43 protein-coding genes and 1 pseudogene (1 of these 44 running past the window's edge) are annotated in these 57,671 nt (G+C 70.3%); 31 read left to right on the top strand and 13 right to left on the bottom strand.

The genetic code is table 11. From position 1 onward, the window contains the following. The 10 genes and pseudogenes from ABZT02_RS42005 to ABZT02_RS42050 all read left to right on the top strand — a co-directional run. Window positions 1–94, top strand: a pseudogene (locus ABZT02_RS42005) (DedA family protein); the annotation flags it as partial. Window positions 95–225: 131 nt separating this feature from the next. Beyond that, the gene (locus ABZT02_RS42010) at window positions 226–582 is read left to right on the top strand and encodes a DUF3817 domain-containing protein (RefSeq protein WP_356027819.1); all 357 of its coding nucleotides are present in this window, start codon (window positions 226–228) and stop codon (window positions 580–582) included. Then, complete coding sequence (locus ABZT02_RS42015; RefSeq protein WP_053847384.1) at window positions 579–872, top strand: MTH1187 family thiamine-binding protein; 294 nt, start codon at window positions 579–581, stop codon at window positions 870–872. Before ABZT02_RS42010 ends, ABZT02_RS42015 begins: the two co-directional genes overlap by 4 nt. Window positions 873–1,020: 148 nt before the next feature. Beyond that, window positions 1,021–1,773 (top strand): hypothetical protein, encoded by a 753-nt coding sequence (locus tag ABZT02_RS42020; protein ID WP_356027822.1) that lies wholly within the window; start codon window positions 1,021–1,023, stop codon window positions 1,771–1,773. Then, a complete protein-coding gene (locus ABZT02_RS42025) occupies window positions 1,770–2,465 on the top strand; it encodes a DUF4166 domain-containing protein (RefSeq protein ID WP_356027824.1) in 696 nt (231 codons plus the stop codon). The genes ABZT02_RS42020 and ABZT02_RS42025 overlap by 4 nt, the downstream gene beginning before the upstream one ends. Next, a complete protein-coding gene (locus ABZT02_RS42030; RefSeq protein WP_356027826.1) occupies window positions 2,462–3,112 on the top strand; it encodes a TetR/AcrR family transcriptional regulator in 651 nt (216 codons plus the stop codon). The genes ABZT02_RS42025 and ABZT02_RS42030 overlap by 4 nt, the downstream gene beginning before the upstream one ends. Window positions 3,113–3,144: 32 nt before the next feature. Continuing rightward, complete coding sequence (locus ABZT02_RS42035; RefSeq protein ID WP_356027828.1) at window positions 3,145–4,053, top strand: SMP-30/gluconolactonase/LRE family protein; 909 nt, start codon at window positions 3,145–3,147, stop codon at window positions 4,051–4,053. A gap of 302 nt (window positions 4,054–4,355) precedes the next feature. After that, window positions 4,356–4,865, top strand: a complete 510-nt coding sequence (locus ABZT02_RS42040; RefSeq protein WP_007384766.1) for a MarR family transcriptional regulator — start codon at window positions 4,356–4,358, stop codon at window positions 4,863–4,865. Window positions 4,866–4,908: 43 nt separating this feature from the next. Continuing rightward, on the top strand, window positions 4,909–5,247 hold the full coding sequence (locus tag ABZT02_RS42045) for a DUF3817 domain-containing protein (protein ID WP_123991700.1): 339 nt from the start codon (window positions 4,909–4,911) through the stop codon (window positions 5,245–5,247). Window positions 5,248–5,328: 81 nt separating this feature from the next. Continuing rightward, window positions 5,329–7,029: a methylmalonyl-CoA mutase family protein gene (locus ABZT02_RS42050; protein ID WP_356027831.1), complete on the top strand. Its 1,701-nt coding sequence runs from the start codon at window positions 5,329–5,331 to the stop codon at window positions 7,027–7,029. A gap of 21 nt (window positions 7,030–7,050) precedes the next feature. Here ABZT02_RS42050 and ABZT02_RS42055 read toward each other — a convergent pair whose 3' ends face one another. Continuing rightward, the gene (locus tag ABZT02_RS42055; protein ID WP_356027833.1) at window positions 7,051–7,677 is read right to left on the bottom strand and encodes a TetR/AcrR family transcriptional regulator; all 627 of its coding nucleotides are present in this window, start codon (window positions 7,675–7,677) and stop codon (window positions 7,051–7,053) included. 232 nt (window positions 7,678–7,909) lie between these two features. Between ABZT02_RS42055 and ABZT02_RS42060 the strand changes: the two genes are divergently transcribed. From ABZT02_RS42060 to ABZT02_RS42090, 7 genes are all read left to right on the top strand, one after another. Then, entirely contained in the window at window positions 7,910–8,887 is a 978-nt protein-coding gene (locus ABZT02_RS42060) for a tetratricopeptide repeat protein (RefSeq protein WP_356027835.1), read from the top strand. A 628-nt stretch (window positions 8,888–9,515) separates the two neighbouring features. Next, window positions 9,516–10,169 (top strand): DUF6230 family protein, encoded by a 654-nt coding sequence (locus tag ABZT02_RS42065; protein WP_355751386.1) that lies wholly within the window; start codon window positions 9,516–9,518, stop codon window positions 10,167–10,169. Window positions 10,170–10,303: 134 nt separating this feature from the next. Beyond that, on the top strand, window positions 10,304–10,867 hold the full coding sequence (locus tag ABZT02_RS42070; protein ID WP_356027837.1) for a DUF6114 domain-containing protein: 564 nt from the start codon (window positions 10,304–10,306) through the stop codon (window positions 10,865–10,867). After that, complete coding sequence (locus ABZT02_RS42075) at window positions 10,857–12,191, top strand: hypothetical protein (RefSeq protein ID WP_356027839.1); 1,335 nt, start codon at window positions 10,857–10,859, stop codon at window positions 12,189–12,191. The genes ABZT02_RS42070 and ABZT02_RS42075 overlap by 11 nt, the downstream gene beginning before the upstream one ends. Before the next feature lie 278 nt (window positions 12,192–12,469). Beyond that, on the top strand, window positions 12,470–13,393 hold the full coding sequence (locus tag ABZT02_RS42080; protein WP_356027841.1) for a VCBS repeat-containing protein: 924 nt from the start codon (window positions 12,470–12,472) through the stop codon (window positions 13,391–13,393). Between the two features lie 35 nt (window positions 13,394–13,428). Further along, window positions 13,429–17,823 (top strand): polymorphic toxin-type HINT domain-containing protein, encoded by a 4,395-nt coding sequence (locus ABZT02_RS42085; protein WP_356027843.1) that lies wholly within the window; start codon window positions 13,429–13,431, stop codon window positions 17,821–17,823. Then, window positions 17,820–18,377 carry a hypothetical protein gene (locus ABZT02_RS42090; RefSeq protein ID WP_356027845.1) on the top strand — a complete coding sequence of 186 codons (558 nt, stop codon included), beginning with the start codon at window positions 17,820–17,822 and terminating at the stop codon, window positions 18,375–18,377. The genes ABZT02_RS42085 and ABZT02_RS42090 overlap by 4 nt, the downstream gene beginning before the upstream one ends. Window positions 18,378–18,432: 55 nt before the next feature. Here ABZT02_RS42090 and pyk read toward each other — a convergent pair whose 3' ends face one another. From pyk to pta, 3 genes are all read right to left on the bottom strand, one after another. Continuing rightward, complete coding sequence (pyk, locus tag ABZT02_RS42095) at window positions 18,433–19,860, bottom strand: pyruvate kinase (protein WP_356027847.1); 1,428 nt, start codon at window positions 19,858–19,860, stop codon at window positions 18,433–18,435. Between the two features lie 90 nt (window positions 19,861–19,950). Continuing rightward, entirely contained in the window at window positions 19,951–21,210 is a 1,260-nt protein-coding gene (locus ABZT02_RS42100) for an acetate kinase (RefSeq protein WP_356027849.1), read from the bottom strand. Continuing rightward, on the bottom strand, window positions 21,207–23,300 hold the full coding sequence (pta, locus tag ABZT02_RS42105) for a phosphate acetyltransferase (RefSeq protein WP_356027851.1): 2,094 nt from the start codon (window positions 23,298–23,300) through the stop codon (window positions 21,207–21,209). The genes ABZT02_RS42100 and pta overlap by 4 nt, the downstream gene beginning before the upstream one ends. 213 nt (window positions 23,301–23,513) lie before the next feature. Here pta and ABZT02_RS42110 point away from each other — a divergent pair, with 213 nt between their 5' ends. Next, entirely contained in the window at window positions 23,514–24,539 is a 1,026-nt protein-coding gene (locus tag ABZT02_RS42110; protein ID WP_007384781.1) for an ATP-dependent 6-phosphofructokinase, read from the top strand. Between the two features lie 27 nt (window positions 24,540–24,566). On the opposite strand, the gene ABZT02_RS42115 is transcribed toward ABZT02_RS42110, so the two are convergent. Next, entirely contained in the window at window positions 24,567–25,271 is a 705-nt protein-coding gene (locus ABZT02_RS42115; protein ID WP_356027854.1) for a helix-turn-helix transcriptional regulator, read from the bottom strand. A 178-nt stretch (window positions 25,272–25,449) separates the two neighbouring features. Between ABZT02_RS42115 and ABZT02_RS42120 the strand changes: the two genes are divergently transcribed. Continuing rightward, a complete protein-coding gene (locus ABZT02_RS42120) occupies window positions 25,450–25,905 on the top strand; it encodes a PPOX class F420-dependent oxidoreductase (protein WP_356027892.1) in 456 nt (151 codons plus the stop codon). Between the two features lie 62 nt (window positions 25,906–25,967). Here the strand turns inward: ABZT02_RS42120 and ABZT02_RS42125 are convergent, their stop codons facing one another. Both ABZT02_RS42125 and ABZT02_RS42130 read right to left on the bottom strand, forming a co-directional pair. Further along, a complete protein-coding gene (locus ABZT02_RS42125; protein ID WP_356027856.1) occupies window positions 25,968–26,657 on the bottom strand; it encodes a response regulator in 690 nt (229 codons plus the stop codon). Beyond that, a complete protein-coding gene (locus ABZT02_RS42130; protein ID WP_356027858.1) occupies window positions 26,654–28,369 on the bottom strand; it encodes a sensor histidine kinase in 1,716 nt (571 codons plus the stop codon). The genes ABZT02_RS42125 and ABZT02_RS42130 overlap by 4 nt, the downstream gene beginning before the upstream one ends. A 151-nt stretch (window positions 28,370–28,520) precedes the next feature. Between ABZT02_RS42130 and ABZT02_RS42135 the strand changes: the two genes are divergently transcribed. Further along, window positions 28,521–29,894 carry a cation:dicarboxylase symporter family transporter gene (locus tag ABZT02_RS42135; protein ID WP_356027860.1) on the top strand — a complete coding sequence of 458 codons (1,374 nt, stop codon included), beginning with the start codon at window positions 28,521–28,523 and terminating at the stop codon, window positions 29,892–29,894. 133 nt (window positions 29,895–30,027) lie between these two features. On the opposite strand, the gene ABZT02_RS42140 is transcribed toward ABZT02_RS42135, so the two are convergent. Further along, window positions 30,028–30,636, bottom strand: a complete 609-nt coding sequence (locus tag ABZT02_RS42140; protein ID WP_356027862.1) for a TetR/AcrR family transcriptional regulator — start codon at window positions 30,634–30,636, stop codon at window positions 30,028–30,030. 119 nt (window positions 30,637–30,755) lie between these two features. Here ABZT02_RS42140 and ABZT02_RS42145 point away from each other — a divergent pair, with 119 nt between their 5' ends. Both ABZT02_RS42145 and ABZT02_RS42150 read left to right on the top strand, forming a co-directional pair. Next, window positions 30,756–32,426 (top strand): MFS transporter, encoded by a 1,671-nt coding sequence (locus ABZT02_RS42145; protein ID WP_356027864.1) that lies wholly within the window; start codon window positions 30,756–30,758, stop codon window positions 32,424–32,426. Window positions 32,427–32,502: 76 nt separating this feature from the next. After that, the gene (locus tag ABZT02_RS42150; protein WP_356027866.1) at window positions 32,503–33,300 is read left to right on the top strand and encodes a DUF2127 domain-containing protein; all 798 of its coding nucleotides are present in this window, start codon (window positions 32,503–32,505) and stop codon (window positions 33,298–33,300) included. A 26-nt stretch (window positions 33,301–33,326) separates the two neighbouring features. Here ABZT02_RS42150 and ABZT02_RS42155 read toward each other — a convergent pair whose 3' ends face one another. Beyond that, entirely contained in the window at window positions 33,327–33,767 is a 441-nt protein-coding gene (locus tag ABZT02_RS42155; RefSeq protein ID WP_356027868.1) for a MarR family transcriptional regulator, read from the bottom strand. A 94-nt stretch (window positions 33,768–33,861) separates the two neighbouring features. Between ABZT02_RS42155 and ABZT02_RS42160 the strand changes: the two genes are divergently transcribed. Next, window positions 33,862–34,518 carry a maleylpyruvate isomerase family mycothiol-dependent enzyme gene (locus tag ABZT02_RS42160; protein ID WP_356027870.1) on the top strand — a complete coding sequence of 219 codons (657 nt, stop codon included), beginning with the start codon at window positions 33,862–33,864 and terminating at the stop codon, window positions 34,516–34,518. A 233-nt stretch (window positions 34,519–34,751) separates the two neighbouring features. Here the strand turns inward: ABZT02_RS42160 and ABZT02_RS42165 are convergent, their stop codons facing one another. Both ABZT02_RS42165 and ABZT02_RS42170 read right to left on the bottom strand, forming a co-directional pair. Beyond that, entirely contained in the window at window positions 34,752–35,636 is an 885-nt protein-coding gene (locus ABZT02_RS42165; protein WP_356027872.1) for an aldo/keto reductase, read from the bottom strand. Window position 35,637: 1 nt separating this feature from the next. Further along, a complete protein-coding gene (locus ABZT02_RS42170) occupies window positions 35,638–36,549 on the bottom strand; it encodes an NAD-dependent epimerase/dehydratase family protein (RefSeq protein WP_356027874.1) in 912 nt (303 codons plus the stop codon). Window positions 36,550–36,660: 111 nt separating this feature from the next. Between ABZT02_RS42170 and ABZT02_RS42175 the strand changes: the two genes are divergently transcribed. The 8 genes from ABZT02_RS42175 (at window position 36,661) to ABZT02_RS42210 (ending at window position 53,859) form a co-directional block, all read left to right on the top strand. Beyond that, window positions 36,661–37,104, top strand: coding sequence for an Lrp/AsnC family transcriptional regulator (locus ABZT02_RS42175; protein ID WP_356027894.1), 444 nt, complete (start codon window positions 36,661–36,663; stop codon window positions 37,102–37,104). Window positions 37,105–37,133: 29 nt separating this feature from the next. After that, complete coding sequence (locus ABZT02_RS42180; protein ID WP_037721569.1) at window positions 37,134–37,562, top strand: MerR family transcriptional regulator; 429 nt, start codon at window positions 37,134–37,136, stop codon at window positions 37,560–37,562. Then, window positions 37,559–37,891 (top strand): thioredoxin domain-containing protein, encoded by a 333-nt coding sequence (locus ABZT02_RS42185; protein WP_356027876.1) that lies wholly within the window; start codon window positions 37,559–37,561, stop codon window positions 37,889–37,891. Before ABZT02_RS42180 ends, ABZT02_RS42185 begins: the two co-directional genes overlap by 4 nt. A gap of 167 nt (window positions 37,892–38,058) precedes the next feature. Next, window positions 38,059–40,299: a UvrD-helicase domain-containing protein gene (locus ABZT02_RS42190; protein WP_356027897.1), complete on the top strand. Its 2,241-nt coding sequence runs from the start codon at window positions 38,059–38,061 to the stop codon at window positions 40,297–40,299. Between the two features lie 55 nt (window positions 40,300–40,354). Continuing rightward, window positions 40,355–41,770, top strand: a complete 1,416-nt coding sequence (locus ABZT02_RS42195; RefSeq protein ID WP_356027878.1) for a cytochrome — start codon at window positions 40,355–40,357, stop codon at window positions 41,768–41,770. 318 nt (window positions 41,771–42,088) lie between these two features. After that, window positions 42,089–46,501 (top strand): LamG-like jellyroll fold domain-containing protein, encoded by a 4,413-nt coding sequence (locus ABZT02_RS42200; RefSeq protein WP_356027880.1) that lies wholly within the window; start codon window positions 42,089–42,091, stop codon window positions 46,499–46,501. Window positions 46,502–46,565: 64 nt separating this feature from the next. Then, window positions 46,566–53,435, top strand: a complete 6,870-nt coding sequence (locus ABZT02_RS42205) for a polymorphic toxin-type HINT domain-containing protein (protein ID WP_356027882.1) — start codon at window positions 46,566–46,568, stop codon at window positions 53,433–53,435. Between the two features lie 70 nt (window positions 53,436–53,505). After that, window positions 53,506–53,859, top strand: coding sequence for a hypothetical protein (locus ABZT02_RS42210; RefSeq protein WP_356027884.1), 354 nt, complete (start codon window positions 53,506–53,508; stop codon window positions 53,857–53,859). Window positions 53,860–53,898: 39 nt separating this feature from the next. On the opposite strand, the gene glgB is transcribed toward ABZT02_RS42210, so the two are convergent. Beyond that, entirely contained in the window at window positions 53,899–56,601 is a 2,703-nt protein-coding gene (glgB, locus tag ABZT02_RS42215) for a 1,4-alpha-glucan branching enzyme (protein WP_356027886.1), read from the bottom strand. A 34-nt stretch (window positions 56,602–56,635) separates the two neighbouring features. Next, a protein-coding gene (locus tag ABZT02_RS42220; RefSeq protein WP_356027888.1) for a maltokinase crosses the window boundary here: on the bottom strand, window positions 56,636–57,671 show its 3' portion. 353 nt of this gene lie beyond the right edge of the window; the window shows 1,036 of its 1,389 coding nt (coding positions 354–1,389); its start codon lies off the right edge, out of view; its stop codon occupies window positions 56,636–56,638.

Genomic DNA, 57,671 nt, shown 5'->3' on the forward strand with positions numbered 1-57,671 from the left:
CGCCACCACGGGGGCGACACCCGGTGCCGCCGGGCAGGCGATCGGGTATCCGACGCTGTTCCTGCTGGTGTTCCTGGGGGCGTTGGTGCCCGTGACCCCACCGGCCCGCAGTTCCCCCCGACCCCTCGGCGCGAGGCTCCCGAACCGTTTGTCACAATGGACGCACGCTTGTGCGTTCGTTCACAAACCGCCGACCGACGCCGTACCTCCCACCGAAGGTGACCCGTGGACCTCAAGACAGCCTCCGCCATCCGACGCCTCCGCCTGGTCTCCGTGCCGGAGGGGATCTCCTGGATCATCCTGCTGACCTGCACCATCATCAAGTACACGGTCGCCTCCGGCTTCGACGTCGCCCCCGTCCTCGGCCCGATCCACGGTGTGCTGTTCATCTTCTACGTGATCTTCTGGGCGGACGCGTGGAATCGCACCAAGTGGGCCAAGGGCAAGGCGGCCCTGTACTTCGCGTACTCGGTCATCCCGGGCGGCGCCTTCATCGTCGAGCGTGCCTTGCGTCGCGAGGCCGAGGACGCCGTTATCGCCTCCCGTGCCCGCAAGGCGCAGGAAGGGATCGTGAACGCATGATCGTCGCCTTCTCCGTGACCCCGCTCGGGGTCGGCGAGGACGTGGGGGAGTACGTCGCCGACGCGGTGCGGATCGTCCGTGAGTCGGGGCTGCCCAACCGCACCGACGCCATGTTCACCTCGATCGAGGGCGAGTGGGACGAGGTGATGGACGTCGTCAAGCGCGCCGTGGCCGCCGTGGAGGCGCGGGCGCCGCGAGTGTCGCTGGTGCTCAAGGCGGACATCCGGCCCGGAGTGACGGATGGTCTGACCTCCAAGGTGGAGACGGTGGAGCGGCACCTCGCCGGCTGATCGACCCTCGCCGCTACTGACGAACCCCGGCCCGCGCGGGCCGGGGTTTCCTCGTGCCTCCTGATTGAGCGATCGCTCAAAATCCTGTATCTTCCTGCTCAGATGGTTTGAGCAGTCGCTCAAACAGTGGGCTCACCTGGGGGAATCAATGGGGCTCTACATAGAGGCACGCATCCGTGCCGATCTCGACGATCTCTGGGCCCGGACACAGGAACCGTCCCAGCATCAGCGCTGGGACCTCCGCTTCACCCGGATCACCTACCTCCCGCGCGCGGAGGGCGAGCCGCAGCGCTTCCGCTACGCCACGCGCGTGCTGCCCGGTCTCACCGTCGCCGGCACCGGCGTCTCCGCGGGAGAGCGGGAACGCCCCGACGGCACCCGCACCTCCGCCCTGCGCTTCTCCTCCCCGCACCCGCTCTCGCTCCTGGCGGAGGGCAGCGGCTACTGGCGCTACCTCCCCGACGGCGACGGCGTCATCTTCCTCACCGGCTACGACTACCGCCCTCGCTGGGGCCGCGTCGGCGCCCTGGCCGACCGCCTGCTCTTCCGCCCCCTGATCGGCTGGGCGACGGCCTGGTCCTTCGACCGGCTGCGGCTGTGGCTGGAGCGGGGGATCACCCCGGAGCGGGCCCGGTGGAACTGGCTCGCCGAGATCCTCGTCCGCGCCCTCGTGGTGCTCGTCGCCGTCACCGGCCTCGGTCTGGAGCGCTTCCTGCATCTCTTCGGCCCGCTGGCCGCGTCGATGGCCTACGTCTCGCCGCTCCTCCTGGCCCTCGCCATCTCCCTGGCCCTGTTCAAGTCGCCCCTGCCCGGTACCCCGGCCGCCCGCCGCTGTCTGCGCCGGCCGCCCATGCGCGTGCGTGCCCCGCGCGTCCTTCACACCCTGGAGACCCCGCGATGACCTCGATGTTCCGCACCTCGATGTTCCGCACGGTGATGGGCGCCGACTTCGACCGTCTGCACCCGCAGCTCCAGCGCCGCTTCTCGGTAGGCCTGACGACCGGCGAGGCCTGCACCGGCCGGGGTGTGATGGACCGCATCTGGCACGGCGGGGCCTTCGTGAAGCCCTTCCTGGCCCTCGGTACGACCCGCAACATCCTGGTGCCGAGACCGGGGCGGAACGTGCCGTTCGTGATCGAGAACGTGCCCTACGTGGACACCCACGGCCGTGAGACGGTGACTTTCGTGCGCACCTTCCACCTGCCCGGCCGCCCCCGCCGCTTCGACGCCCAGATGGTGCTCAGCCCCAAGGGCGACCGCATCCTCGACTACCTCGGCACCCACCAGCACCTGGCCAGCGAGCTCCACTTCCGCGCCGAGTCCGACGGCTCGCTGCTGATCCGCTCCGGGGAGCACCGGTTCCGGGAGGGCGTGGTGGACGTCCGGGTGCCCGAGCTGATCGGCGCGACGGCGGAGGTGCGGGAGTCGTACGACGACAGAGCCGGCCGTTTCCGGGTCAGGGTCCGGGTCGTCAACCGGTACTTCGGCCCGCTCTTCGGCTACGAGGGTTCCTTCGAGGCGACGTACAGCGACATCACGGCCTGCGGAGTGCGCCCCGGTCTGCGCCCGGTGCGCGAGGAGGCGCGCGCGTGAGCCCGGAGTCCGCCAAGTCCCTGGAGACGAAGGCCAAACTCTTGGAGGGCGCCCTGCGCACCCTCACCGAACAGGGCATCGCCAAGACCTCCGCCCGTACGGTCGCGGCGGCCGCCGGGGTCAACCAGGCCCTGGTCTTCTACCACTTCGGCACGGTCGACGAACTCCTCGCCGCGGCCTGCCGCTACGGGGCGGAGCGCGCGGTGGCCCGCTACCGGGAGCGGCTGGCCGCCGTGACCTCGCTGTCCGAACTCCTCGCGGTGGGACGGAAGGTCCACGAGGAGGAGCGGGCCGGCGGACATGTGGCCCTCCTCGGCCAGCTGCTGGCCGGCGCCCAGACCCACGCCACCCTCGGCCCGGCCACCGCGGCGGGCCTGGAGCTGTGGATCGCCGAGATCGAGAAGGTCCTCACCAGAGTGCTCGCGGCCACGCCCTTCGGCGAGTTCGCCGACCCCGCGGGCCTGGCCCGGGCGGTCGCCGCCTCCTTCGTGGGCATCGAGCTGTACGAAGGGGTCGACGCGGCCGGCGCCGGCTCGGCCCTGGACGCCCTGGAGCAGCTCGGCGTGCTCGTCGCCGCGCTGGAGGACCTGGGCCCGGTCGCCCAGCGCGCGGTGCGCCACCATCTGAAGAAGACCGGCCGTCGCTGACCCCGCCCGGCCCCTCGACCTGAGAGGATCCCATGTCCGACAGCCTCTACGAGATCCTGGACGACCGTTTCCGGCCCTGCACCAACGGCGACAGCAGGCTGGAGACCCTCTACGACGGCTGCCGCTGGGCCGAGGGACCTCTGTACCTGCCCGCCTGGCGCCAGCTGATCTGGAGCGACATCCCGAACGACCGCATCCTGCGCTGGGACGAGGCCACCGGCACGGTCGGTGTCTTCCGCACCCCGGCCGGCAACAGCAACGGCAACACCGTCGACCCCCGGGGCCGCCTCGTCAGCTGCGAACAGGGCAACCGCCGCGTCACCCGCACCGAGCCCGACGGCACGGTGACCGTGCTGGCCGAGCGCTACCAGGGCAAACGCCTGAACAGCCCGAACGACTCCGTCGTACGCTCCGACGGCACGATCTGGTTCTCCGACCCCGACTTCGGCATCCTCAGCGACTACGAGGGGCACCGGGCCGAGTCGGAGATCGGGGCGTGCCATGTGTACCGGATCGATCCGGCCACGGGCGAGGTGTCGCTCGCCGCGGAGGGGCTGGACGGGCCAAACGGGGTCATCCTGTCCCCCGACGAGCAGCGGCTGTACGTCTCCGACTCGCGGGCGGCCCGGATCCACCGGTACGACGTCCACGCCGACGGCACGCTCTCGGGCGGCACGGTCTTCGCCGAGGCCCGCGAGGGCGTCCACTTCGACAACATCCGCTTCGACGACGAGGGCCGACTGTGGGCTGCCGCCCTGGCCGACGGCATCCACTGCTACGACCCCGACGGCACGCTGAGCGGCCGCATCCGGGTTCCCGAACCGGTGGCGAACGTGACCTTCGGCGGGCCGAAGGGGAACCGGCTGTTCATCGCGGCCACGAGTTCTCTGTATTCGCTGGTGATGTCGGTGACGGGGGCGGGCCGCGTGCGCGGGGCTTGAGCGGGGCGCCTACGGGGGTGCCGGGTCAGGTTGCGAGGCGGGCGCGGGTTCGGTGGGGGCTGGTCGCGCAGTTCCCCGCGCCCCTGGGGGGTCGCAGCCACCGTGCGCCAGGACGGGCCGCAAGACGCGTACGGCGGGAAGGGGCCCCGGGCCCGCCGCAGGCATCCAGGGGCGCGGGGAACTGCGCAAAAAACGCCCGCCCCCACCGAACCCGCACAGACAACCGCTCAACCGCCGGAGGCCCCCGTCTGAAGGGCGAGACAGTGCTGACCACGATGTGACCGGCCGGTAAGGTCGGTGCCGTGCCGAAGCCGCTCAGTCTTCCCTTCGACCCCATCGCCCGCGCCGACGAACTCTGGAAGCAGCGCTGGGGAAACGTGCCGTCCATGGCCGCGATCACCTCGATCATGCGTGCGCACCAGATCCTGCTCGGTGAGGTCGACGCGGTGGTCAAGCCGTACGGGCTGACGTTCGCGCGGTACGAGGCGCTGGTGCTGCTGAACTTCTCCAAGGCCGGCGAGCTGACGATGTCGAAGATCGGCGAGCGGCTCATGGTGCATCCGACGTCCGTCACCAACACCGTGGACCGCCTGGTCAGGTCCGGTCTGGTCGACAAACGTCCCAACCCCAACGACGGCCGCGGCACCCTCGCCTCCATCACCGACAAGGGCCGCGAGGTCGTCGAGGCGGCCACCCGGGACCTCATGGCGATGGACTTCGGGCTCGGTGTGTACGACGCCGAGGAGTGCGCGGAGATCTTCGCGATGCTGCGGCCGCTGAGGATCGCCGCGCGGGACTTCGACGAGGACTGACCCGGGGCAAGATCTCCCGGAACGCGTGGTTACGCTCGTAGGCATGAAAAAGAGCGTGCTGACCCGCTACCGCGTCCTGGCCTACGTCACCGGTGTGCTGCTGGTCCTGCTGTGCCTGAGCATGATCGCCAAGTACGGCCTCGACATCGACGGTGCCGCGGACTTCACCCGCGTCGTCGCCATCGCGCACGGCTGGCTGTACGTCGTCTACCTCGTCTTCGCCTTCGACCTGGGCTCCAAGGCGAAGTGGCCGGTCGCCAAGCAGCTGTGGGTCCTGCTCGCCGGGACGATCCCCACGGCGGCCTTCTTCGTCGAGCGGAAGATCAGCCACGAGCTGGAGGGCAAGCTCACTGACGGGACTCCGGCGCCCGTCAAGGCGTAACGCGTAACCCCCACCGCCGTACGGCACGCGTACGGCGGTCGTCCTTCGCGTTTACTTGGACGTCCCAGTAACTTCGATGGTATGGACGCTGACGCCATCGAAGAGGGCCGCCGACGCTGGCAGGCCCGGTACGACGCCTCGCGCAGGCGTGAGGCCGACTTCACCACGCTCTCGGGTGATCCCGTGGAGCCGGTGTACGGGCCGCGGCCGGGGGACACGTACGAGGGCTTCGAGCGGATCGGGTGGCCGGGGGAGTACCCCTTCACGCGCGGGCTGTATCCGACCGGCTACCGGGGGCGGACCTGGACCATCCGGCAGTTCGCCGGGTTCGGGAACGCCGAGCAGACCAACGAGCGGTACAAGAAGATCCTCGCCAACGGGGGCGGCGGCCTGTCGGTCGCCTTCGACATGCCGACTCTGATGGGGCGGGACTCCGACGATCCCCGTTCGCTCGGCGAGGTAGGGCACTGCGGGGTCGCCATCGACTCGGCGGCCGACATGGAGGTCCTGTTCCGGGACATTCCGCTGGGTGACGTCACCACGTCGATGACGATCAGCGGTCCGGCCGTCCCCGTCTTCTGCATGTACCTGGTCGCGGCCGAGCGGCAGGGCGTGGCCCCCTCCGTCCTCAACGGCACGCTCCAGACGGACATCTTCAAGGAGTACATCGCCCAGAAGGAGTGGCTCTTCCAGCCCGAGCCGCACCTGCGCCTCATCGGCGACCTGATGGAGTACTGCGCGGCCGGCGTCCCCGCCTACAAGCCGCTGTCCGTCTCCGGGTACCACATCCGTGAGGCCGGCTCGACGGCCGCGCAGGAGCTGGCGTACACCCTCGCGGACGGGTTCGGGTACGTGGAGCTGGGGTTGTCGCGCGGTCTTGACGTCGACGTGTTCGCGCCCGGACTCTCCTTCTTCTTCGACGCGCACCTCGACTTCTTCGAGGAGATCGCCAAGTTCCGCGCGGCGCGCAGGATCTGGGCGCGGTGGATGCGGGACGTGTACGGGGCGCGGTCCGAGAGGGCGCAGTGGCTGCGGTTCCACACCCAGACCGCCGGGGTCTCGCTGACCGCGCAGCAGCCGTACAACAACGTCGTCCGGACGGCCGTCGAGGCGCTCGCGGCGGTGCTGGGCGGCACCAACTCGCTGCACACCAACGCCCTGGACGAGACCCTCGCGCTGCCGAGCGAGCAGGCCGCGGAGATCGCGCTCAGGACTCAGCAGGTGCTCATGGAGGAGACCGGGGTCGCCAACGTGGCCGATCCGCTGGGGGGTTCGTGGTTCGTGGAGCAACTCACGGACCGGATCGAGGCGGACGCGGAGAAGATCTTCGAGGAGATCAGGGAGCGGGGGCTCCGGGCGCATCCGGACGGGCAGCACCCGATCGGCCCGATCACGTCCGGGATCCTGCGCGGGATCGAGGACGGCTGGTTCACGGGTGAGATCGCGGAGGCGGCCTTCCGGTACCAACAGGCTCTGGAGAAGGGCGAGAAGAGGGTCGTGGGGGTGAACGTCCACCACGGGTCGGTCACCGGCGACCTGGAGATCCTGCGGGTGAGCCATGAGGTGGAGCGGGAGCAGGTGCGGGTGTTGGGGGGCCGTAAGGCGGCCCGGGACGAGATCACCGTGCGAACTGCCCTGCAGAGCATGCTTGTTGCCGCGCGGGACGGGTCCAACATGATCGGGCCGATGCTGGAGGCGGTGCGGGCGGAGGCGACGCTCGGGGAGATCTGCGGGGTGCTGCGGGAGGAGTGGGGGGTGTATACGGAGCCGGCGGGGTTCTGAGGCGACGCATCGGCCGCGGCCCTACTCCGCGGCCGTCCCCGTCAAGCCCGTCAACAGCACCTGGGTGAAGCCGTGGACCCAGGCCTCGTCGGCCGGTTCGGCGCTGACCAGCGTGCGGTGGACCACCGCTCCCGCCACCATGTCGAAGATCAGGTCGACCGTGCGGGCCGCCTCGACGGGGTCCGCCTCCGGCGGGAGTTCGCCGCGGGCCTGCGCGCGTTCCCGGCCCTCCAGGACCAGCCGTTTCTGGCGGTCGACGATCGAGGACCGGATGCGCTCGCGCAGCGCGTCGTCGCGGCACGACTCCGCCACCACCGCCATCAGCCCGTTCTGGGCCTCCGGACGCGCCAGGATCGCCGCGAACTGGAGGACCACGCCCTCGATGTCCGCGGCGAGGGTTCCGCAGTCGGGGAGTTCCAGTTCGTCGAAGAGTTCGGCCACCGCGTCGACGACGAGTTCGTTCTTGCCGGCCCAGCGACGGTAGAGGGTGGTTTTCGCGACCCCCGCACGGGTAGCCACATCTCCCAGCGTGAGCTTCGACCAGCCCAGTTCCACCAGCGCCGCCCTCGTCGCCGCGAGGATCGCGGTGTCCGCGGTGGCGCTGCGCGGGCGTCCGGTGGCGCGGGGAGTGGGGCTGCGGCTCTGCATCCTCCGACCATAACCGGCCGTTCTTGTGTGGCAGTGAGGGAGATCACCGGGGTGGGGTACCGAGTGGGCACTCAGTGCCATTACGCTACGACTCGTAGCGAAAGCTCGCGGTGGACGTACGCGGGTGACGGCACGCACGGCGTGGGGTGGGGACCCGGCGCCAGGACCGCGCTGCACGACCGGCTTTCACATCGCTTTTCACACACGCGCGTGTACGGGGGAGGATAGGCGCATGCAGCCACGGAACATGTCCATGAGCGGTGTCGTCGACCTCGCCGCGGTGAAGGCGGCCCAGGAGGCCAAGGCGAAGGCGGAGCAGGCGCGCGCCGAAGCCGCCCGGCAGGGCGGCGGCCCGGGTGCCGTCTCCCCGGCCGATCTCGTCATCGACGTAGACGAGGCGGGTTTTGAGCGCGATGTCCTGCAGCGGTCCACCGAGGTCCCGGTCGTCATCGACTTCTGGGCCGAGTGGTGCGAGCCCTGCAAGCAGCTGAGCCCGGTGCTGGAGCAGCTCGTCGTCGAGTACAACGGACGCCTGCTCCTCGCCAAGATCGACGTCGACGCCAACCAGATGCTGATGCAGCAGTTCGGCATCCAGGGGATCCCCGCCGTCTTCGCGGTGGTGGCGGGCCAGGCCCTGCCGCTGTTCCAGGGCGCGGCGGGCAAGGAGCAGATCCAGGAGACCCTGGACCAGCTGGTGCAGGTGGCCGAGCAGCGCTTCGGGCTCACCGGCCTCACGGTCGACCCGGACGCCCGGCCCGGCGCCGCCCCGGAGCCCGCGGCCGTGCCGGCGGGACCGTACGACGCACTCCTCGAAGCCGCCGTACGCGCCCTGGACGCCGGGGACTTCGGCGGTGCCGTCCAGGCGTACAAGAACGTACTGAGTGACGACCCCGGCAACAGCGAGGCCAAACTGGGGCTCGCCCAGGCCGAGTTGCTCCAGCGGGTGCAGAGCCTCGACCCGCAGCAGGCGCGCAAGGACGCGGCTGAGAAGCCGGGTGACGCGCAGGCACAGATCGCCGCCGCCGACCTGGATCTGGTCGGCGGTCATGTCGAGGACGCGTTCGGGCGGCTCATCGACACCGTGCGGCGCACGGCGGGTGAGGAGCGGGACGCCGTACGGCTGCGGCTCCTTGAGCTCTTCGAGGTCGTCGGTGCCGACGACCCGCGGGTGGCGGCGGCGCGCAGGGCCCTGTCCCGCGCCCTGTTCTGACCAGTTGCTAAACACTCCGCCATGTGATGCCGGAGTGAAAAATTGGCCACCAGGGGGTCACTGCGGCCGCACTTTGCCAAAACTTGGCAATTGCGGCCGCTGTTACTTCCAGTAAGTCAGCGGCGTTGATCTGTCGGATTCTGTCCATCCATCAACTGCTTTGTCCTCCCCCTGTTTGCCACCCAGCGTCGCCGACCGAGACCAGCGGGTCGTTGTTCGGTTATCCGGCCGTTACTACCGAGTAACGAAGCCCCTTGTGCGGGCGGCGAGAATGCACCACGATCGGCGACGCTCGGTCCTTTCCCGTACCCCGACAGCCGGTCGGGCCGCGGGATTCCGTGGGTCCCCACCGAGCAGAGCCGGCGGCAGGTGCGCCGGCTCTTGGACAGGGGGGTCTTCGCTCATCCGGCGAAGCCTGTCCAGCAAGGTTGTGCGTGATGCGTGTCAGGCGCGACCAGTGGTTGTGTCGCTCGGGGGTGATCGCCGGTGATCGGTGCGCGGTTCGCGCCTCCGAAGGCAGGCGCTCTCCTTCCCGAGGACGTAGCACTTCTCCCATCCCTGCCCGGCTGAGCCGTCCTTTCGAGAGGGCAGTCAGGGCCAGGAGATGTACGTCCGAGAAGGAGGAAATATGGAGTCCCAGGTGCGTGGCGGGACAAGATGGAAGCGGTTCGCTGTGGTCATGGTGCCCAGCGTTGCCGCCACGGCAGTGATAGGTGTCGCCCTCGCGCAGGGCGCGCTTGCCGCGTCGTTCAGTGTGTCGGGGCAGGAGTTCAAGGTCCGGGCCGGCCAGCTCGTCGGCTACGACATGAACCAGTACGGCGCCATAGACTCGGGCAAGGGTCTTGACGGCAAGGACCAGGCGCACCCGGTGTCGGTGTCGGCGTTCGACCGCGCCACGATCACCAACATGTGTCAGTCCGTGGTCACCCCGATTCCGTTCCTGAACAAGTCGGTCACCCTGAAGCTGACCGCGGGTGACAAGGGCACGGCGGTCGAGGCCGACAAGATCTACATCGACGTCGCCAACCTCGACGCGAAAGATGCCGTGTTCTCGGGCATCAACATCGGTGTCCCCGCCGGGACCACCAAGGGGAACACCCCGAAGCCCAAGACCGCGGACGGGGAGCAGTCCAACCCGTTCGGGTTCGCCCAGCAGGCCGACAAGGCCGTGCTGACCGATGTGAAGCAGACGGCGTGGGCCACCACGGCCGGCACCTTCAAGCTCTCCGACCTCCACATGGGTCTGAGCTGGGGCAGCGGCGACGGGATCGAGTGCTACTAGGCGCTCAGTGACGGGCGGGGGAGCCGTTACGGTCCCCCGCCTGCCATCTCCCGCCCGTCGCCTTCACATCCCCCACTTTCATCATCGCGATACACCCTCATCAAGAGCAACGCCGCACCAGGGAGCTGTTTTCCATGAGCGCCGAGAGTCCTGCCGCGCCCGGCCAGTTCGACCGCCGGAGGCAGCAGTTCCGCGCCTGGCGGGGCACCCGCCCGTTCTGGGCGGGACTGTTCGTCATGATCAGCGGACTTCCGATCATGTACTTCCCGTATGCGCACCTCAAGCTCGGTGGCCTGACCATCGCCATGGCCACCACGGCGGGCGCGGGATCCCTGATCATCGGCGTACTGCTCGTCGTCCTGGGCATCACCCTCTGGTTCCAGAAGCACGTGCGCACCTTCGCGGGTGTCGCGGCGATCCTGCTCGGGCTGGTGTCCCTCCCCGTCTCCAACTTCGGCGGCTTCATCGTCGGCTTCCTCTTCGCGTTGTTCGGCGGGGCGATGGCCGTGGCGTGGGCACCGGGCGTACCGCCCGCGGAGCAGCCGGCCACGCAGGACACGACCGGTGAGGGCGGCGCGCCCGAGGCCACGGACTACGACACCACGCTTTTGCGGCCGGTGAACCCGGTGGGCGAGCCGAACGATCTGTCAGGAACGAGCCCGGTCAACGGGGCGAACGGGAGGCACAGTGCCGGCTGACGAGGTGACCCACGGGGCTGACGTGGACGCGTCCCGTGCGAGATCCGGACCCCGCCACGCGGCACCCAGGAAGCCACTGTTCACCAGGTTCCACGTGCCCGCGGGCAAGGCGATAGCCCTGGCGGCGATGCCGACGGCGGTTCTCATGGGGATGGGCTTCACGCCCACGCTCGCGCAGGCCGATGACGCGCCGACCACGAAGAGCCTGACGGCGGACGAGTACAAGGACTGCGTCGCGGCACTGGACGGCAGCGCTTCCCCGTCCGCCTCGGCGAGTTCGTCACCCTCCACCGACGACACCACGGCGACACCGTCCCCTTCGGCCTCCGCCGGCTCGGGGTCGGACTCCGGTTCAGGGTCGGGCTCGGGCGGTTCCTCTTCATCGGATTCGGGTTCCGACGACAAGGCCACACCGACGCCGTCCCCCTCCGCCTCCGCGAGCAAGCAGGAGAGCAGCTCCTCCTCCGACTCCGCCGGTTCCGACGCCGCCACGCCGTCCCCGTCCGCCTCCGCGAGCGACGACGGCAACCTCCTGACGGACATCGGCGACGCCATCACCGGGATCTTCACGGGCGGCTCCAGCTCCGGCGGTTCGTCCAGTGCCTCCCCGACGCCGACCCCCTCGGCCTCGGCGTCCAAGAGCGCGGACGACAGTGCCGGCGACACGGTCAAGGAGACGACCGACAAGGTCACCGACACGGTCAAGGACACCGTGAAGGACACGACCGGCACGGCGGCCAAGGCGGCCGAGGACACCACCAAGGCCGTGCAGGACGCCACCAAGGCGGCCGAGGAGGCGGCGGCGGACGCCACGGCCTCCCCGAGCCCCTCGGCGAGCTCCAGCACGGACCCGGAGGACTGCCCGGCCGCCACCGACGAGGTGGGCGACACCGAGCCCGGTATCACGGTGGCGGACAACGCCTGGACCCTGAAGGCCAGTGCGCTGCTGCTCAAGGACGCCGACTACCAGGGGGTCGTCAAGGTCAGGACCGCCGGCGGCAAGACCAAGAAGGTGCTGAAGTACGTCGTCTCCGGCGGCACCGATATCGATGACCTCCACCAGACCGTCACCGAGCAGGGCACGACGTACCACGTGCAGGCGGGCAAGGGCACGAAGTCCACGATCACCGGTGGCAAGACGATCATGTACACCGAGAGCATCTCCGGCAACCTGCTGGGGCTGATCCCGATCACGTTCAGCCCGGACAACCCGCCGCCGCTGAACATCCCGATCATCTACTTCACCAATGTGACGGTCCAGCAGGCCGCCCAGTACGGCGGGACGTTGACCGTGCCCGGGATGCGCCAGTACAGCGACGGCTGAGCGTCGCCCCCCATGAACCCTTCCGGGAGCCGCAAGAAGACTGTGCCCCGCCGGGCCCGATCCGGCGGGGCACAGTCGCGGGAAGCCGGAGCCGCGGGAGCGGGCCCCTCTGGAAAATCCCTTCACACAATCCACATAGTTCCCATAGGGTTGCTCTTGCCGTGGACATGACCAGACGCGGCGCGGGGGCGGCACCGGGGAACACCTGACCTGTGTTCACGGCGTCTTGGTGTGCGCGTGCGGGTCCCCGCCGACCCCACCGACGGGAACCTCTCGCCTTGATACGCATCTTCCTCAGCCGTCCGCTGCGCCGGGCGGCCGCTCTCGCTCTCGCGGGCGCCGTGACCACCGTGGTCGCGCTCACGACAGCGCACCACGAGCCACCCGATCAGCGTCCCGGGGAGGCGGCCGCCACCGACGGCGCCCCTCTCCTCCAGCAGGCCGCAGCCGACGGCACCGGCCTCCTCCCGCTCCTCGCCCGCGGCAAGGACGGCCGCCTCTGGGACTACGAGGCCAAGGGCACCGGCGGCTGGAAGGCCCGCGCGGACCTCGGCACCGGCTACTCCGTGGCCACGGCGCTCGCGCAGGCGAACATCTCCGACAGCGGCCGCGGCAACGACCTGTACTTCCGGATCGGCGGCACCCTCTACTACACCGCCGAACGCGGCAACGACACCAAGGTGCTGGGCACCGGCTGGGACCAGTACAACCTCCTCGTCTCCGTCGGGAACATGGGCGGCAGCGCCCAGCCCGACCTGGTCGCCCGGGGCACAGACGGCCAGCTGTGGCTCTACCAGGGCAAGGCCGACGGCACCCTCGCCGCCCGGGTCCGGATGAAGGACTCCACCGGCTGGAACGCCATGAGCGTCATCGCCGGGCGCGGTGACTACACCGGTGACGGCATCGCCGACCTCATCACCCGCAACAGCGCCGGCAGCCTGCTGATCTACCCCGGCACCGGAAAGACCACCGCCGACGCGGTCCTCGGCACCACCGTCACCGCGGCCACGACCGGCTGGAAGGACTACACCGCGGTCGTGTCGACCGGCGACAACACCGGCGACGGCAAGGCGGACCTGATGGCCGTCGACGCGGCGGGCGCCCTGTGGCTCTACAAGGGCACCGGCACCGCGAGCGCCCCCTTCAGCGCCCGCACGCAGATCGGCACCAGCGGCTGGACGCAGTACAACCTGCTGTTCTGAGCCCCCGTCCCGCCGTACTCACAGACAGGTTTCCCATGCGTACGAACGCACGCAGACGGGGGCTCTTCCCGAGATCCCGTTTCCTGCCCCTGACCGCGATGGCCGTCGCCGGCGCGATCGCGGTGACGGGCGGTCAACTCCCCGACCCCGGCGGGCAGTCCGAGCGGACCGCGAGCACCGCCGACCCCGTCCCCACCGCCTTCGACGCGAAGGCCGCCGAGCGCGTCCGCCAGGAGCAGTGCCTCCTCAGCGGGGTCCTGCGCAAGGGCGGTCCCGCGATGAAGGAGACCGCGCGGGCCGGCCTCATCGGCACCGAGGACCAACTGCACACGGCCGCCGACCCGTCGTACTGGAAGGACACCGCGCTCCACACGGCGTACGACAAGGACAAGGACGCCGCCGACGCCAAGATGGACGAGCTGGCCGCCCGCCCCAGCGTGTGGCAGGCGTCCCTCGCCGTCCAGACCCCGCCCCCGTCCTACACCTACACCGGGTTCACGTGGGTGGAGGACAAGGACGACCCGTTCGACAAGATCGGTCTCGGCGGCTGGGTCGCCGCCCAGTTCTGGAAGGTCGAGGACGACTTCTACGCCGACCCGCACCCCGTGGCGAACAAGGCGTCCGTCGACGCCGCCACCGCGGTCTACAAGGCCCGCTACTCCCCGGACGCCTACGAGGACTACAAGGACCGGCAGGCGTGGGAGTCGCTGCAGTTCATGCACGACATGTACGCCGACGACGCCCGGCTCTTCCTCCAGTACGGCGGTTTCCCGACCACCGCGCCCGACCCGGACTCGATGGAGTTCCGGATCGACGTGGAGAACCTCAAGGCCCGCTTCGCGTCCTGCGCGTACACCGACCCCCAGGACCCGCACCAGGTGCTCGACGCCGAGATCGCCACGGCCCACACCGAGTGGCAGGCGGAGATCGACGGGCAGAAGACCCAGCGGGACGCCATCATCCGGGCCGAGAAGCAGGCCAACGCCGACCTGTCGACGGCCTCGCAGGCACTCGGTGAGGCGCTCGGGCAGTCGCTGATCGCGAACCGGCTCACCGACTGGCAGGCCTACTGGACGGGCCAGAAGGCCGCCGACCACCCGAACGACTACCCGACCACGGCCGAGTTCACCAAGGTCAAGAAGTGGATCACGGACGCACAGGGCCGGGCCGGCGGACGCCTCTACGTCGCCTCCCGCGCCGCCCTGTCCGCGAAGACCCAGGCCGACGCGGTCACCCAGGCGCAGACGCAGGCATACGGCATCGCCGACGCGGCCGGTCTGCCGCGCGGCCGGGGTCTGCTGCACGGTCAGCAGGCCGCGCAGGTGACCAAGGCGTCCGCGGCGGCGGCCCAGGCCGCGGCGAAGGCCGTGGAGACCGCGTTCAACGCGACCCGCGCCTCCGCCGCCGACAGCAAGACGCTCGACTCGCTCGCCAACACCCAGGCGCACGCCGCGAAGGCGGAGTTCCGGCGCATCGCGGCGCAGGAGGCCGAGGCACAGGCCAGGGCCGCCGCCGAGGGCGCCGCCGCGCAGGCCGAGGAGGCGGCCAAGCACGCCTCCGAGGCCAAGGCCGCCGAGAACAAGGCGAAGGCGGCCGAGCAGACCGCGAAGAACGCGGCGGCCGACGCCCGGGCCAAGCGGCAGAAGGCCGAGTCCGAGCGGGACTACGCCAAGTCGCAGGCGGACCTCGCCGCCGCCGAGCGGCAGAAGGCGCACGACGCCGAGGGCCGCGCCCAGTCCCAGCGTCAGATCGCCGCCGACAAGCTGTCCGACGCGCAGGCCGCGGGCGGTACGGCCGCCGACAAGAAGGACGCGGCCCTCGCCGCCGAGAACCGGGCGAAGTACGCCCGCAACGGCGCCCTGGCCGCCGAGGACCGCCGCGACGCCCTGGTCGCCAAGGCCGAGGCCGCGGAGGCGCTGCTGGCCGCCGTGGACGGCACCGCCGACGCCATCGAGGCGCGGCAGGCCGCCACCAAGGCCCGCGCGGCCGCCGACGACGCCACCGCCGCGGCCACCCAGGCCCGCCAGGCGGCGAACGAGGCCACCGCTGCGGCCACCAACGCCCGTGAGGCGGCCACCAGGGCCCAGGGGGCGGCCAAGCGCGCCCAGGCCGCCGCGGACGGCGCCCAGCGCGATGTCGCCATCACCGGGGCCGCGGTGACCAAGGCCCACGCGGCAGCCGCCGACGCGATCGCCGCGTCCCGGGCCGCCAAGTGGAACGCGATCGCCGCCAAGGCCGAGGCCGAGACCGCGCAGAAGGCCGCCGCCAAGGCGCGCGGCGACGCGTTGGTCGCCCGCTCCGAAGCCGGCCTCGCGGGCGCCGACGCGATCCGCACCGCCGGACACGCCTACTCCACGGCCCAGGCCGCCGCGGCTGCCCGGGATTCGGCCGCGCAGGTCGTCAAACCCGCCAACGACGCCATCGAGTTGGGCTCCCCGTACGCGGAGACCGACTCCTCGGCAGGTCTCGCGGTGCTGACCGGGCAGGCCGCGAAGACCGCCGCCCAGCAGCAGGTCGCCGTCGCCAACGCCAAGGCGGCGCAGGCCAAGAAGGCGGCCGCCGCGGCCAAGGCGCTCGCGGCCCAGGCGAACGCCGACGCGAAGGCCGCGGCCGAGGCGGCGGCGAACGCGGCCGAGTGGGCCGCTCAGGCCAGCACGTCGGCCGCGGCGGCACAGGCGTCGTCGGACGCGGCGGCAGCCTCGGCGAAGGCGGCTCAGCGGTCCGAGGCCAACACCGTCGAGTACGACAAACAGGCCGTCGCCGACGCCGCCGCCGCGCAGACCGCGGCCACCGCGGCCGACGGCTACGCCACCGACGCGGACGCCTCCGCCGACGACGCCGAGCGGGACGCGGCGAGCGCCCGCAGCGCGGCCGACGCGGCCGAGGCCGACGCCTCCACCGCGCGGTCCGTCGCGGACAAGGCGGAGCAGGACGCGACCGTCGCCGAAGCGGCTGCGGCCAACGCCCGCAACCTCGCCGTGGAGGCCGCCGAGGCCGCCATCCGCACCCAGCAGGTCGACTTCGAGGACCGCAAGGAACAGGAGCGCACCGCCGACGGTGGCGGCACCGGCGTCGAGGGCGTCGTGATGAAGCCCAGCGGCGACTCCAAGGTCGACATCAACCCGCTGAGCGACTGCGTGGGCAGCCACTCCGGTGGCGATATCGGCTGCGAGATCGACCTGGAATTCCACATCTACGGCGAGATGGACTTCTACATCGAGTCCTGCCCGCTGCCCGGTGTGGACCGCGCCCACTGCGGTTCGTCGATCCAGCGCGACTACCTCACGAGCTCTCCCCTGGACGTCAAGTTCAAGGAGGAGGACGTCCACGTCGACGGGCTCAAGCTCACCGAGTCCGTCCTCAAGGCGATCGCCACCGGCGCCGTCGCCGACATCGTCGGCTGCGCCAAGGGGAGGATCAGCAGCTGCGCGTGGCTGGTCGGCAGCATCGTCATCCCCGGCCTGCTGGTGAAGGCGGCGGAGGCGGCGTTCGCGGTCCGCACGGCCATGCGGGGCGGGGCCGGTCTCGGCCGTGCCATCTGGGGTCTGCGCGGCTCGGGAATGTCCGCGTCCGCCGCGGCCCGGCTGGAGAATCTCGGCCGGCAGGCCCTGAACTCCATGTGCTTCCCGGCCGGCACCAGGGTAGCCACCGAACACGGCACCCGGCCGATCGAGGAGATCCGGGCCGGCGACCGGGTCTGGGCCGAGGACCCGCAGACGGGTGAGCGCCGGTTGCGCACGGTCGCCGGGGTCATGCAGCGCACCGCCGACGCCCTGGTCTCCGTCGACATCGGTACGGAGACCCTGCGGGCCACCACCGAGCACCCCTTCTGGGTGTCGGGCAAGGGCTGGACGGGCGCCGAGGCGCTGCGTCCCGGTGACCGCCTGCGCACCCTGGACGGCAAGGACGCCCGGGTCGAGTCGGTGCACGAGGACCGCGGTCCGGCCCAGGTGTTCAACTTCGAGGTCGAGGGCGACCACACCTACTTCGTCGGCGCGTCGAAGGTGCTGGTGCACAATTCCTGTCGGATCTGGCCCAACAACATGGCGGCCACCCTCGAACGGGAGCTCGCCCTCGCCGAACGCATGGGGATCCGCCCGGCCAAGCCGGGTTCGGCGAACTGGGACAAGTACATCGACATGGATGGCGAGGTGATCAAGTGGGCCGTACTGGAGGACGGACAGCTGGTGATCATGCCGAAGATGGTGCAGGGGCAGGAGCTGTCCCACCCGGTGCTGAGCGGCGGTGGCGCCGTGCGGGCCGCAGGTGAGGCCCAGGTCGCGGGCGGCGGAGGCCAGTACTTCGGACTGGAGATCAATGCCCACAGCGGTCACTTCTTCAGGTCCGGAGACCCGTTCTGGGCCGCGGGCGGTGGAGCGGAACAGCTCGGCAAGGAGATGTTCGAGGCGGCGGGGGTGATGTTCGGGTGACCGGGGCCTTCGAGGGGCTCGACCGGCTCGACCTCGACGGGCACGTGCGCCGCTGGTCGGAACCGGGCGCGGTACCGGCCGACGGGGCGGTGAGCGAGTGGATGGCCGCGGCCCAGCAGTTCGCCGCCCGGCTCCAGGACGATCCGGCCGGACCGGCCGGACTGACCGACGAGCACTGGCGCGCGGTGGGCCAGTCCTGGGCCGCGCTGCTGGCGGGTGCCGAGCGGGCGACCGGACCCCAACGGGGCGAGTGGCTGCTGCGGGATCTGCACCTGAGGTCCTGGCTGCTCCTGCATGTCGGGCCGCGTGAGCAGGTCGCCCTGCTTGACCCGGCGGCCGTCCTGGAGCGCGCGTTGACCGCCATGCCCATGTCTGTGAGGGAAGCCGCCCGTTCCGCACCGCGCTGGCGCGAGCTGGACCGGGAACAGGTCATGGCGCTCCGGATGATCCGGCGCTTGCTGGCTCCGGTACGGCCCCTGACCGCGCTCCTCACCGACCACCCCCGGTGGGACGAAGCCCGGGAGTGGGAGCGCGTGGCCCGCGAACTGCCGTGACACGCACCGAGGGCGCCCCCTGCCACAGGGGGCGCCCTCGGTGTCGTACAGCGAACTACTGCGCGGCGCCGCCGATGTGGTGCACGCGGAGCATGTTGGTGGTGCCGGCCACGCCGGGGGGCGAGCCGGCGGTGATGATGACGATCTCGCCCGGGTTGAAGCGGTTGATCTTGGCGATCTCCTGGTCGACCATGTCGACCATCTCGTCCGTGGTGTTGACGAACGGCACCACGTGCGACTCCACGCCCCAGCTGAGGGTGAGCTGGTTGCGGGTGTTCTCGTCGGTGGTGAAGGCGATGATCGGCTGCTGCGCGCGGTAGCGCGACAGGCGGCGCGCGGTGTCGCCGGACTGGGTGAAGGCCACCAGGCCGCGGCCGCCGAGGAAGTCGGCGATCTCGCAGGCCGCGCGGGCGACCGAACCACCCTGGGTGCGGGGCTTCTTGCCGGGGACCAGCGGCTGCAGGCCCTTCGACATCAGCTCCTGCTCGGCCGCGACGACGATCTTCGACATCGTCTTCACGGTCTCGATCGGGTACGCGCCCACGCTCGACTCCGCCGACAGCATGACCGCGTCCGCGCCGTCCAGGATCGCGTTGGCCACGTCGGAGGCCTCGGCGCGGGTGGGGCGGGAGTTGGTGATCATCGACTCCATCATCTGGGTCGCCACGATCACCGGCTTGGCGTTGCGGCGGCACAGCTCGATGAGGCGCTTCTGCACCATCGGGACCTTCTCGAGCGGGTACTCGACGGCCAGGTCACCGCGGGCCACCATGACGGCGTCGAACGCCATCACGACGCCCTCCATGTTGTCCACCGCCTGCGGCTTCTCCACCTTGGCGATGACGGGGACCCGGCGGCCCTCCTCGTCCATCACCTTGTGGACGTCGTCGACGTCCTTGGCGTCCCGCACGAAGGACAGCGCGACCATGTCGCAGCCCATGCGCAGCGCGAAGCGGAGGTCCTCGACGTCCTTCTCGGACAGCGCCGGGACGTTCACCGCCGCGCCGGGCAGGTTGATGCCCTTGTGGTCGGAGACGACACCGCCCTCGATGACGATCGTCCTGACCCGCGGGCCCTCGACGTCCAGGACCTTCAGCTCGACGTTGCCGTCGTTGATGAGGATCTGGTCGCCGCGGGAGACGTCACCGGGCAGGCCCTTGTAGGTCGTTCCGCAGATGGTCTTGTCACCCGGGACGTCCTCGGCGGTGATGACGAACTCGTCACCGCGCTCCAGCTCGACCGGACCCTCGGCGAAGGTCTCGAGGCGGATCTTGGGGCCCTGGAGGTCGGCGAGGACACCGATGGGTCGGCCGGTCTCCTTGGCGGCGGCACGGACGCGGTCGTACCGCCCCTGGTGCTCGGCGTGCGAGCCGTGGCTGAAGTTGAAACGGGCCACGTTCATGCCGGCTTCGATCAGGGAGACCAGCTGCTCGTGGGAGTCGACCGCGGGGCCGAGAGTACAAACGATTTTCGAACGGCGCATGGGGCGATCCTATCGGTTTGTTTCGCAACGGAATATTCCGTCTGGTGGAAGATACAAATGGGCGCGGCCGCGCTCAGTTGCGGTTACTGCTCAGTTGCTTTCTTCGCCGACCAGTGCGTAGGTCTGTGTCGCGATTTCCAATTCCTCGTCCGTCGGCACCACGGCCACCGCCACCCGGGCGTCCGCCGGCGAGATCAGTCGCGGCTCGTCGCTCCGTACGGCGTTCAGCGCGTCGTCCACCGCCAGGCCCAGGGGCTCCAGGCCCGCCACGGCGGCCTCGCGCACAGCTGCCGCGTTCTCCCCGACGCCGGCCGTGAACGCGATCGCGTCCACGCGGCCCAGCACCGCGTAATAGGCGCCGATGTACTTCTTCAACCGGTGAATGTAGATGTCGAATGCGAGCTTCGCCTGTTCGTCACCCTCGTCGACCCGGCGGCGGATCTCCCGCATGTCGTTGTCCCCGCACAACCCGATCAACCCGCTCTTCTTGTTGAGAAGAGTGTCGATCTCGTCCATGGACATTCCGCCAACGCGCATCAAATGGAAGATGACGGCAGGGTCCATGTCTCCCGAGCGCGTACCCATCACGAGACCCTCCAAAGGCGTCAGCCCCATGGAGGTGTCCACGCACCGGCCCGCCCGGACCGCGGAGGCGCTCGCGCCGTTGCCCAGGTGCAGCACGATGACGTTGACGTCCTCCGGCGCCCTGCCCAGCAGCTTCGCGGTCGCCCGGGAGACGTACGCGTGTGAGGTGCCGTGGAAGCCGTAGCGCCGGACGCGGTGCGCGTCGGCGGTCTCCACGTCGATCGCGTAGCGTGCGGCCGACTCCGGCATCGTGGTGTGGAAGGCGGTGTCGAAGACGGCGACCTGGGGCAGGTCCGGGCGCAGCGCCCGCGCGGTGCGGATGCCGGTGAGGTTGGCGGGGTTGTGCAGCGGGGCGACCGGGATCAGCCGCTCGATCTCGGCGAGCACGGCCTCGTCGATCACCGTCGGCTCGGTGAAGGTCTTGCCGCCGTGCACCACGCGGTGGCCGATCGCGGCCAGCTCGGGGGAGTCCAGGCCGAGCCCGTCCTTCGCCAGTTCTTCGGCCACGGCCTTCAGCGCGGCGTCGTGGTCGGCGATCGGGCCGGTCCACTCACGGGACGCGCCCCCCTCGGGGGTGTGCCTGAGCCGCGAGGACTGTTCCCCGATGCGTTCGACGAGCCCCATGGCCGGCCTGCTGCTGTCCCGCATGTCGAGCAACTGGTACTTCACCGACGAGGAGCCGGAGTTGAGGACGAGGACGCGAGAAGCGGGGGCCGAGCGCAGCTCGTCAGGTAGGGCGGTGGTGGGCGACGGGTGGGAACTCACTGGGCGGACGCCTTCTGATCGGTCGGGTTCTGGGCCTGGATCGCCGTGATGGCGACGGTGTTGACGATGTCCGAGACCAGTGCGCCCCGGGACAGGTCGTTGACGGGCTTGCGCAGCCCCTGGAGCACCGGCCCGACGGCGATCGCGCCGGCCGAACGCTGCACGGCCTTGTAGGTGTTGTTGCCCGTGTTGAGGTCGGGGAAGATCAACACGCTGGCCTGGCCCGCGACTTCGGACCCCGGCAGCTTGGTCTCGGCGACGGTCGGCTCGACGGCCGCGTCGTACTGGATCGGCCCCTCGATCTTGAGGTCGGGCCGCCGCTGCCGTACCAGCTCGGTGGCCTCGCGCACCTTGTCGACGTCGGCGCCCGAGCCCGACGTACCGGTGGAGTACGACAGCATCGCGATCCGCGGCTCCACGCCGAACTGCTCGGCGGTCGCGGCCGACTGGATGGCGATGTCGGCCAGCTGCACGGCGTCGGGGTCGGGGTTCACGGCACAGTCGCCGTACACCAGCACCTTGTCGGCGAGGCACATGAAGAAGACCGACGAGACGATGTCGGCGTCCGGCTTGGTCTTGATGATCTCGAAGGCCGGGCGGATCGTCGCCGCCGTGGAGTGCACCGAGCCGGACACCATGCCGTCGGCGAGACCCTCCTGGACCATCAGGGTGCCGAAGTAGTTCACGTCGGAGACGACGTCGTGGGCCAGCTCGACCGTGACGCCCCGGTGGGCCCGCAGGGCCGCGTACTTCTCGGCGAAGGCGTCCCGCAGTTCGGAGGTCGCGGGGTCGATCAGCAGGCAGTCGCCGAGGTCGATGCCGAGGTCGGCGGCCTTCTTGCGGATCTGGTCGACCGGGCCGAGCAGCGTGAGGTCGCAGACGCCCCGGCGCAGCAGGACCTCGGCCGCGTGCAGCACGCGCGGCTCGGTGCCCTCGGGCAGCACGACCCTGCGCTTGTCGGAGCGGGCCGTTTCCAGGAGCTGGTGCTCGAACATCATCGGCGTGAGGCGGTCGCTGCTCGGCGCGGAGACCCGGCGGGCGAGCTCGGCGGTGTCGGCGTACCGCTCGAACAGGCCGAGCGCGGTCTCCGCCTTGCGCGGCGTGGCCGCGTTCAACTTGCCTTCCAGGGCGAAGAGTTCGGCGGCGGTGGGGAAGCTGGTGCCCGCCACCGAGAGCACCGGGGTGCCGGGGGCCAGGCGGGCGGCGAGGGTGAGGACGTCGTCGCTCGGCACCTCGTCCAGGGTGAGCAGCACACCGGCTATCGGCGGGGTTCCGGCACTGTGCGCGGCGAGCGAGCCGACGACCAGGTCCGCGCGGTCGCCCGGGGTGACCACCAGGCAGCCCGGGGTCAGGGCGCTCAGGAAGTTCGGCAGCATCGCGCCGCCGAAGACGAAGTCCAGCGCGTCCCGGGCGAGCCCGGAGTCGTCGCCGAGGATCACCCGGGCACCGAGGGCCTGCCCGATCTGGGCGACGGTGGGCGCGGCGAGGGCGGGCTCGTCCGGCACGACGTAACAGGGCACCGGCATCCGGCCCCGGAGCCGCTCGGCGATCTCGTCCCGGTCCTCCCGCGCCACCCGGTTGGTGACCATGGCGAGGACGTCGCAGCCCAGGCTGTCGTAGGCCCGGTAGGCGTTGCGGGTCTCCGCGAGCACCGACTCGCCGGGCTGCTTGCGGCCGCCCACGACCGGGATCACGGAGGCGCCGAACTCGTTGGCGAGCCGGGCGTTGAGCGCGAGCTCGTCGGGGAGCTGGGTGTCGGCGAAGTCGGTGCCGAGGACCAGGACGACGTCGAAGTCACGGGCCACCAGGTGGAAGCGGTCGACGAGGGTGGAGACCAGCTCGTCCGTGCCGCGCTCGGCCTGCAGCGCGGAGGCCTCGTGATAGTCGAGGCCGTACACGGTGGCCGGGTCCTGGGAGAGCCGGTAGCGAGCGCGCAGCAGCTCGAAGAGCCGGTCGGGACTGTGGTGCACCAGCGGCCGGAACACCCCCACCCGGTCGACCTGGCGGGTCAGCAGCTCCATGACCCCCAGTTCGACGACCTGGCGGCCGTCGCCGCGGTCGATCCCGGTCACGTACACGCTGCGGGTCACGCGTGATCTCCGTTCCATCGCCTACGAAGTTCCATCGCCTACGAGAAATCGCCGTCATGAAAATCGCCCACCGAGGTGAGCGGAAACCCTCTTGACAGTACCCCGGTCGATGGATAAGGCGCCCGTCAGCACCGGATGCGACGGGGCTCTGCGGGACGTGAAAGAATCGGGACAGGCTCACCGGTATCAACAGCGAGCAGGAGACACAGCACGATGCGCATCGGAGTTCTCACCGCCGGCGGCGACTGCCCGGGTCTGAACGCAGTGATCCGGTCGGTCGTGCACCGAGCGGTCGACAATTACGGCGACGAGGTCATCGGCTTCGAGGACGGCTACTCCGGCCTTCTCGACGGCCGCTACCGCGCCCTCGACCTGGACAGCGTCAGCGGCATCCTGGCCCGCGGCGGCACCATCCTCGGCTCCTCCCGCCTGGAGCGCGACCGGCTGCGCGAGGCGTGCGAGAGCGCCTCCGACATGATCCACGAGTTCGGCATCGACGCGCTGATCCCGATCGGCGGCGAGGGCACCCTCACGGCCGCCCGCATGCTGTTCGACGCCGGTCTCCCGGTCGTCGGCGTCCCCAAGACGATCGACAACGACATCTCCTCGACCGACCGCACCTTCGGCTTCGACACCGCGGTCGGCGTCGCCACCGAGGCCATGGACCGCCTCAAGACCACCGCCGAGTCCCACCAGCGCGTGATGGTCGTCGAGGTCATGGGCCGGCACGCGGGCTGGATCGCCCTGGAGTCCGGCATGGCCGCCGGCGCCCACGGCATCTGCCTGCCCGAGCGCCCCTTCGACCCGGCCGACCTGGTCAAGATGGTCGAGGAGCGCTTCGCCCGCGGCAAGAAGTTCGCCGTGGTCTGCGTCGCCGAGGGCGCCCACCCCGCCGAGGGCAGCATGGACTACGGCACGGGCGAGATCGACAAGTTCGGCCACGAGCGCTTCCAGGGCATCGGCACGGCCCTGGCGTACGAGCTGGAGCGCCGGCTCGGCAAGGAGGCCAAGCCGGTCATCCTCGGCCACGTCCAGCGCGGCGGCGTCCCCACCGCGTACGACCGGGTCCTCGCCACCCGCTTCGGCTGGCACGCGGTGGAGGCCGCGCACCGGGGCGAGTTCGGCAGGATGACCGCGCTCAAGGGCACCGAGATCGTCATGGTGCCGCTCGCGGAGGCGGTCACCGAGCTGAAGACGGTCCCCAAGGACCGGATGGACGAGGCGGAGTCGGTCTTCTAGATCTTCCCGTGGATCTTCCGGGCGTTTCTACGGCCGTCTCTCGACCGCCTCCCAGAAGCGCTCCACGATCTCGTCCAGGAACTCCCGGCCGGCCTCGCCGGAGCGTTCGCCGCCCCCGCCCCAGCTCAGCGTGGACACCATCTGCCCCTGGTACTGCCGGTGCAGATCCATCAGGGTCTCCTCCACCACGCGCCGCTCCAGGGGCACGATCCTGGCGACCTGACGCACATAGGCCTGCCAGCGGGTGCGGACCGCGCCGAGCAGGCATTCGGTGAGCCGCTTCTCGCGTCCCGTGACGGCGACGAAGTCCGGCAGGCTCAGCTCCAGCAGGTCGGCGAGGGCGGCGGACTGGCGGTCGGTGCCGCGCCACTCGTCGTGCTCCTCCATGCCGAGGTAGGCGAGCAGTTCGAGTCCCACGGCACGGGCCACGTCCTCGGCGGCGATCCCGCGCGAGACGCGGTGCTCGCGCAGGGTGCGGGGGCGGCCGATGAGCTCACCGGGGGAGCACCACAACACGCCCGCGAGAGCGGTGAGTTCAGGACTGGTCGGGCAGACGGTCCCGCGCTCCCAGGCGGCGACGAGATCCGGCGTGACGTACGGGAGCCCGTACGAGACCCGCAGCCCGTAGGCCACGTGTTCGGGCCCCATGCCGAGAGCGGCACGGAGTCTGCGGGCGGTGAGGTTGTCGAAGGGCGGTCCGGGCTGGTTCGGCAGGGCGGGGGGTCGGCGCACGGCCCACAAGCTAGGGGCGCCGGTGTGCGGTGACTACGGTCTGTTCGGCCAGGATCACGGATTGTACGAACCTACGGTTTCGACCGCGTATTCGGGCTGGCCGAAGATCCTCTGTCGGCGGCGCGGGCACGGTGGCGAGGATGGCGCCGGGTGCCCGGACGGGTGGCCGGAAAGAGGTGTGATCTTCGTGTACGAAGTGAATGGCAAGGTAGAGGGGCATATTCGCGAGCGGCTGCTGGCGCCGAACTTCTGGCATCTCGCGACGGTCGGCCCGGACGGGGCACCGCAGGTCTCGCCCATGTGGGCGGACATCGAAGGTGAGTACGTCATGGTCAACACGGCGATCGGCCGGGTGAAGGAGGAAAACCTGCGGCGCAATCCGAACGTTTCCCTCTCCCACCACGACCCCGACAACCCCTACGACCGCGTCGAGATCCGGGGCCGGGTGGTGCGGTTCGTGGAGGGCGAGGAAGCGGAGCGCTCCATGGACCGGCTCACCCGCAAGTACATCGGAGAGGAGCGCTATCCCTGGCTCCTCGCCGGGGAGCGACGGGTGATGCTGCTGATCGAGCCGGTGCGGGTGCGCAGGGTGGTGGGGGTCGAGCCGTTCCGTCCCGGGGTCCTCCCCTCCTGAGCGGACTCACCCTTGACCGCCCGGCCCGGACACCTCCCGTCGAGGACCGCACCAGCTCGGACTCACTGCTGGCCCTTGACCCACCGGTACTGCAGCTCCGGCCGCCCCACCGTCCCGTACTGCGGACTGCGTGCCGCCCGGCCCGCGTCGACCAGATGCTCCAGGTAACGGCGGGCCGTGATCCGGGAGATGCCGACGACCTCGGCGAGACCGGTCGCCGTGAGCCCCTCGGCGCAGTCCCGCAGGGCCACCGTCACCCGCTCCAGGGTCGGCGCGCTGAGCCCTTTGGGCAGGGCGGCCGGACCCGGTGCGCGGAGCGTGGCCAGCGCGCGGTCCACCTCGTCCTGGCCGCTCGCCTCACCGGCCGCCGCGTGGAACTCCGCGTACCGGATCAGCCGGTCCCGCAGGGTGGCGAAGGTGAACGGCTTCAGCACGTACTGCACGACCCCCAGCGAGACCCCCTCGCGGACGACCGTCAGATCCCGGGCCGACGTCACCGCTATCACGTCCGCCTGATGCCCCGCCGCGCGCAGCGAACGGGCCAGCTGGAGGCCGTGCCCGTCCGGCAGATGCAGGTCGAGCAGGAGCAGGTCGACCGGCGTACGGTCCAGCAGACGCCGGGCCTCGGTGGCGGTGTGGGCCTTGCCCACGGCCGTGAAACCGGGCACCCGGTTGACGTACATGACATGCGCGTCGGCGGCGACCGGGTCGTCCTCGACGACCAGGACCCGGATGGGCTGCGGCGTGGTCATACGTCCCCTCCGGGAACCGTGGCACCTTCGGGGACGGTGGCGTCCTCGGAAGCGGTGGCGACGGCAGCGCCGGGATCGGCGGGGCCACCGGGGGCCCGGGGTTCGCTCCCCAGGGGCAGCCGTACCTCGAACTCCGCGCCGCCGCCCTCGGCCTGGGCCACGGCCAGCGTGCCCTTGCAGCGGTTGACCGTCTGCCGTACGAGGGCGAGGCCCAGGCCCCGCCCGCCCGGACCGGCCGGCTTCGTCGAGAAGCCGCGCTGGAAGACCGCCTCGGCGTGGGCCGGGTCGACGCCCGCGCCGGTGTCGGAGACGCGCAGGACCAGCCCGGGCCCCCGCGAGTCCTCCGCGTACGCCGTCACCGTCACCCGCGCCCGCACGCTGCCCTGTGCCGCGTCCACCGCGTTGTCGATGAGGTTGCCGAGGATGGTGACCAGGTCCCGGGCGGGCAGGGTCTGAGGCAGCAGCCCGTCGTCCAGTCGGCTGTCCTCCGACACGACCAGCTCCACGCCCCGCTCGTTCGCCTGCGCGGTCTTGCCCAGCAGGAGGGCGGCCAGGACGGGCTCGCCGACCGCCGCCACGACCTGGTCGGTCAGCGTCTGCGCCAGCTCAAGCTCGGCGGTCGCGAACTCCACCGCCTGTTCCGCGCGGCCCAGTTCGATCAGGGAGACGACCGTGTGCAGCCGGTTGGCCGCCTCGTGGGCCTGGGAGCGCAACGCCTGGGTGAAGCCGCGCTCGGAGTCCAACTCGCCCATCAGGGACTGTAGTTCGGTCACATCGCGCAGGGTGACCACAGTGCCGCGCTGCTCTCCGCCGGAGACCGGGGAGGTGTTGACGACCAGCACCCGCGTGGACGTCAGATGGACCTCGTCGACCCGTGGCTCCGAGGACAGCAGCGCACCCGTCAGCGGCGCCGGCAGCCCGAGGTCCGCCACCGACCGCCCGATCACCCCGTCCTGCGAGGACACCCCCAGCAACTCCCGTCCGCCGTCGTTGATCAGCGCGACACGGTACTGCCCGTCCAGCATCAGCAGCCCCTCACGTACCGCGTGCAGGGCGGCCTGGTGGTAGTCGTGCATGCGGCTGAGCTCGGCCGCGTTCATGCCGTGGGTGTGGCGGCGCAGGCGGGCGTTGACGACGTACGTCCCGATGGCGCCGAGCGCGAGGGCGCTGCCCGCGACGGCGAGCAGGGCGGTGAGCTGGTCCTGTACCCGCTCGCTGATCTTCTCGACCTGGATGCCGGCGCTGACGAGGCCGATGACGTGCCCCTTGTCGTCCTTGACCGGGGTGACCGCGCGGACGGAGTAGCCGAGGGTGCCCTTGTAGGTCTCCGTGAAGGTGTCGCCCTTGAGCGCCCGCTCGGTGTTGCCGAGGAAGTGCTTGCCGATCTGGTCCTTGTCGGGGTGGGTCCAGCGAATGCCCTGCGGACTCATGATCGTGACGAAGTCGACCTCCGTGTCGGCCATCACCCTGAGCGCGTACGGCTGGAGCCGGGCCGTCGGTTTCGACGTGCCTATCGCCTCCCGCACGGACGGCGAGTCCGCGACCGCCCGTGCCACCGCCCTGGCCTGACTGCGCGCGGCGTCCTCGGCCTGGCCCCGGTCACTGACGTAGGTGAACAGCGCGTACCCCGCCACGACCACGGCGATCAGCACGGCCTGCATGGCGAAGAGCTGCGCCGCGAGGCTGCGGGGTCTGGGTACGGGGATGCGCATGTCGTCAGTGTGCCTCCATGGCTGATTGTGAACTAAATGAACGGAAGGGTGACCGCCCTCACAGGGCGGGAGATAGTCACGGCATTCCTTCAAAAGCCCGGACGTGAGCCGCACGCCGGTCATGCCGACGAAGACGTCAAGGAGGGCAGCCGTGGCCGCCAGCACCCCCGATACGGCACCGCAGGTCAAAAAGGACCGCACCCACTATCTCTACATCGCGGTGATCATCGCGGTCGCCCTCGGTATCACGGTCGGCCTGGTCGCGCCGGACTTCGCCGTCGAGCTCAAGCCCATCGGTACCGGGTTCGTGAACCTGATCAAGATGATGATCTCGCCGATCATCTTCTGCACGATCGTGCTCGGTATCGGCTCGGTGCGGAAGGCCGCCAAGGTCGGAGCCGTCGGCGGTATCGCGCTTCTCTACTTCACGATCATGTCGCTGGTCGCGCTGGGCATCGGCCTGGTCGTCGGCAACATCCTGGACCCGGGCACCGGTCTCGCCGTGACCGACGCGGTCAAGGACGTCGGTCACGCGCAGGTCGACGCGGAGGCCAAGGACACCACCGAGTTCCTGCTCGGCATCATCCCGACGACGTTCGTCTCGGCCTTCACCGAGGGCGAGGTGCTCCAGACCCTGCTGATCGCCCTGCTCGTCGGGTTCGCGCTGCAGGCCATGGGTCCGGTCGGAGCGCCGGTCCTGCGCGGTGTCGAGCACATCCAGCGGCTCGTCTTCCGGGTCCTCGCCATGGTGATGTGGGCCGCCCCGGTCGGCGCCTTCGGCGCGATGGCCGCCGTCGTCGGCTCCGCGGGCGTGGACGCGCTCAAGGATCTGGCGCTCCTGATGGTCGGCTTCTACATCACCTGCTTCCTGTTCGTCTTCATCGTGCTCGGCGCCCTGCTGCGGATCGTCGCGGGCCTGAACATCCTCACGCTCTTCAAGTACCTGGGCCGCGAGTTCCTGCTGATCCTGTCGACCTCCTCCTCCGAGTCCGCGCTGCCGCGGATCATCGCGAAGATGGAGCACCTGGGTGTCAGCAAGCCGGTGGTCGGCATCACCATCCCGACCGGCTACTCCTTCAACCTCGACGGCACCATGATCTACATGACCATGTCGTCGCTGTTCATCGCCGACGCCATGGGCACGCCGATGTCGATCGGCGAGCAGATCCCGCTGCTGCTCTTCCTGTTCGTCGCCTCGAAGGGTGCCGCCGGTGTCACCGGCGCCGGCCTCGCGACCCTGGCCGGCGGTCTCCAGTCGCACAAGCCCGCCCTGGTGGACGGCATCGGCCTGATCGTCGGCATCGACCGCTTCATGAGCGAGGCGCGCGCCCTGACCAACTTCGCGGGCAACGCCGTCGCCACCGTCCTGATCGGCACCTGGACCAAGGAGATCGACCGCGAGCGCGTCGACCAGGTGCTCGCCGGTCACCTGCCCTTCGACGAGAAGACCCTCCTCGACCACGACGACGAGGCTTTGGCGGAGATCCCGGAGCAGGGCGGCGAGAAGGAACTGGCGAAGGCCTGAGCGGCCGGACGCCATGGCCGTACGGCCACACAGAGCCGGGTCGGGCCCGACCTGAACCCGGGCCCGGCTCCCGCCCCGGGCGGCCGAGTACTCCCCCGTAGCTCGGCCGCCCGGACCCCTTTCCCCGAAAGGTTCAGTCGCTCAGTTTCGCCACCAGCGCGGTGGCCAGAGAGGCGGGTACGCCCGCCGCGGTCAGAACGGTGACCGCGGTGGAGCGGCCCGCCTCTTCCGCGTCCAGCAGCCCGTCGTTCACCGCCTCCATCACCGCGAACATCATCTGCTCATGGACGTACGCCAGCGCGGGCGCGGGCAGCGGGGAGACGAAGACGCCCTCCTGCAAGCCGCGCCGGAGCAGCTCGGTGCAGGCCTCGCGCACGGGGGCGAGCCGCTCACGGATGCCCTGCACGGTGACGCTGCGCTGGGCGAGCGCGACCAGGATGCGATAGCGGTCGGCGACCTTCCAGACCGCGAGCACGGAACCCGCCACGGCCTGCGCCAGGTCCTCGGCGCCCTCGCGTCCCGCCGCGTGCGCGGCCGCCACCGCCTCCACGGCCCCGTCGACGAGCGTGCCGATCAGCGCCTCCCTGCTCGGGAAGTGGCCGTACACGGTCCGCCGTACGACACCCGCGGCGCGCGCGATCTGGTCCATGGAGGCGTCGGGATCCCGCAGCAGCTCGGCGAGTGCGATGTCGAGGATGCGGCGGCGGTTGGCGTCGGCGCGACTGGAGTGGCCCGTGGTCATGGCCGCCATTGTGCCCCTCCCGGCGGAACTTGCACAGCATTGTGCAGCAGGCGTACATTGCACAGTGCTGAGCAAGTGCACATCACTGTGCAAGACCACGGAGGAAGGCCACCCCCGCCATGCGACTCGTCATGACCGCACCGGTCGAGAAGATGGAGCGCCCCTACGCCCGCCGCTGGTGGGCCCTCCTCGTCCTCTGCCTCAGCCTGCTGATCATCGTGATGGCGAACACCGCCCTCACGGTCGCCGCCCCCGACATGACCGAGGACCTCGGACTGTCCAGCGCCGATCTGCAGTGGGTGATCGACGGCTACACGGTCCCGTACGCCGCCCTGATGCTGCTGTTCGGCGCGATCGGCGACAAGTACAGCCGCCGCGGCGCGCTCCTGCTGGGGCTGGGCGTGTTCGGTGGCGGCGCGGTCTTCGGCTTCCTCGCCGACAGCGCCACGACGGTCATCGCGGCCCGCGCGGTGATGGGCACCGGCGCCGCGATGATCATGCCGGCGACCCTCTCCCTGCTCGCCGCGACCTTCCCACGCGGTGAGCGCGCCAAGGCGATCACCGTGTGGACCGCCACCTCCGGTGTGGCGATCGCGGCCGGTCCGCTGGTCGCGGGCGCACTGCTGGAGAACCACGCCTGGACGTCGACGTTCCTGATCAACGTCCCGATCGCGGCCGTGGCGATCGTCGCCGCCCTGGCCCTCGTCCCGCCGTCCAAGGCCGCGAAGCACGGCCGGATCGACTACGTCGGCGGGTTGCTGTCGGTCGTGTGGATCGGCGCGCTGGTCTACATGATCATCGAGGGCCCGCACTTCGGCTGGCACGCCAAGGCGATCGCCGCCGCGGTGGTCGCGGGCGTCGGTCTCGCGCTCTTCGTCGCCTGGGAGCTGCGCCACCCGCGCCCCGTCGTCGACGTCCGCCGCTTCACCGACCGCGGTTTCGCGGGCGCCAACCTCGCCGTCGCCCTATTCTTCCTGGCCGTCTTCGGCGCCTTCTACTACCTCACCCAGCACCTCCAGTTCGTCCTCGGCTACAGCGCCCTGGAGACCGGCCTGCGCATGCTGCCGCTGGCCGGCGCGGTCTTCGTCGGCTCCGCCCTGACCGGGTTCCTCACCCCGCGGGTCGGCATGAAGTGGACGGTCACCGCGGGCATGGTCGGCGGCACGGCGGCCCTCGCGCTGCTCACCCGGATCGACGCGAGTGCGTCGTACGGCGATTTCGTCGCGCCCCTGATGGTGCTGGGCCTGGCGATCGGCCTCGCGCTCTCACCCGCCACGGACGCGATCATGGGAGCCTTCCCCGAGTCCGAACTGGGCGTCGGCGGCGCGGTGAACGACACCTCGATCGAACTCGGCGGCTCCCTCGGCATCGCGATCCTCGGCTCGCTGCTGGCGACCTCGTACTCGGACCACCTCTCCGACGCCACCGCCGGCAGCAAGCTCCCCGCCCCGACGCTGGAGGCGGCACAGGACTCGGTCGGTGCCGGGTACACCGTCGCGCAGGGCATCGGCGAGAAGGCCCAGCAGGCCGCCGCGCAGGCCGCCCAGGCCACCGACCCCCAGCAGGCGGCCCAGCTGAAGGAGCAGTCCGGGCAACTCGCCTCCGGGGCCCGGCAGATGGCGGACGCGGTCGGCTCGTCCTTCTCCGACGCGGTGGCCCACACCAGCCTGATCGGGGCGGTCGTGCTGGGCGTCGGCACGATCCTGGTCGCGGTGCTGCTGCCCGGCCGGAAGTCCGTCGAGCCCGCTCCTCAGGCCGACGAAGAGAAGGAACTGATCGGCACCCACTGACTCACCGAACTCTTACCCGGCCCCACTAGCGTGCCGTCCCCGGACGGCACGCTTTTCCATCGGAGGCACACGGGGGATGAAGATCGACTGGGACCGGCGGACCTGTGCGCGCCGCGGCCATGTGACGTACGCGCCGGACGAGCCCCGGCTCAGGGAGCGGCTGCACGCCGAGACCGCCCTGGGCGGGGCGTGGCGCTGCCTGCGCTGCGGCGACTTCGCCCTCGGTGAGCCGCACGGCTCGGGACCCGCCGACCACGCGCCCCTGGTGCCGCGCGGCAAGGTGCTCAGGGATCTGTTCGTGCTGCGCTTCCTCGCGATCGAGCGGGCGGTGCGCGGGGTGTTCATCGTGCTGGCCGCGGTGGCGGTGTGGAAGTTCAGCAACAGCCAGGACGCGGTGCGCCGGCTCTTCGACGAGTACTTGGACGTCTTCCGGCCGGTGTTCCGGCACTTCCACTACGACCTCGACCACTCACCGATCGTCGACACCGTCCAGAGGACCTTCGGGTACAAGCACAACACTTTGGTCCTCGTCGCCGTGTTGCTGCTGGCCTACGCCCTCATCGAGCTCGTCGAGGCGGTCGGCCTCTGGTACGCCAAGCGCTGGGCGGAGTACCTGACGGTGGTCGCGACCGCCGCGTTCCTCCCGCTGGAGATCTACGAACTCACCGAGCGCATCAGCTGGTTGAAGATCGGCACGCTGTTCCTCAACATCCTCGCCGTCCTCTACATCCTCCTGGCCAAGCGCCTGTTCGGCCTGCGCGGCGGGCACCGGGCCTTCGAGGAGGAACGGCAGAGCGCGTCGCTGCTGGAGGTCGAGGAGGCCGGTGGGCTGCGTGAGTTCAGCGCGTTCAGTCCGGGGTCCCGGAACCCGTGAGCTGAGCCCCTCAGCCGCTCAAGCCCCTAAGCCCACGGATCCGTGATCTCCCGCAGCAGCGTCAGCGCCTCGCGCAGCTGCTTCATGCGGCGCCTGCCGAGGTGTTCCTCCCACTCCTTCTCCACCTCGGCGACCACCCCGTCGGCGACCTCCTTCGCCGCCCAGGCCTTCGCCGCGCCGCGCACCAGCCGGGCCCGCTTGTCGGTCGGGTCCGGGGCGCGGGTCACGTAGCCCGACTTCTCCAGCTGGTCGACCAGGAAGCCCGCGGTCTGCTTGGTGATCTGGGCCTGCTCGGCCAGTTCCGTCAGCCGGGTGCCGTCGGGGCCGATCCGCTGCATGACCCGGGCCTGGGCCGGCGTGAAGTCGTCGAACCCGGCGTCCGCGAGCGCGGCGAAGACTCGATTCTCCAGGGCCCGGTACGGGAGGAACAGGAGCAGCCCCGTGTTGAGCTCGCTCTCCGCCACCATCGTCGACGCTCCCTCGCACCGCTTGGACTCATACTGCTTGACATTGGTCAGAGTCGCTGACTACTTTGGTCAGAGAAGCTTACCACTTGAGTGGGTGATTCTTGTGGGTGCAGTGCTGGACACCGACGAGCTCTGGCAGATCGTCGACCGGGAGCGGGCAAGCCTGGCCGACCTGCTGGAGGGGCTGAGCCCCGAGGAGTGGGAGACACGCACGCGCTGCGGGGACTGGCGCGTCAGGGACGTCGCCGCGCATCTGACGGTCGCGGCGCGCTTCTCCACCGGACAGGTCGTACGGGAAATGGTCCGCGCCCGGGGCGACTGGAACCGGATGATCCACGACTCGGCGGTCCGCGAGGCCGAGCTGCCGGTCGCCGAGATCGTCGCCCACCTCCGCTCGATCATCGGCTCCCGCCGCCTCGCGCCGACCACCTCACCCCACGAACCGCTCCTCGACCTCCTCGTCCACGGCCAGGACATCGCCCTCGCCCTCGGCCGTGAGCGGGCGGTGCCGCCGGCGGCCGCCCGGGACGCCGCCGACCGCGTGTGGACCATGCGGTTCCCGCCGCGGCCCTGGCCCCTGCCGAAGGCACGGCTCGTCGCCATCGACATCGAATGGACTCGGGGGGCCGGGAGGGAGATCCGCGGTCCCGTCACGTCCCTGCTCCTGCTGCTCACCGGGCGCCCGGAAGCGGCCCGGGAGTGGGCCGAGCGCACCGGGGAGCCGTGGACGGGGGTCACGGCTTCCCGGTGACGGGTGACGGGGCGCGGGGAACGGGGCGCGGAGCTTGGGCCGGTGCGCCTGTCGAGTGCCTCGCCGTGTCGGCGGGCCGCCAGAGTTGTCGCGCCAACCGGCCCGCGGCCGTGCACGGATCAGGACGGCCCGCCCTTTGAGGGCGGACACCCCGCTCCTCGGCGACTTCGTGAACGGCGCGCCGACCCCGAGCCTCCTCGCCCCCCTCCGGCCGCCCGACCCCGCTGCCCCCTCTACAGCCCGGCCGCCCCATCCAGCCGTGCCAGTTCCGCCGCCCCCAGCACCAGTTCCACCGCCCCCGCCGAGTCCCGGATCGTCGCGGGCCGACTCGCTCCCGGGATCGGGATCACGGTCGGTGACTTCGCCAGCAGCCAGGCCAGGCAGACCTGTTGGGGGCTGACGCCCCGCTCCTCGGCGACCTCGTGGAAGGCGCCGCGGGGTCCTGCGGCCCCCGACGGGCCGTCCAGCGAGCTGCGTGAGATCCCGCCGAGCGGGCTCCACGGCATGAAGGCAAGCCCCGACTCCCCGCACAGCCGCAACTCGGGCTCGCTGTCCCGCACGGCGGGGGAGTATTGGTTCTGCACCGACACCAGCCGGTCCCCGAGGATGCCGAGCGCCGTACGGATCTGCGCCACGGACGCGTTGGAGATCCCGGCCAGCCGGATCTTGCCCTCGTGGAGCAGCTCCCGCAGCGCGCCCAGCGACTCCTCGAAGGGGACGGAAGGATCGGGCCTGTGCAGCTGGTACAGCCCGATCGCCTCGACCCCGAGCCGCTTCAGCGAGGCCTCGGCGGCCGCCTTCAGATGCCGTGGGCTCCCGTTCACCGTCCAACTGCCGTCGGCGGGTCGGCCCCGGCCGCCCTTCGTGGCGACCAGCACGCCGGAGGTGTCCCCGCCGTAGGAGGCGAGGGCGCGGGCCACCAGGAGTTCGTTGTGGCCGGGTTCGGCGCCCGGGAAGTGGTAGGAGTCCGCCGTGTCCAGCAAGGTCACGCCCGCCTCCAGCGCCGCGTGCAGCGTGGCCAGGGCGCGGGCCCCGTCAGGCCGGCCCTCGATGGACAGGGGCATCGCGCCCAGCCCGATCGCGCTCACCCGCAGACCGCCCAGGGTGCGGTACCGCATCTCAGGCCTCGTTCCCGAGCGTCTCGGCCACGGCCCGCGGGAGCCATTGCCGTACGTCGCCGAAGGTGAACCCGAGCCGGGTGGCGCGGGCGTTGTCCATGCCGTAGGAGCGGGCGAAGGAGAACGGAGAGACCTCGCCGAGTTCGACCGGCTGGAAGACGGTCTTCCCCTCGGGGACGTGCGCGGCCACCGCCCTGCACAACTCCTCCGTACCGAGCAGCCCGCGGGAGGCCGCGTTCACCGGCCCGGTGAAGTCCTGGCCCGCCGTCCAGGCGAGGAAATCGGCGATCTCCTCGACGTGGATGTAGGTGGCGGGCTGGTTGTCGACCGGGACGGCGATGGGCTCGCCGGCGCGGATACGGTCGGCGTAGTGGGCAAGCCTCCCGGTGAAGTCGTCGTCCCCGCCCAGGACGTGGGCCACGCGGATCGCCGTAAAGGGAAAGGAGGGGTGCTCCGAGAAAACGGATTCCGCCTGTCGCTTTCCCTCACCGTAACGGGAATCGAGGAATGCGGGGTCGTCCCAGGGGAGCTCGAGATCGACGGACACGGTCGTCGGGTCGACGGCGTCCTCCCGTACGAGAGCGATCGAGTCCTCGTACTCGTACACCTCCACCGTCGAGGTCATCACATAGCGCCGGGTACGTCCGGCGAAGATCCGGCGGGCGATCGCCGCCTGGCGCGGGGTGTAGCAGACCTGGTCGATGACGACGTCGAACGTGCGGGGGCCCAGCGCCCGGTTCAACGAGCTCTCGTCGTCGCGGTCGGCGACCAGATGGACCGCCCCGGGCGGGGGCGCGGACGAGCCCCGGTTGAGGACCGTGACCCGGTCGCCGTCGGCCAGCAGACGTGCGATCAGACGCTTGCCGAAATAGCGGCTGCCACCGATGACCAGTACCTCTCGTGGGGTTTTCATGACCATAATTCTCCTGGCGTAGGTTCGCTGATTGAAGGGGGAACCATGGGAGTTCAGGCGACGGCACCGAAAGAACCACGGAATGTGCGTCCCGCTGCCGACGAAACATCGGTGGGCTTCGACGCGCTCGACCGGCAGATCCTGGAGCTCCTGCAGACCGACGGCCGGATCAAGCTCAGCGAGCTGGGCCGGCGGGTGCGGCTGAGTCCGGCGGCGGTCACCGAGCGGGTGCGGCGCCTGGAGGCGGCGGGCGTCATCGGCGGCTACGGCGCCCACGTCGTCCCCGCCCGGCTCGGCTACCGCATCCAGGCGTTCATCCGGGTCAGCCCGCACGGCGGCTACAACCTGAGGCATCCGAGGACCCTGGAGCTGATGGAGCGCCCCGAGATCACCGAGGTGCACCACGTGGTCGGCGAGGACTGCTGGATCCTCAAGGTCGCCGTCCGCGACACGGTCCACCTGGAGGAGGTCCTCGAAGAGGTCTCCGTGCTGGGCCGCACGACCACGTCGATCGTGCTGACCTCTCCGGTGCAGCGCAAACCGCTCTTGCCTTGACGTCGGCGTCAAGGACTACGTTCGTGGCCATGCGAATCGGCGAGCTGGCCGCACGGGCCGGGACCACGACGCGGACGCTGCGCTATTACGAGGCGCGGGGTCTGCTGCCCGCGCGGCGCGGCCACAACGGCTACCGGACCTACGACGAGGACGACCTGAAGCTGCTCCGGCAGATCAGGACGCTCCAGGACTTCGGGTTCGACCTGGAGGAGACGCGGCCGTTCGTGGAGTGTCTGCGGGCCGGGCACCCCGAGGGCGACTCGTGTCCGGCCTCGCTCGCGGTCTACCGGCGCAAGCTCGGTGAACTGGACGCGCTGATCGGTGAGTTGCAGACCGTGCGCGCCCAGGTCGGGCAGCAGTTGGAGCGGGCCGAGCGGGCGCGTGACGGGTTGGCCGCCGACGCGGAGGTTCCGGGCGGTCCGGAGCCGGTGTGCGAACTGGGAGGGGACCACAGGTGATCAGGGCAGCGGGTGTGGCCGAGGTGACGGACGCGGACTTCGGGACGGAGGTGCTCGGGGCGGAACTGCCGGTGCTGGTGGAGTTCACCGCCGACTGGTGCCCGCCGTGCCGGCAGATGGGGCCGGTGCTGACGGCTCTCGCCGCGGAGGAGGGCGAGCGGCTCAAGGTGGTCCAGCTGGACGTCGACACCAATCCGCTGACCACGAACGCCTACCAGGTGCTGTCGATGCCCACCTTCATGGTGTTCCGGGGCGGGGAGCCCGTGCGCTCGATGGTGGGGGCGCGGCCGAAGCGGCGCTTGCTGGAGGAGCTGACCGACGTCCTGTGAGCTGACGCAATACAGAGAAATCCCCCGGGCGATTGCGTCCGGGGGATTTCTTTGCGTATATTCAATGGTTCGCGACTTCAGAAGAATTGAGTCGCAAAGAAGCTCAGTGAGCACAGTATATCCGGGCGGGAGTGGAATTGTCAAACACCGGCTTTCCGGACGATGAATTGCGGCAGGAACAGGAATTCATCGACGGCCTGTACGCACATGTGGACGCCCTGCGCGGCGACACCGAGGTCTCCGTCACGGACGCGCTCGCCCAGGGCAACACCCCCATGCAGGCCCGGCTGGAGCGGGACATCCTGGTCGCCGAGCGCTCGGGGCTGCTGGCCGCGCTGAACGCGGTCGACGGCTCGCTCTGCTTCGGCCGCATCGACCTCACCTCCGGCATCACCCACCACATCGGCCGGATCGGACTGCGCAACGACGACGCCGAGCGCACCCCGATCCTCATCGACTGGCGGGCCGACGTCGCCCGCCCCTTCTACCTGGCCACCGGCCACACCCCGATGGGTCTGCGCCGCCGCCGGCACATCGGCACCGAGGGCCGCCGGGTGACCGACCTGCACGACGAGATCCTCGACCTGGGCGATGAGGAACGGACCGGCCACGAGGACCCGACCGGCGACGCCGTCCTGCTCGCCGCGCTCAACTCCGCGCGCACCGGCCGCATGAGCGACATCGTGCAGACCATCCAGGCCGAACAGGACGAGATCATCCGCGCACCCCACCGCGGGGTCCTGGTGGTCGAGGGCGGGCCGGGCACCGGCAAGACCGCCGTCGCCCTGCACCGGGCCGCGTATCTCCTGTACGAGCACCGGGAGCTGCTGGCCAAGCGGGCCGTGCTGATCGTCGGGCCCAACCCCGCCTTCCTCGGCTACATCGGCGAGGTACTGCCCTCGCTGGGCGAGACCGGTGTGCTCCTCGCGACGGTCGGGGAGCTCTTCCCCGGTGTGAAGGCGACGGCGACCGACAGCCGCGCCGCGGCCGCGGTGAAGGGGCGCGCCGCCATGGCGGACGTCCTCGCCGACGTCGTACGCGACTGGCAGGCGCTGCCCGACCCGGTGATCGCGATCGAGCACGACCGCGAGATCCTCATGCTCGACGACGGCCTGGTCAAGGTCGCCCGCGAGAAGACCCGCGCCGCCCGGCTGCCGCACAACGCGGCCCGTGAGCACTTCGAGGGCCACATCCTCAACACGCTCACCGACATGGTCGCCGAACGCATCGGCACGGACCCGTTCGACGGGACGAATCTGCTGGACCCGAGTGACATCACGCAGATCCGTGACGAACTCGCCGAGAACCCCGAAGTCTGGGCCGCCATCGACCAGTTGTGGCCGCGCCTGACCCCGCAGCGCCTGGTCGCCGACTTCCTGGCCGACCCCGTCGGGTACCTCCCCGACGAGGACGCGGTCGCGATCCGCCGCCCGGTGACCCGGGGCTGGACGGTGGCGGACGTGCCGCTGCTCGACGAGGCGGCCGAACTCCTCGGTGTCGACGAGCGGTTGGCGCGGGCCCGGGCCGAGCGCGAGCGGGAGACCCAGGTCGCGTACGCGCAGGGCGTGCTGGACGTGTCGTACGCCTCGCGGACCTACGAGTTCGACGACAAGGACGAGGAGGACTCCGAGGTCCTGTCCGCGCACGACATCATCGACGCCGAGCGGTTCGCCGAACGGCAGGAGGAGGACGACCACCGCAGCGCCGCCGAGCGCGCGGCCGCCGACCGCACCTGGGCGTTCGGGCACATCATCGTCGACGAGGCGCAGGAACTGTCCCCGATGGCCTGGCGGTTGCTCATGCGCCGCAGCCCCACCCGCTCGATGACGCTGGTCGGCGACCCGGCGCAGACCGCGGAGGCGGCGGGTGTGGGCTCGTGGCAGGAGATCCTGGAACCGTATGTCCAGGACCGCTGGGAGCACGCGAGGCTGGGCGTCAACTACCGCACCCCGGCCGAGATCATGGAGCTCGCGGCGGCCGTCGTGCGTGCGGAGAACCCGGGTTTCGAACCCCCGAGCTCGGTCCGCTCGACCGGCGTACGGCCCTGGGTGCGCGCCACCGACGACCTGCCCGGCGCGGTCGCGCAGGCGGTGAAGGAGCTGACCCCCGCAGAGGGGCGGCTCGCGGTCATCGCCCCGCGCCATCTGCACCGCAGGCTGGCGGCTGGGCTCGACGGGGTGACGGCGGGCGCGGAACCCGATCTGACCCGCACCGTCGTACTCCTGGACCCCCGGCAGTCCAAGGGGCTCGAATTCGACTCCGTGCTCGTGGTCGAGCCGGGGCTGTACGGCACGAGCGACCTGTATGTGGCGCTGACCCGGGCGACCCAGCGGCTGGGGGTGCTGCACACGGGCCGGCTGCCGAAGGCGCTGGTCGACACATCCGTCCCAGGGATCACCATGACGTAACAGTTCACGCCATGGTCACTGCGTGTGCACGGCCGGTGCGGTAAGCGTGTGCGGTATGGAAGCCCAATCGCACGCGACCCCGCAGGGCGGCGGCCCCACGCTCGGGTCGCTGCCCGTCGAGCCGCTGCTCACCGCCGAGTTCGACGTCGACCCCGGCGCGGTGTACGAACGGCTGCGCAGCACCTACGGACCGGTCGCGCCGGTAGGTCTGATGGGGGTGCCGGTATGGCTGGTGCTCGGGTACACCGAGGTCACCGAGGTGCTTCGGAACGAGGACATGTGGCGGCGGGACGTCCGGTACTGGCGGGCGCGGGCCGAGGGGCGGCTGCCGCGGGACTGGCCGCTGCTGGCCGGTTACGAGGTACGGCAGATGATGTTCATGGACGACGAGGAGCATCTGGGGGCCCGGCGCACCCATCACTCGGCCCTGGGCCCCTTCCAGGACGCGCGGAGTCCGGAGGGGTGGGCACTGCGGGCGGCTGTCGCGCGGTACGCCGACGAGCTGGTCGGGATGCTGGCCGCCGAGTCCGGGTCGGTGGGCTTCGCCGATCTCGGGGCGCAGTACACGCGGCCCTTGCTGCTGATGGTCACGACCAAGTTGTTCGGCTGTCCCGTGGAGTTGGGCGACGAGCTGGTCATGGACCTGTGGCGGATGCTGGACGGAGGGCCCGACTCGGGGCCGGCGACGGCGCGCGCACTGGGAGCCTTCACCCGTCTCGCCGCGCATCGCAGGGCCCGGCCGGGTGACGACCTCACGTCCTACATGCTGCTCGCGGACCCGGGGCTGAGCGACGAGCAGCTCGGACGGGAGCTGTTCATGAACGCCGTGTACCTGAACGACATCACCGGGAACATGGTGCTCAACACGCTGCTGGAGGTGTTGCGCGGCAACGCCACGGTCCGGCGCAGCCTTTCGGCGGGTCAGCTGGGAGAAACGGTCAACCGGGCGGCGCTGGCGAATCCCCCGGTGGCCAACATGTGCTTCCGGTTCGCGGCGCGGGACGTGCGGCTGGGGGAGGCGTGGGTGCGGGCGGGGGACGCGGTGTCCCCGTCGGCCGCGGCCGCCCATCGAGACCTGCTGGCGATCGGTTCCTCGCACCTGGTGGGGTCGACGGTGTCCACACGGGCCCACCTGGGGTGGGGCGCGGGACCGCACCAGTGTCCCAGTGCCGCACGGGAGTTGGGCGGGATGATCGTGGCGACCGCGGTGGGGAGGGTGCTGGATCACTTCGTCCGCGCGGAGTTGACCCTGCCGCCGGATCAGTTGCCGTGGCGGTCGGGGCCGGTGGTGCGGGGCCTCAGACTGCTGCCGGTGCGCTACGAACTGCGGGCGGGGACGCTGTCGGCGCGGCGACCGAAGCCGGCCGGACCATCCGCCGCACCGACCGCCGACGGACACGCCCGACGGCTGCTCTCGGTGCTTCGGCGACTCATGCCCGGAGGTAAGGAAGCAGACCGGATCCTTCCGTAAAGGATCCAAAATCCCGGTAATGAGGCACGGGTTGGCGGCCGCGACGCCGAGGACGAGGCGGCCTGCGCCGGCCGCGCTACCCCTCCTTTATGCCCTGATCTACACCCAGGACGAAAACGGTGAGTGAGTGTCAGACCGCCTCGGACCGACCTGTCGGGTGGGTATCCGGAGGTCCTCGCTTTACCTAATGGAATGGTCACGAGGTTTCATGGACCGCTCTTGACGTGCGCAAGTAAGAGCAGGTTAAGGTCCCGTCCGATTTTGAACTTCATATGACCCCGACGTGGGGACGCTGTGAGGGCGGAGGGGGCGGGGGACATGAGTGTGTCTCGGGAACGGCGGTGCGGCAGATCGGTGATCGCCGTGATCGCGGCGGCCGTCGTGGCGAGTGTGGTGCCGTCGACGGGGACCGGCAGCCAGGCGCAGGCCGCGCATCGCTCGACCGCCGTCGGCGCCGGCAGGCACAGCGCGAGGACCGCGGCCACGCCCGCCGCAGCCGCGGAAGCGGCCACCTCGGGCGGCGCCAAGGTCGAGATCACCTCGTTGCGCACGGAGTCGAGCGAGGTGTACGCCACCCCGGACGGGCAGTTCGAGGAGGTGCAGCACCTCAAGCCGGTTCGCACCCGGGTCGGCGGAGAGTGGAAGGGGATCGACGAGACCCTCGCCCGGCGCTCCGACGGCCTCGTGGCGCCGAACGCGACCGCGGTCGGCCTCGCTTTCTCCGGCGGCGGCAGAGATCCGCTGGTCACGCTCGAACGAGCCGGACGGAAACTGTCGTTCACCTGGCCGACCGCGCTACCCGCGCCGACCCTTGACGGGGACACGGCCATCTATCCGGATGTGCTGCCGGAGGTCGACCTCAAGCTGCGTGCCGTCACGGACGGCTTCTCCGAGGTGCTGGTCGTCAACACCCCCGAGGCGGCGAAGAACCCGGCCCTCGCGGAGTTGCGACTGGGCGTCGACTCACCGGGACTGGATCTGCGGACCTCGAACTCCGGCGGCCTGGAGGCCGTCGACGAGAGCGCCGGCGGAGTGGTGTTCCAGGCCGGGCAGCCGGTGATGTGGGACTCCACACGGAAGTCGGCCACGGCCGGTACCGGCGCCGCGTCGCCCGCCGTTGCCTCACCCACGGTTGCCTCAGCCACCACCACGGCGCCCGCTCTGAAGAGCCGTGCGACCACGGACGGCACAGCCGGTGCCGCGACCGTCGCGAAGGCCTCGGCGGAAGCCGCCATGGCGGAGGGGCCCGGCGACGCCGCCCGGGTCGCCCCCATCGGGGTGGACGTCGCCTCCGACGGCGGTGAGCTCCAACTGACCCCTGACCACGCGTTGTTGACCGGCAAGGACACCACGTTCCCGGTCTACATCGACCCGCAGACGTACACGCCCAAGGCCGGCGAATGGACGATGGTCTCGCGCTACTGGGCGTCCTCGCCCCAGTGGCGGTTCAACGGCGACTCGGACGCGGGCGTCGGCTACTGCGGCTGGGACTACTGTGCGCCGTACGACGTGAAGCGGCTGTTCTACAAGTTCCCCACGTCGAAGTTCGCTGGGAAGTCGATCCTGAGCGCGACCTTCGTGGGACACGAGACCTGGTCCGGATCGTGCGACGGGCGTGTTGTCCAGTTGTGGCGGACCAAGTCCTTCGACTCGAACACGACCTGGAACAGCTCGTCCGACAACTGGCTGGACGAGCTCGACTCCAAGGACGTCGCCAAGGGCAACAGCTCCTCCTGCCCCGGCGGTGACGTGGAGTTCGACGCGACGGCGGGCGTGAAGTACGCCTCCGCCCACGACTCGGCGTACACCTCCTTCGGCCTGCGGGCGGCGAACGAGGACGACAAGTACGGCTGGAAGCGGTTCTCCGACGACGCCTACCTGCGCGTCAAGTACAACCAGCCGCCCAAACAGCTCGCGATGAGCCAGCTCTCCATGTCACCCGGCGGCACCTGCCGGACCCCGGCGAACCAGGTCTCCATCCGCTCGCTGCCGCAGATCTCGGCGAACGACGTCAAGGACCCCGACGGCGATCAGGTCAGTGTGCAGTTCCAGCTGCTGTGGGACACCGGCGGGGGCATCAAGGCCCAGTGGACCTCGGCCCGGCTGACCCCCCGCGCCTCCGGCAAGGACTTCAGCACCACGCTCACCGAGACCCTCTCCAACGGCAAGAAGATCCCGAAGAACAAGACGGTGGCCTGGGCCGCCCGGACCTGGGACTACGACGAGGGCAAGTACTACAGCGCCTCGCCGTGGTCTGCCTCGGGATCGGCGACGAGCTGCTACTTCGTCTGGGACACCTCCATCCCCGTCGGACCGACGGTCACCTCCGGCGACTACCCGGCCAAGAACGACCCCGACCCCAACGACCCCGTCTACGACGGCGTCGGCCGCTACGGAACCTTCACGCTCGACAGCCCGGACACGGACGTCGTGAAGTACTGGTACGGCATCAACGAGGACGCGTCCTCCGACAACGTGGTCACCACCACCGGTGGCGCGGCCCGCACGGTGAGCTTCCGCCCCACCCGCTCCGGCACCAACCTCCTGAACGTCCAGGCCGTCGACTCCGCCGGGCGGGTCAGCGAACCCACCAACTACGCCTTCCGCGTGAAGCAGGGCCAGCCGGTGCGCGCCGAGTGGAAGCTCGACGAGACGTCCACCGCCACTCAGGCCGAGGGCACCGCCGGCACCCGCACCCTCGACGTGGAAGGCAACCCGACGCTGGGCGCCCAGGGCAAGAAGGGCGGCGCGGTCGACTTCGACGGCGTCGACGACTACCTCGTCTCCGACATCCCCACCGTGGACACCTCGGTCAGCTTCTCCGTGGCCACCTGGGTGAAGCTCGACAAGATGCCCGACGACGCAGCCGTGATCGCCACCCAGCCGGGCAACGACGCACCGGGCTTCGAGCTGTACTACTCCAAGACCTACGACCGCTGGGTCTTCGACCAGTACACGGCGGACACCGCCACGGCCACCCCGGTCCGCGCCATGCAGTCCTCGGCCGGAGGGGTCAAGGCGGGCGAGTGGGTGCACCTGGTCGGCGTCTTCGGGCTCGGCGCGAAGCAGCTGTCCCTGTACGTCAACGGCACGCTCGCCGGCACGGCGTCGTACTCCACTCCCTGGGATGCCCGGCGCGGTCTCCAGATCGGCGCCGCCAATCTGCGCGGCACGGTGACCAACTACTTCCCCGGCACCGTCGACGACGTCCGGATCTACGAGAAGCCCCTGTCCGCGACCGAGGTGAGCGATCTCTACAGCAGCGGGAACATCGGCAACGGCCGCCCGGCCCGCGCGGTCTTCCCGCTCGACGACCCGGCCACCGACACCGACGGCTACGCCACCACCCAGGTCACGGGCCGCGCGGACGTCAACCCGGCGGTGCTCAGCGGGGGAGCGAAGCTCGGCCAGGCCGGTCGCGCCGGCACCGCGCTGAGCCTGGACGGCGTCGACGACTACGCCGCCACCGCCGGACCGCACCTCAACAACCAGCAGAGCTTCTCCGTCGGTGCCTGGGCCAAGCTCTCCAAGACCAAACCCACACACGGAGCGGTCATCGCGGCCCAGGAGGGCAGCGTGATGCCGGGCTTCGAGCTGTACTACTCGCCGACCTACGGCTGGACCTTCAACCAGTACTCCTCCGACACCACCAGCGGCACCCCCCTCCGGGCCGCGCAAGGTGATCCGGCGCTGGCCCCGGGAGGTGAGTGGACGTACGTCGTGGGCTCCTACGACGCCGTCACCGACGACCTGCGGCTGTACGTCCAGGGCAAGTGGGTGGCGACCACGAAGGTCACCGCGCCCTTCTACGCGGGCGGCCCCGTGATGATCGGCGCCAGCCGCTTCAGCGGTACGCCGAGCAGCTTCTTCCCCGGACAGATCTCGGACGTGCAGCTCTACGACCGTGCGCTGTCCGCCTCCGAGATCGCTGCGATGTTCGACAGCACGGCCACGGTGGAGGGCCGCTGGAGGCTCGACGCCGCCTCCTCGGGCAGCTCGGCCGACGACCTGGTCCGCGAGGACCACACCACGCACCCGCTCACCCTGGGCAGCGGAGCGGCGATCGACGACACCAGCTTCACCAACATGGTCGGCACCGGCGACCTGACGCTGAACGGCACTGCCAACGGCTATGCCGCCACCGGGACTTCACCCGTCGACACCAGCAAGAGCTTCACGGTGTCCGCCTGGGTGACCGCGCCCAGCAGGCCGACCAAGGCGGTCACGGTGATGAGCATGGCCGGGACCACCACCAACGGATTCGCGGTGCGCTACGTACCGGACGCGAAGGACCCGGCGCACGCGGGCCGCTGGCAGCTGGTGATGGCCAATGCGGACAGCGCGACCGCCACCACGGCCACGGCGGAGCACAGCAACTTCGAGAACAACACGTCCTGGAACCACATCCTGGTCGTCTACGACGCCTTCGCCGGCCGGATGAACCTCTACGTCGACGGCCAGACACAGGTCAGGTCATGCGTCGACAACGACGACGACGGGGTGCCCGACGATCCCACGTGCACCGAAGAGGTGTCGTGGAACACCGCGGTCCTGCCCTTCGCCGCCGGCAAGGGGCTTCAGCTCGGGCGGTTGAAGACCGGCGCGAGCACTTGGGGCGAGTACTGGAGCGGCGCCATCGACGACGTGTGGGTGCTTCAGGGCGCGGCCACCGACAGCCAGATCGCCGCCCTCGCCGGTGGTGCCGACCTGGACACCACCGCCGGGCCCTGACCGCGGCCCCGTACCCCGTAGTGACTTCGCGTACGTCAGCCATGACGCAGGCATGGCGTGAGGAATGAGGGACGAAGCGATCGTGATGCGAGCACGGATGATGGCGAGTGGACTGCGGCGCCGAGTCGCCCTCCTCGTCCCCGCCGTCCTGGTGGGGGCGATCCTCCAGGCCACGGCCGCCCCCCTGGCCGAGGCCGCCGACACCCACCGGGTGCCGAGCGCGGAGAAACCGCTGACCGGCCACGGCGTGACGCCCCGCGCGCGAAGGAGCGACGGCGAGCCGCGGGTGCCGACGACCAAGCCCCGGCACAGCTGGGCCGCGGCGGGTTCGGCCACGGTCGAGGTGGCGAAGGGGACCGTACGGGCCGGGAGCCTGCCGGTCTCCCTCACCGCACCCGGGGCGCCGTCCCGTTCGGCGAAGAGCGCGCACACCAGCCCGCTCACCGGTCCCGCCACCGTGCGTGTCCTCGACCAGAAGACGGCCGAGCGCGCCGGTGTCGACGGCCTGCTCTTCTCCGTCGCCCCGCAGCAGGGCGCCGAGGGCGACACGGTCGGCGTCAGCGTGGACTACGCGAAGTTCGCGCAGGCCTACGGCGGTGCCTACGCCGCCCGGCTGAGGCTGGTGCGCCTCCCGGCCTGTGCGGAGACCCGCCCGGCCGACCCCGCCTGCACGAAGGTGACACCGGTCGTCACCCACAACGACACGAAAGCGCAGACGCTCACCGCCGACACCCTGACCATGCCGGCGAAGAGCGTGAAGACCGCGAAGGGCAGCGCCGACTCGGCCACGATCGCCGCCCCCATGCTGTTGGCCGCCACCTCAGGTGGCTCCAGCGACCACGGCGACTACACGGCCAGCCAGCTCTCCGCCTCCTCGTCCTGGCAGACCGACCTGAACACCGGTGACTTCTCCTGGTCGTACGACATGCCGGTGCCAGGCGTGCCGGGCGCCTTCGCGCCGACGGTGAGCCTCGCCTACTCCTCGGGCGGCATCGACGGCCGCACCGCGAACACCAACAACCAGTCCTCCTGGGCCGGTGACGGCTTCAACCTGTGGCCGGGATCCATCGAACGCAGCTACAAGTCCTGCGCCGACGACGGGGTGAAGAACGCCGACGGCACGAAGCCGGGCGACGTGTGCTGGGCGTACGACAACGCCACGCTGTCGTTCAACGGCCACTCCGGCGAGCTGATCGCGACCGGCACCAACACCTTCCGGATCAAGGGCGACGACGGCACCAAGGTCGACCGGATCTACGGCTCCACGAGCGACGTCCGGTCCAACGGCGCACACAGCGACGAGTACTGGCGCATCACCACCACCGACGGCATCCGCTACTACTTCGGCTACAACCGGCTCCCGGGCTGGGCCTCCGGCAACGCCGAGACCAACTCCACCTGGAACGTCCCGGTGTTCGGCGACGACGACGGTGAGCCCTGCCACGCCTCCACGTTCGCCGGGTCCTGGTGCCAGCAGGGCTGGCGCTGGAATCTCGACTACGCCGTCGACACCCACGGCAACACGATCGCGTACTACTACAACAAGGAGACCAACTACTACGCGCGCGACCTGAAGCCGGCCGACGAGACGGTCTACGACCGCGGCGGTTACCTGGACCACATCGACTACGGCCTGCGCAGCACCTCCAACTACTCCGCGAAGGCCCTCGCCAAGGTCCAGTTCACCTCCGCCGAGCGCTGCCTGCCCGAGACAGGGGTGACCTGCGCGGCGGACACGATCGACGACAAGTCGTTCTACTGGTACGACACCCCGTGGGATCTGAACTGCAAGTCCGGCGCGGACTGCACCAAGTCGTACTCACCGAGCTTCTGGACCCGCAAGCGGCTGACCGGGGTCACCACGCAGGTCCTCAAGTCCGACGGCACGTACACCCCCGTCGACAACTGGACTCTCGACCACCGGTGGGGCATGGCGGACATCGACTACCAGCTGCTGCTGACCTCGATCCAGCACACCGGCAAGTCCGCGAGTCCCGAGATCACCCTGCCCAAGGTCACCTTCGACTACGACCAGCGCGCCAACCGGCTCGACATCGAGGGCGACGACACTTCCCCCTTCATCAAGGAACGTCTGTCCGGCATCTCCGACGAGTCCGGCGGCGAACTCGCCGTGCAGTACTCGACGGCCACCTGTGACGCCGCGAACCTGCCGACCCCGCAGACCAACACCACGCGCTGCTTCCCGGTGTACTTCACCAAGGAGGGAGACGCGGACCCGAGCCTGCAGTGGTTCAACAAGTACGTCGTCGACTCCGTCAGCCAGGTCGACCGCACCAAGGCGTCCCCGGAGATGGTCACCCGCTACAGCTATCTCGACGGGGCGGCCTGGCACTACGACGACGATGACGGGCTGACCAAGGAGAAGTACAAGACCTGGTCCAGCTGGCGCGGCTACGGCCATGTCCGGGTACAGAGCGGCGGTCAGGACCCGGTCGGCATGAAGTCGCAGACCGACCACTGGTTCCTGCGCGGCATGGACGGCGACCGGGCGGCGCCCTCCGGCGGCACCAAGTCGGCCTCCGTCTCCGACGACAACGGCGGCACCATCACCGACGACGACCCGGTGGCCGGCTTCGAGTACAAGACGGAGCGCTACAGCGGTCCCGGCGGCAAGGTCCTGGAGAAGACCGTCAGTACGCCCTGGCACCACCAGACGGCGTCCCGCGTCCGTGTCTGGGGCACCACCACGGCCAATCTGACCGGCACCGCCTCGACCCGCACCTGGACCTCCCTGGACGACGGGGCGGGCGGCAAGTGGCGTACGACCTACAAGACCAACACCTTCGAGAACACGGCCGGGCGAGTCGTGCAGAGCGACGACTTCGGGGACGAGACCACCTCGAAGGACAACCAGTGCACCCGCACGACCTACGTCGACAACACCACCGACTGGATCCTGACCAAGCCGTCCCGGGCGGAGACGGTCGCTGTCAAGTGCGCCGACACCCCCGACCGCACCAAGGACGTCATCTCCGACGTACGCTCCGCCTACGACGGCCAGAACTACGGCGTGGCCCCCACCAAGGGCGACGCCACCCGCACCGCCTCCCTGCTGAGCCATGACGGCGCCACCGGCACCTACCTGGAGGCGAGCGCGACCTTCGACACCTACGGACGCCAGGCCACCGCCACGGACATCACGGCGACGGTCAAGGCGACCGAGACCACCGCGCCCGTCCGCACGGTCCGCACCGACGGCCGTACCACCACCACCGTCTACAACCCGACGACCGGCTTCCCGACCAGCTCCACGGTGACCACCCCGCCCGCCACCGCGGGCACCGCGTCCACCGCACAGACCAGCACGACGACCTACGACCCGGTCCGCGGCCTGCCCACCACGGTCCTCGACACCAACAACAAGCGCACCGACACCACCTACGACGCGCTCGGCCGCACCCTGAAGGTCTGGCTGCCGAACCGTGTGCAGGCGAACAACGACACCCCCAACTACGAGTTCTCGTACACGGTCACCGACGGCAAGCCCGCCGCGGTCGGCACCACCACCCTGTACGGCACCGGCCGTAAGACGTCGTACACGCTCTACGACGGCTTTCTGCGCGAGCGCCAGACCCAGGCCCCCGGCCCGAACGGCGGCCGTCTGCTCACCGACACGCTCTACGACGAACGCGGCCTGACCGCCAAGCAGTTCGCGCAGTACTACAACACCGCCGCCCCGTCCTCGGACCTACTCGTCCCGAACGACGCGCTGGGTGTGGAGACCCAGACCTGGAACACCTACGACGGTCTCGGCCGGGTCACCAAGTCCCAGCAGATGGCCGGCAACGGTGACAACGGCGCGATCCTGGCCACGACGACCACCGCCTACGGCGGCGACCGCACCACCGTCACCCCGCCCAAGGGCGCCACCCCCACCACCAAGGTCACCGACGCCCGCGGCAACACCACCGAGCTGTGGCAGTACCACGGTCCCACCCCGGCCGGCAGCACCGACAAGACGCTCTACGAGTACAGCCCGGCGGGCAAGCTGACCAAGCTCACCGACCCGGTCGGCAACGCATGGACGTACCAGTACGACCAGCGCGGCAACCAGATCAAGGCCACCGACCCGGACAAGGGCACCACCACGTCCACGTACGACGACCGGGGGCAGCTGACCTACACCCTGGACGCGAACCAGAAGAAGGTCACCCACCTCTACGACGACCTCGGCCGCGAGCTGGAGACCCACGACGGCGACGCCACGGGCCCCTTGCTGACCAAGCATGTCTGGGACCCGAGCGGTTTCGAGGGCCAACTGGCCTCCGCCACCCGCTACGTCGGTGGCGCGAGCGGCTCCGCCTACACCACCACCTACAGCCTCTACGACACCCTGTACCGTCCCCACCGGACCACGGTCACCATCCCGACCTCGGAGAAGGCACTCGCCGGGTCCTACCAGACGAACGTCCAGTACAACGTGGACGGCACCGTCCAGTCGACGAGCTACCCGGCCGCGGGTGGACTCGCCGCGGAGACCATCACCCCGGGCTACGACGACGCGCTGCGGGTGAAGACCATCGGGGCGAGCAGCGGCGCCACCTACCTCACGAACGCCGTCTACAGCTACACCGGAAAGCCGCTCCAGTACACGTACCAGGCGGTCGGCGGCATCAAGACCAATGTCGACAACAGCTACGAGTGGGGCACGCAGCGACTGCACAACTCCGCTGTCACCCGCGACGGCGTCTCCGGCACCGACAAGTCGGCCACGTACACCTACGACGAGGCCGGCGACATCACCGCGGTCGCCGACGTCTCCCGGGACGGCACCGACAACCAGTGCTTCACCTACGACTACCTGGGCCGGCTCACCGAGGCGTGGGCGCAGAACACCACCGGCTGCGCCACCACCGCCTCGTCCTCGGTACTGGGCGGACCCGCGCCGTACTGGCTCTCGTACACCTACGACCCCGCAGGCAACCGCCTCACCGACACCCAGCACGACGTCAGCGGTGACACCGCCAAGGACATCGGCCGCACCTACGCCTACCCGGCCGCCGGCACCGCGCGCCCGCACGGCGTCACCCAGATCGACACCACCGGCCCCTCTGGCATCTCCCGTAACAGCTACGGCTATGACGCGGCCGGCAACACCCACACGCGCACCATCGGTGGCGACCAGCAGGTCCTGGAGTGGGACGCCGAGGGCCACCTGATCAAGGTGACCAAGCCCAACGCCAGCGGCGGCACCGCGACCACCTCCTACGTCTACGACGCCGACGGAAACCGGCTGATCACCCGCACGGACGCCGACGCCACGCTCTTCCTCGGCAGCACCGAGCTCACGCTGGCCAAGGACGCCACCGCGGCCAAGGCCACCCGCTACTACGACCTCGGCGGCGGCAACCAGGCCATCCGCACCAGCGACAACAAGCTCTCCTTCCTGTTCGGCGATCAGAACGGCACCTCTCAGCTCGCCGTCGACGCGGCCGCCGGCACCCTCCAGCAGCGCCGCTCCACCCCCTTCGGCACGGCCCGGGGCACGGCACCGACGAGCTGGCCGGGGGACAAGGGCTACGTCGGCGGCACGGCGGACGCGAGCACCGGCCTGGTGCATCTGGGCGCCCGCGACTACGACCCCGACACCGGCCGCTTCCTCTCCGTCGACCCGGTCCTCGATCCCACGGACCCTCAGCAGCTCAACGCCTACACCTACTCCAACAGCAGCCCCGTCACCTTCAGCGACCCCACGGGGCTCCACCTCGCTTGCGGCGGCTGGGGCGACGACACCCCCTGCCCCAAGAACGACAAGAACGGCGACGGCGTCCCCGACCACGGCTCCTCCAAGAAGACCTCGAAGACCACCAAGAGCCCGGGCCTGACCAAGGACCAGAAGAAGAAGATCAAGCAGGTCTACGACTACTTCTTCAACCCCAACCAGTGCTTCGGCAACCCGATCGACCCGAACCCGAAGTTCGACGTCTGCTATACGCAGGCGGAGATAGACGCCGACAAGCAGTTGGGCAAGGAGATGCTGTCGGCACTGGGAGACATGACCGTGCTCGTCCCCTGGGTGCGCTGCGTCAAGGGCAACGAAGACGAGTGCGACGTACTCGGGGAAGCGGTCTCGACCTATGACGCGGGAGCGGTCGAGATAGGAGGCGCCCGCTTCATCCGGGCACTGACCAGGGATGCCAAGAGGACGTGCAGCTTCACGCCGTCGACCAAGGTGCTCCTCAAGGGTGGCAGAACCAAACCCATAGGGAAGGTCGAACTCGGCGACGAGGTCGAGGCCGCCGATCCGGCAGACGGAAAGCACCGCGGAACCCGCGCCGTCACGGCGCGGCTCGTCCACCGTGACAACGATCTGGTCGACATCCGCATCAGTCACGGCAAGGGGGGTGCGCAGACCCTCCACACCACCTTCGGCCACCCCTTCTGGGACGACACCCTGCACGCCTGGGTCGCGGCCGGGCGGCTTGTTCCCGGGCACACCCTGAACACCTCCGACGACGGGCACGCGGTCGTGGCCGGCGTGGCGGTCCGTCCGGGCGTCACCGAGATGTACAACCTCACCGTCACGGAACTGCACACGTACTACGTGCTTGTGGGCGGTGTGCCGGTCCTGGTCCACAACGACGACGCGAATCTGTGCAGGCTGCTCGGTATCTCCCAGGTGAAGCTGAACGAACTCGTCGGCGACGCCTACCGGGACCACATCGCGGACTCCATGCGACAGCGGGGCCTGAGCGTGGTCACCGATGCGGAGAACCGGGACCTACTGACATTCGATACTCCCTATGGTGATCGGATCTATGACATCGGCCTGCTGGACTCGAATGGCGACGTCACCCACTACGTCGAAACAAAGTCCGGCAATGTCAAGAAGGACAAACTCCAGGCGAAGAAGGACGCCTACCTGGAAAAGAAATATGGTATAAGCGTCACTTATGTCTTCGACGCGGAATGAGGTACCACGGTGAGCAGCGATGGCGTTTGAATGCGGCGCCCTGGGCCGTTCGGGAGGACGTTCCCATCTGGTGGCACTGGGGGAGCTGCTGACCCATCTGGAGGCCGAGGACGAGGACGTCTCCCGGGGTGAGGTCAAGGAAGGCGAGGGCTGGGCCGCGACCCGGCTGCGGATCCGGCGCCCCGGGGAACCGGAACTCGAGCAGTACGTCCAAGTCAGCGTGGGCGGGGAGATCCTGGAGATCTACCTGGAGGACGCCGCTGCCGTGCTGGCCCCGGAGGTTCTCCGGGGCCGGGACCTGATGATGACCACCACACTCAGCGGGACGACCGATCCGGTGGTCAACGACCGGATCATGGCCTACGTCCTGGAGGAGTGGGACGGCGTCCGGTGGGACGAGAGCTCTGGATTCTCGCCGTCGTGAGCGCAGCGGACCCTCGCGGGTCCGCTGCGGCGTCGCGGTTCAGGCCGGCCGCAGCCACACCGTTGCCAGCGGCGGCAGCGTGAGCTGGATGCTGGCCGGGCGGCCGTGCCAGGGGGTGGGGTCCGGTTTCACGACGTCCGGGTTGGTGATGTCACCGCCTCCGTACCTCGCCGTGTCCGTGTTCAGGGTCTCCAGCCAGGCCGGCACGTCGTCCGGGGCGCCCAGGCGGTAGGTGGGGCGGACCACCGGGGAGAGGTTGGAGACCGACAGGAGGGGCGAGCCGTCCGCGTCGTAGCGGAGGAAGGCGAAGACGTTGTCCTCGGACGCGTCGCCCACGATCCACTGGAACCCCGAGGGGTCCGTGTCGCGCTGCCAGAGGGCCGGGGTGTGGCGGTAGACGACGTTCAGGTCGCGGACCAGGTCGCGGACGCCCCGGTGATCGGCCTCGGCCCCGTACGCCGGGTCGAGGAGCCACCAGTCGGGCCCGTGCGCCTCCGACCACTCCGCGCCCTGGGCGAACTCCTGGCCCATGAAGAGGAGTTGCTTGCCGGGATGCGCCCACATGAAGGCCAGGTAGGCGCGGAGGTTGGCCCGCTGCTGCCACCAGTCGCCCGGCATCTTCGACACCAGTGAGCGCTTGCCGTGGACGACCTCGTCGTGGGAGATCGGCAGGACGTAGTTCTCGCTGTACGCGTACACCATCGAGAACGTCATCTCGTGGTGGTGGTACTTGCGGTGCACGGGCTCGTGGGCCATGTAGTCCAGCGAGTCGTGCATCCAGCCCATGTTCCACTTCAGGCCGAAGCCGAGCCCGCCGAAGCCCCCCGGGCCCATGTGGTGCGTCGCGCGGGTCACGCCGTCCCAGGCCGTGGACTCCTCCGCGATCGTCACCACGCCCGGGACCCGCCGGTACACCGTCGCGTTCATCTCCTGGAGGAAGTCCACCGCGTCCAGGTTCTCCCGGCCGCCGTGCACGTTCGGGACCCACTGGCCCGGCTCGCGCGAGTAGTCGAGGTAGAGCATCGAGGCGACCGCGTCGACCCGCAGGCCGTCGATGTGGAACTCCTCGCACCAGTACACGGCGTTCGCCACCAGGAAGTTGCGGACCTCCCGGCGGCCGTAGTCGAACTCCAGCGTGCCCCAGTCCGGGTGGGCCGCACGCAGCGGATCCTCGTGTTCGTACAGGGTGCGGCCGTCGAACTCGGCGAGCGCCCAGTCGTCGCGCGGGAAATGGGCAGGCACCCAGTCCATCAGTACGCCGATGCCGGCCTGGTGGAGCGCGTCGACGAGGTACTTGAAGTCGTCGGGGGTGCCCAGACGGGCCGTGGGCGCGTAGAAGCCGGTGACCTGGTAGCCCCAGGAGCCGCCGAAGGGGTGCTCGGCGACCGGCATCAGCTCGACGTGGGTGAAGCCCAGGTCCTTGACGTAGGCGGGCAGTTGCTCCGCGAGCTGACGGTACGTCAGGCCCGGTCGCCAGGACGGGAGATGGATCTCGTAGACCGAGAAGGGGGCCTCGTGCGCGGGGGCGCCCTCCGCACGGCGGGCCAGCCATTCCCCGTCCCCCCACTCGTGGTGCGAGGCGTGGATGATCGAGGAGGTGTTGGGCGGGACCTCCGTGCGGCGGGCCAGCGGGTCCGCGCGCAGGGTCTTGGAGCCGTCGGGGCGGGTGATCTCGAACTTGTACAGCTCGCCCTCGCCGACCCCGGGCACGAACAGCTCCCACACCCCGGTCGAGCCTAGCGAGCGCATCGCGAACGCCGAAGGATCCCAGAAGTTGAAGGTGCCGGCCACCCGCACACCGCGCGCGTTCGGCGCCCACACGGTGAAGCGGGTTCCCGTCACGCCCTGGTGGGTCATGGGCTGCGCGCCCAGCGCCGTCCACAGCTGCTCGTGCCGGCCCTCACCGAGCAGATGCAGGTCGAGGTCGCCGAGCGCGGGCAGGAAGGCGTAAGCGTCCTCGGTCTCCTGGACCGACTCCTCGTACGCCACGAGCAGGCGGTAGGAGGGGATCTCCGGCATCGGCAGCAGGGTGGAGAAGAAACCGTCGCCGTCGTCGTGCAGTTCGGCCCGCACGTCTCCGGCCACGACCGTGACACCCAGGGCGTACGGGCGGAACACCCGGAAGGCCACCCCGCCGGAGACCGCGTGTGCGCCGAGCACCCCGTGCGGGTCGTGGTGGGTACCGGAGAGCAGCCGCTCCCGGTCGCCGGCGGGTACCTCCGGCGATGCGGCCGGGACCGGGGCGGACGCGTCCGGTGCGGAGACCGGGACCGCTACCGGTTCCGCCACGGGGGTCTCCCCGGCCGGCTTCTGCGCCCCGGTCTTCTTGGCGGTCACCTTCTTGGCGGTCACCTTCTTCACCGCACCCTTCCTGGCGGCAGCCTTCTTCACGACAGGCTTGTCGACGCCCGCCTCCCTGACCAATGCCTTCTTGGCGACGGCCTTCCCGGCACCGGTCTTCTCGGCCACGGCCTTTTTGGCGCCGCCCCTCTTGACGACGGCTTCCACGGCTTCGGCGGCTTCGGCGCCGACCTTCTCGGCACCGGCCTTCACGGCACGAACCGTTTCGGCAGCAGCCGTGCCGACAGTCGTCTTCCCGGCGCCCGCCTTCTTCGCGGTCGCCTTCCTGGCCACCGGCTCCGCCTTCTTCGCCGAGGCCTTCTTGGTCACTGCCTTCTCCGCGACCTTCTTCTTCGCGGTCTTCTTCGGGTCCGAACCGCTGGGGGTGGGGCGGGGGGTCACTGGCGGAGCCTCCTCGGGCGAAGGTCAGGTCGGGTCAGATCAGGTCGGTCGACGCGTACCGCGCCACCGCGGCCATCGGCACCTGCAGCCAGTCCGGGCGGTGCCGGGCCTCGTAGACGACCTCGTAGATCGCCTTGTCGATCTCGTAGGCGCGCAGCAGCACCGGATCGGTCCGCGGGTCCACGCCGCTGACCTCGGCGTATCCGGAGCAGTACGCGGCCCGGCACGCCTCGGTCCAGCCCGGTACCGGCAGGTCGGTCGAGTGTGCCGCGTAGTCGAAGGAGCGCAGCATCCCGGCGACGTCCCGGGCCGTGGGCTGCGGCAGCCGGCGTTCGGAGAGCGGCTTGGACGGCTCGCCCTCGAAGTCGATCAGCGACCAGTGCCCGGCGGCCGAGCGCAGACACTGGCCGAGGTGGAGGTCGCCGTGGATGCGCTGCGCGGTCCAGGTACTGCCCTCGGCGGCGAGGTCGCCCAGCGCGGTGAACGCGGAGCGCAGGCCGGGCTCGTGGGGCCGCAGCGCGGGGACCGCCTGCACGGCCGCCTCCAGCCGCTCGATCATGCCGTCGACCAGCAGGTGCAACTGCTGGTGGCCGAGTGTCACGGTCGGTAGTGCCCGGGCGAGCGCGGTGTGCACCTCGGCGGTGGCCCGCCCGAGAGCGTGTGCCTCCGCGCTGAAGTCCTCGCCCTTGGCGAGTTCCCGCAGGGCCAGCTCCCAGCCGTCCGACGCGCCCTGCACGAAGGGCTGGAGCACGCCGAGGGTGTACGGCTCTCCCGCCAGCTCCGCCCGCAGCCACCCCGTCGGGGCGGGCACCCGGGGACAGCCCTCGCGGGCCAGCGCCAGCGGCAGCTCCAGGTCGGGGTTGACGCCGGGCACGACGCGGCGCAGGAGTTTCAGGATGAACGTATCTCCGTAGACGATCGACGAGTTCGACTGCTCTGCGGTCATCACCCGGGCCACCAGACCCTCCCGGATCTCCTGGTGCGGGTCCCGCTCGAAACAGAGCCCGCCGATCCGGGTCCCGGAGCGGATGGCCTCCAGGAGCAGTTCGGCGGGCAGTGGGTCGTGGAGG

This window comes from Streptomyces sp. NPDC005402 (genome assembly GCF_040606575.1).
Lineage (GTDB): Bacteria > Actinomycetota > Actinomycetes > Streptomycetales > Streptomycetaceae > Streptomyces.

What these genes read in the sequence shown, in the direction of transcription:
- ABZT02_RS42050 (WP_356027831.1), top strand. Translation starts at nt 5,329, where the DNA reads ATGGACGCTGACGCCATCGAAGAGGGCCGCCGACGCTGGCAGGCCCGG.
- ABZT02_RS42045 (WP_123991700.1), top strand. Translation starts at nt 4,909, where the DNA reads ATGAAAAAGAGCGTGCTGACCCGCTACCGCGTCCTGGCCTACGTCACC.
- ABZT02_RS42130 (WP_356027858.1), bottom strand. Translation starts at nt 28,369, where the DNA reads ATGCGCATCCCCGTACCCAGACCCCGCAGCCTCGCGGCGCAGCTCTTC.
- ABZT02_RS42180 (WP_037721569.1), top strand. Translation starts at nt 37,134, where the DNA reads ATGCGAATCGGCGAGCTGGCCGCACGGGCCGGGACCACGACGCGGACG.
- ABZT02_RS42145 (WP_356027864.1), top strand. Translation starts at nt 30,756, where the DNA reads ATGCGACTCGTCATGACCGCACCGGTCGAGAAGATGGAGCGCCCCTAC.
- ABZT02_RS42085 (WP_356027843.1), top strand. Translation starts at nt 13,429, where the DNA reads ATGCGTACGAACGCACGCAGACGGGGGCTCTTCCCGAGATCCCGTTTC.
- ABZT02_RS42155 (WP_356027868.1), bottom strand. Translation starts at nt 33,767, where the DNA reads ATGGTGGCGGAGAGCGAGCTCAACACGGGGCTGCTCCTGTTCCTCCCG.
- ABZT02_RS42015 (WP_053847384.1), top strand. Translation starts at nt 579, where the DNA reads ATGATCGTCGCCTTCTCCGTGACCCCGCTCGGGGTCGGCGAGGACGTG.
- ABZT02_RS42150 (WP_356027866.1), top strand. Translation starts at nt 32,503, where the DNA reads ATGAAGATCGACTGGGACCGGCGGACCTGTGCGCGCCGCGGCCATGTG.
- pyk (WP_356027847.1), bottom strand. Translation starts at nt 19,860, where the DNA reads ATGCGCCGTTCGAAAATCGTTTGTACTCTCGGCCCCGCGGTCGACTCC.
- ABZT02_RS42035 (WP_356027828.1), top strand. Translation starts at nt 3,145, where the DNA reads ATGTCCGACAGCCTCTACGAGATCCTGGACGACCGTTTCCGGCCCTGC.
- ABZT02_RS42025 (WP_356027824.1), top strand. Translation starts at nt 1,770, where the DNA reads ATGACCTCGATGTTCCGCACCTCGATGTTCCGCACGGTGATGGGCGCC.
- ABZT02_RS42020 (WP_356027822.1), top strand. Translation starts at nt 1,021, where the DNA reads ATGGGGCTCTACATAGAGGCACGCATCCGTGCCGATCTCGACGATCTC.
- ABZT02_RS42065 (WP_355751386.1), top strand. Translation starts at nt 9,516, where the DNA reads ATGGAGTCCCAGGTGCGTGGCGGGACAAGATGGAAGCGGTTCGCTGTG.
- ABZT02_RS42060 (WP_356027835.1), top strand. Translation starts at nt 7,910, where the DNA reads ATGCAGCCACGGAACATGTCCATGAGCGGTGTCGTCGACCTCGCCGCG.
- ABZT02_RS42110 (WP_007384781.1), top strand. Translation starts at nt 23,514, where the DNA reads ATGCGCATCGGAGTTCTCACCGCCGGCGGCGACTGCCCGGGTCTGAAC.
- ABZT02_RS42170 (WP_356027874.1), bottom strand. Translation starts at nt 36,549, where the DNA reads ATGAAAACCCCACGAGAGGTACTGGTCATCGGTGGCAGCCGCTATTTC.
- ABZT02_RS42055 (WP_356027833.1), bottom strand. Translation starts at nt 7,677, where the DNA reads ATGCAGAGCCGCAGCCCCACTCCCCGCGCCACCGGACGCCCGCGCAGC.
- ABZT02_RS42200 (WP_356027880.1), top strand. Translation starts at nt 42,089, where the DNA reads ATGAGTGTGTCTCGGGAACGGCGGTGCGGCAGATCGGTGATCGCCGTG.
- ABZT02_RS42140 (WP_356027862.1), bottom strand. Translation starts at nt 30,636, where the DNA reads ATGACCACGGGCCACTCCAGTCGCGCCGACGCCAACCGCCGCCGCATC.
- ABZT02_RS42125 (WP_356027856.1), bottom strand. Translation starts at nt 26,657, where the DNA reads ATGACCACGCCGCAGCCCATCCGGGTCCTGGTCGTCGAGGACGACCCG.
- ABZT02_RS42070 (WP_356027837.1), top strand. Translation starts at nt 10,304, where the DNA reads ATGAGCGCCGAGAGTCCTGCCGCGCCCGGCCAGTTCGACCGCCGGAGG.
- ABZT02_RS42165 (WP_356027872.1), bottom strand. Translation starts at nt 35,636, where the DNA reads ATGCGGTACCGCACCCTGGGCGGTCTGCGGGTGAGCGCGATCGGGCTG.
- ABZT02_RS42205 (WP_356027882.1), top strand. Translation starts at nt 46,566, where the DNA reads ATGAGGGACGAAGCGATCGTGATGCGAGCACGGATGATGGCGAGTGGA.
- ABZT02_RS42195 (WP_356027878.1), top strand. Translation starts at nt 40,355, where the DNA reads ATGGAAGCCCAATCGCACGCGACCCCGCAGGGCGGCGGCCCCACGCTC.